Annotated in this window: 52 protein-coding genes, 2 tRNA genes and 1 pseudogene (1 of these 55 running past the window's edge); 41 read left to right on the top strand and 14 right to left on the bottom strand. The window is 75.9% G+C overall.

Features of this window, described 5'->3' with window-relative positions:
* The 4 genes from ACI79O_RS03360 to ACI79O_RS03345 all read left to right on the top strand — a co-directional run.
* Positions 1-1,077, top strand: the 3' portion of a protein-coding gene (locus ACI79O_RS03360) for an ATP-dependent helicase (protein ID WP_456913369.1). Its footprint begins 963 nt before the window's first position; 1,077 of the gene's 2,040 nt are visible here — the last part of the coding sequence; its start codon lies beyond the left edge, outside the window; it ends in the stop codon at positions 1,075-1,077.
* 193 nt (positions 1,078-1,270) lie between these two features.
* On the top strand, positions 1,271-1,603 hold the full coding sequence (locus ACI79O_RS03355) for a hypothetical protein (RefSeq protein WP_456913368.1): 333 nt from the start codon (positions 1,271-1,273) through the stop codon (positions 1,601-1,603).
* Between the two features lie 247 nt (positions 1,604-1,850).
* Positions 1,851-2,093 (top strand): WhiB family transcriptional regulator, encoded by a 243-nt coding sequence (locus ACI79O_RS03350; protein WP_456874450.1) that lies wholly within the window; start codon positions 1,851-1,853, stop codon positions 2,091-2,093.
* Positions 2,094-2,197: 104 nt separating this feature from the next.
* Entirely contained in the window at positions 2,198-2,362 is a 165-nt protein-coding gene (locus ACI79O_RS03345) for a hypothetical protein (protein ID WP_456874451.1), read from the top strand.
* A 117-nt stretch (positions 2,363-2,479) separates the two neighbouring features.
* Here ACI79O_RS03345 and ACI79O_RS03340 read toward each other — a convergent pair whose 3' ends face one another.
* From ACI79O_RS03340 to ACI79O_RS03330, 3 genes are all read right to left on the bottom strand, one after another.
* Positions 2,480-3,802 carry an ABC1 kinase family protein gene (locus ACI79O_RS03340; protein ID WP_456887917.1) on the bottom strand — a complete coding sequence of 441 codons (1,323 nt, stop codon included), beginning with the start codon at positions 3,800-3,802 and terminating at the stop codon, positions 2,480-2,482.
* 53 nt (positions 3,803-3,855) lie between these two features.
* The gene (locus tag ACI79O_RS03335) at positions 3,856-4,920 is read right to left on the bottom strand and encodes a ThiF family adenylyltransferase (RefSeq protein WP_456887918.1); all 1,065 of its coding nucleotides are present in this window, start codon (positions 4,918-4,920) and stop codon (positions 3,856-3,858) included.
* A 110-nt stretch (positions 4,921-5,030) separates the two neighbouring features.
* On the bottom strand, positions 5,031-5,183 hold the full coding sequence (locus tag ACI79O_RS03330) for a DUF5679 domain-containing protein (RefSeq protein WP_176449798.1): 153 nt from the start codon (positions 5,181-5,183) through the stop codon (positions 5,031-5,033).
* Positions 5,184-5,543: 360 nt separating this feature from the next.
* Between ACI79O_RS03330 and ACI79O_RS03325 the strand changes: the two genes are divergently transcribed.
* Positions 5,544-6,134 (top strand): M48 metallopeptidase family protein, encoded by a 591-nt coding sequence (locus tag ACI79O_RS03325; RefSeq protein WP_456887920.1) that lies wholly within the window; start codon positions 5,544-5,546, stop codon positions 6,132-6,134.
* Between the two features lie 61 nt (positions 6,135-6,195).
* Here the strand turns inward: ACI79O_RS03325 and ACI79O_RS03320 are convergent, their stop codons facing one another.
* Positions 6,196-7,569, bottom strand: coding sequence for a zinc-dependent metalloprotease (locus ACI79O_RS03320; protein WP_456887922.1), 1,374 nt, complete (start codon positions 7,567-7,569; stop codon positions 6,196-6,198).
* A 104-nt stretch (positions 7,570-7,673) separates the two neighbouring features.
* On the opposite strand from ACI79O_RS03320, the gene ACI79O_RS03315 reads away from it, so the two are divergent.
* The 3 genes from ACI79O_RS03315 to ACI79O_RS03305 all read left to right on the top strand — a co-directional run bounded on the left by ACI79O_RS03315 (position 7,674) and on the right by ACI79O_RS03305 (position 12,401).
* Positions 7,674-8,699, top strand: a complete 1,026-nt coding sequence (locus ACI79O_RS03315) for a YlbL family protein (protein WP_456913367.1) — start codon at positions 7,674-7,676, stop codon at positions 8,697-8,699.
* 241 nt (positions 8,700-8,940) lie between these two features.
* Entirely contained in the window at positions 8,941-11,925 is a 2,985-nt protein-coding gene (locus ACI79O_RS03310; RefSeq protein WP_456887981.1) for a UPF0182 family membrane protein, read from the top strand.
* A gap of 402 nt (positions 11,926-12,327) precedes the next feature.
* Positions 12,328-12,401: transfer RNA gene (locus tag ACI79O_RS03305), tRNA-Met, on the top strand.
* An 83-nt stretch (positions 12,402-12,484) separates the two neighbouring features.
* On the opposite strand, the gene ACI79O_RS03300 is transcribed toward ACI79O_RS03305, so the two are convergent.
* The 3 genes from ACI79O_RS03300 to ACI79O_RS03290 form a co-directional block, all read right to left on the bottom strand.
* Positions 12,485-13,696, bottom strand: a complete 1,212-nt coding sequence (locus ACI79O_RS03300; RefSeq protein ID WP_456913365.1) for a flavin-containing monooxygenase — start codon at positions 13,694-13,696, stop codon at positions 12,485-12,487.
* Between the two features lie 55 nt (positions 13,697-13,751).
* Positions 13,752-14,225 (bottom strand): hypothetical protein, encoded by a 474-nt coding sequence (locus ACI79O_RS03295; protein WP_456913364.1) that lies wholly within the window; start codon positions 14,223-14,225, stop codon positions 13,752-13,754.
* 128 nt (positions 14,226-14,353) lie between these two features.
* The gene (locus ACI79O_RS03290; protein WP_456913363.1) at positions 14,354-17,059 is read right to left on the bottom strand and encodes an AAA family ATPase; all 2,706 of its coding nucleotides are present in this window, start codon (positions 17,057-17,059) and stop codon (positions 14,354-14,356) included.
* Between the two features lie 128 nt (positions 17,060-17,187).
* On the opposite strand from ACI79O_RS03290, the gene ACI79O_RS03285 reads away from it, so the two are divergent.
* Both ACI79O_RS03285 and ACI79O_RS03280 read left to right on the top strand, forming a co-directional pair.
* The gene (locus tag ACI79O_RS03285) at positions 17,188-18,693 is read left to right on the top strand and encodes an MFS transporter (RefSeq protein WP_456913362.1); all 1,506 of its coding nucleotides are present in this window, start codon (positions 17,188-17,190) and stop codon (positions 18,691-18,693) included.
* A 231-nt stretch (positions 18,694-18,924) separates the two neighbouring features.
* Complete coding sequence (locus ACI79O_RS03280; protein ID WP_456887938.1) at positions 18,925-19,506, top strand: DUF4865 family protein; 582 nt, start codon at positions 18,925-18,927, stop codon at positions 19,504-19,506.
* Between the two features lie 209 nt (positions 19,507-19,715).
* On the opposite strand, the gene ACI79O_RS03275 is transcribed toward ACI79O_RS03280, so the two are convergent.
* Positions 19,716-19,874 carry an SDR family oxidoreductase gene (locus ACI79O_RS03275; protein ID WP_456913427.1) on the bottom strand — a complete coding sequence of 53 codons (159 nt, stop codon included), beginning with the start codon at positions 19,872-19,874 and terminating at the stop codon, positions 19,716-19,718.
* 47 nt (positions 19,875-19,921) lie between these two features.
* Positions 19,922-20,164, bottom strand: a pseudogene (locus ACI79O_RS03270) (SDR family NAD(P)-dependent oxidoreductase); the annotation flags it as partial.
* Between the two features lie 285 nt (positions 20,165-20,449).
* On the opposite strand from ACI79O_RS03270, the gene ACI79O_RS03265 reads away from it, so the two are divergent.
* The 6 genes from ACI79O_RS03265 (at position 20,450) to ACI79O_RS03240 (ending at position 26,150) form a co-directional block, all read left to right on the top strand.
* Positions 20,450-20,584: a hypothetical protein gene (locus ACI79O_RS03265; RefSeq protein WP_456913361.1), complete on the top strand. Its 135-nt coding sequence runs from the start codon at positions 20,450-20,452 to the stop codon at positions 20,582-20,584.
* 158 nt (positions 20,585-20,742) lie between these two features.
* Entirely contained in the window at positions 20,743-20,976 is a 234-nt protein-coding gene (locus tag ACI79O_RS03260) for a heavy-metal-associated domain-containing protein (protein ID WP_456887942.1), read from the top strand.
* A 140-nt stretch (positions 20,977-21,116) separates the two neighbouring features.
* Positions 21,117-21,464, top strand: coding sequence for a hypothetical protein (locus tag ACI79O_RS03255; RefSeq protein ID WP_456913360.1), 348 nt, complete (start codon positions 21,117-21,119; stop codon positions 21,462-21,464).
* 111 nt (positions 21,465-21,575) lie between these two features.
* Complete coding sequence (locus tag ACI79O_RS03250; protein ID WP_456887946.1) at positions 21,576-22,076, top strand: N-acetyltransferase family protein; 501 nt, start codon at positions 21,576-21,578, stop codon at positions 22,074-22,076.
* 115 nt (positions 22,077-22,191) lie between these two features.
* Positions 22,192-25,461: a heavy metal translocating P-type ATPase gene (locus ACI79O_RS03245; RefSeq protein WP_456913359.1), complete on the top strand. Its 3,270-nt coding sequence runs from the start codon at positions 22,192-22,194 to the stop codon at positions 25,459-25,461.
* A gap of 5 nt (positions 25,462-25,466) precedes the next feature.
* Positions 25,467-26,150, top strand: coding sequence for a GNAT family N-acetyltransferase (locus ACI79O_RS03240; RefSeq protein ID WP_456913426.1), 684 nt, complete (start codon positions 25,467-25,469; stop codon positions 26,148-26,150).
* 67 nt (positions 26,151-26,217) lie between these two features.
* Here ACI79O_RS03240 and ACI79O_RS03235 read toward each other — a convergent pair whose 3' ends face one another.
* Positions 26,218-28,929 (bottom strand): AAA family ATPase, encoded by a 2,712-nt coding sequence (locus tag ACI79O_RS03235; RefSeq protein ID WP_456913358.1) that lies wholly within the window; start codon positions 28,927-28,929, stop codon positions 26,218-26,220.
* Positions 28,930-29,085: 156 nt separating this feature from the next.
* On the opposite strand from ACI79O_RS03235, the gene ACI79O_RS03230 reads away from it, so the two are divergent.
* From ACI79O_RS03230 to ACI79O_RS03200, 7 genes are all read left to right on the top strand, one after another.
* The gene (locus tag ACI79O_RS03230; RefSeq protein WP_456874473.1) at positions 29,086-29,538 is read left to right on the top strand and encodes a hypothetical protein; all 453 of its coding nucleotides are present in this window, start codon (positions 29,086-29,088) and stop codon (positions 29,536-29,538) included.
* A 450-nt stretch (positions 29,539-29,988) separates the two neighbouring features.
* On the top strand, positions 29,989-30,720 hold the full coding sequence (locus ACI79O_RS03225; RefSeq protein ID WP_456913425.1) for an alpha/beta fold hydrolase: 732 nt from the start codon (positions 29,989-29,991) through the stop codon (positions 30,718-30,720).
* Positions 30,721-30,742: 22 nt separating this feature from the next.
* The gene (locus ACI79O_RS03220) at positions 30,743-31,768 is read left to right on the top strand and encodes an NAD(P)-dependent alcohol dehydrogenase (RefSeq protein ID WP_456913357.1); all 1,026 of its coding nucleotides are present in this window, start codon (positions 30,743-30,745) and stop codon (positions 31,766-31,768) included.
* A gap of 1,115 nt (positions 31,769-32,883) precedes the next feature.
* Positions 32,884-33,801, top strand: a complete 918-nt coding sequence (locus ACI79O_RS03215) for an alpha/beta fold hydrolase (RefSeq protein ID WP_456913356.1) — start codon at positions 32,884-32,886, stop codon at positions 33,799-33,801.
* 510 nt (positions 33,802-34,311) lie between these two features.
* The gene (locus ACI79O_RS03210) at positions 34,312-35,952 is read left to right on the top strand and encodes an FAD-dependent oxidoreductase (RefSeq protein WP_456913355.1); all 1,641 of its coding nucleotides are present in this window, start codon (positions 34,312-34,314) and stop codon (positions 35,950-35,952) included.
* Between the two features lie 187 nt (positions 35,953-36,139).
* Positions 36,140-37,033 carry an alpha/beta fold hydrolase gene (locus ACI79O_RS03205; RefSeq protein ID WP_456887958.1) on the top strand — a complete coding sequence of 298 codons (894 nt, stop codon included), beginning with the start codon at positions 36,140-36,142 and terminating at the stop codon, positions 37,031-37,033.
* Between the two features lie 7 nt (positions 37,034-37,040).
* Positions 37,041-37,172, top strand: a complete 132-nt coding sequence (locus ACI79O_RS03200) for a hypothetical protein (RefSeq protein WP_456887960.1) — start codon at positions 37,041-37,043, stop codon at positions 37,170-37,172.
* Between the two features lie 119 nt (positions 37,173-37,291).
* Here ACI79O_RS03200 and ACI79O_RS03195 read toward each other — a convergent pair whose 3' ends face one another.
* Complete coding sequence (locus tag ACI79O_RS03195; protein WP_456913354.1) at positions 37,292-38,125, bottom strand: hypothetical protein; 834 nt, start codon at positions 38,123-38,125, stop codon at positions 37,292-37,294.
* Positions 38,126-38,367: 242 nt separating this feature from the next.
* Between ACI79O_RS03195 and ACI79O_RS03190 the strand changes: the two genes are divergently transcribed.
* The 4 genes from ACI79O_RS03190 to ACI79O_RS03175 all read left to right on the top strand — a co-directional run bounded on the left by ACI79O_RS03190 (position 38,368) and on the right by ACI79O_RS03175 (position 40,442).
* Positions 38,368-38,444, top strand: a tRNA-Met gene (locus ACI79O_RS03190).
* A gap of 101 nt (positions 38,445-38,545) precedes the next feature.
* Positions 38,546-38,821, top strand: a complete 276-nt coding sequence (locus ACI79O_RS03185) for a GNAT family N-acetyltransferase (RefSeq protein WP_456887964.1) — start codon at positions 38,546-38,548, stop codon at positions 38,819-38,821.
* A gap of 125 nt (positions 38,822-38,946) precedes the next feature.
* A complete protein-coding gene (locus ACI79O_RS03180; RefSeq protein ID WP_456913353.1) occupies positions 38,947-40,257 on the top strand; it encodes a cytochrome P450 in 1,311 nt (436 codons plus the stop codon).
* The gene (locus tag ACI79O_RS03175) at positions 40,257-40,442 is read left to right on the top strand and encodes a ferredoxin (protein ID WP_456874485.1); all 186 of its coding nucleotides are present in this window, start codon (positions 40,257-40,259) and stop codon (positions 40,440-40,442) included. The genes ACI79O_RS03180 and ACI79O_RS03175 overlap by 1 nt, the downstream gene beginning before the upstream one ends.
* Before the next feature lie 8 nt (positions 40,443-40,450).
* On the opposite strand, the gene ACI79O_RS03170 is transcribed toward ACI79O_RS03175, so the two are convergent.
* On the bottom strand, positions 40,451-41,599 hold the full coding sequence (locus ACI79O_RS03170) for a cystathionine gamma-synthase (RefSeq protein WP_456887966.1): 1,149 nt from the start codon (positions 41,597-41,599) through the stop codon (positions 40,451-40,453).
* Positions 41,596-42,993 carry a cystathionine beta-synthase gene (locus ACI79O_RS03165; RefSeq protein WP_456913352.1) on the bottom strand — a complete coding sequence of 466 codons (1,398 nt, stop codon included), beginning with the start codon at positions 42,991-42,993 and terminating at the stop codon, positions 41,596-41,598. The genes ACI79O_RS03170 and ACI79O_RS03165 overlap by 4 nt, the downstream gene beginning before the upstream one ends.
* Before the next feature lie 145 nt (positions 42,994-43,138).
* Here ACI79O_RS03165 and ACI79O_RS03160 point away from each other — a divergent pair, with 145 nt between their 5' ends.
* A complete protein-coding gene (locus ACI79O_RS03160; protein WP_456913350.1) occupies positions 43,139-43,930 on the top strand; it encodes an aldo/keto reductase in 792 nt (263 codons plus the stop codon).
* A 5-nt stretch (positions 43,931-43,935) separates the two neighbouring features.
* Here the strand turns inward: ACI79O_RS03160 and ACI79O_RS03155 are convergent, their stop codons facing one another.
* Positions 43,936-44,427 carry a hypothetical protein gene (locus tag ACI79O_RS03155; protein ID WP_456913349.1) on the bottom strand — a complete coding sequence of 164 codons (492 nt, stop codon included), beginning with the start codon at positions 44,425-44,427 and terminating at the stop codon, positions 43,936-43,938.
* Between the two features lie 98 nt (positions 44,428-44,525).
* On the opposite strand from ACI79O_RS03155, the gene ACI79O_RS03150 reads away from it, so the two are divergent.
* The 13 genes from ACI79O_RS03150 (at position 44,526) to ACI79O_RS03090 (ending at position 56,648) form a co-directional block, all read left to right on the top strand.
* Positions 44,526-45,539, top strand: coding sequence for an aldo/keto reductase (locus ACI79O_RS03150; RefSeq protein ID WP_456913348.1), 1,014 nt, complete (start codon positions 44,526-44,528; stop codon positions 45,537-45,539).
* A complete protein-coding gene (locus ACI79O_RS03145; protein WP_456887974.1) occupies positions 45,536-46,321 on the top strand; it encodes an alpha/beta fold hydrolase in 786 nt (261 codons plus the stop codon). Before ACI79O_RS03150 ends, ACI79O_RS03145 begins: the two co-directional genes overlap by 4 nt.
* A complete protein-coding gene (locus ACI79O_RS03140) occupies positions 46,318-46,821 on the top strand; it encodes an XdhC family protein (protein WP_456887976.1) in 504 nt (167 codons plus the stop codon). The genes ACI79O_RS03145 and ACI79O_RS03140 overlap by 4 nt, the downstream gene beginning before the upstream one ends.
* Positions 46,818-48,161, top strand: coding sequence for an FGGY family carbohydrate kinase (locus tag ACI79O_RS03135; protein ID WP_456913347.1), 1,344 nt, complete (start codon positions 46,818-46,820; stop codon positions 48,159-48,161). The genes ACI79O_RS03140 and ACI79O_RS03135 overlap by 4 nt, the downstream gene beginning before the upstream one ends.
* Positions 48,162-48,252: 91 nt before the next feature.
* Positions 48,253-48,447 carry a hypothetical protein gene (locus ACI79O_RS03130; protein WP_456874494.1) on the top strand — a complete coding sequence of 65 codons (195 nt, stop codon included), beginning with the start codon at positions 48,253-48,255 and terminating at the stop codon, positions 48,445-48,447.
* A gap of 340 nt (positions 48,448-48,787) precedes the next feature.
* Positions 48,788-49,411: a YceD family protein gene (locus ACI79O_RS03125; RefSeq protein WP_456890547.1), complete on the top strand. Its 624-nt coding sequence runs from the start codon at positions 48,788-48,790 to the stop codon at positions 49,409-49,411.
* A gap of 2 nt (positions 49,412-49,413) precedes the next feature.
* Entirely contained in the window at positions 49,414-49,593 is a 180-nt protein-coding gene (gene rpmF, locus ACI79O_RS03120; RefSeq protein ID WP_089402499.1) for a 50S ribosomal protein L32, read from the top strand.
* Positions 49,594-49,637: 44 nt separating this feature from the next.
* Positions 49,638-50,384: a ribonuclease III gene (rnc, locus tag ACI79O_RS03115; RefSeq protein ID WP_456878039.1), complete on the top strand. Its 747-nt coding sequence runs from the start codon at positions 49,638-49,640 to the stop codon at positions 50,382-50,384.
* A gap of 4 nt (positions 50,385-50,388) precedes the next feature.
* Complete coding sequence (gene mutM / locus ACI79O_RS03110) at positions 50,389-51,264, top strand: bifunctional DNA-formamidopyrimidine glycosylase/DNA-(apurinic or apyrimidinic site) lyase (protein ID WP_456890548.1); 876 nt, start codon at positions 50,389-50,391, stop codon at positions 51,262-51,264.
* Positions 51,261-51,536, top strand: coding sequence for an acylphosphatase (locus ACI79O_RS03105; protein ID WP_456890549.1), 276 nt, complete (start codon positions 51,261-51,263; stop codon positions 51,534-51,536). The genes mutM and ACI79O_RS03105 overlap by 4 nt, the downstream gene beginning before the upstream one ends.
* 151 nt (positions 51,537-51,687) lie before the next feature.
* Positions 51,688-51,891 carry a hypothetical protein gene (locus ACI79O_RS03100; RefSeq protein WP_089402502.1) on the top strand — a complete coding sequence of 68 codons (204 nt, stop codon included), beginning with the start codon at positions 51,688-51,690 and terminating at the stop codon, positions 51,889-51,891.
* Positions 51,892-51,988: 97 nt separating this feature from the next.
* Entirely contained in the window at positions 51,989-55,555 is a 3,567-nt protein-coding gene (smc, locus tag ACI79O_RS03095; RefSeq protein WP_456913346.1) for a chromosome segregation protein SMC, read from the top strand.
* A 100-nt stretch (positions 55,556-55,655) separates the two neighbouring features.
* Positions 55,656-56,648 (top strand): aldo/keto reductase, encoded by a 993-nt coding sequence (locus tag ACI79O_RS03090; RefSeq protein WP_456890551.1) that lies wholly within the window; start codon positions 55,656-55,658, stop codon positions 56,646-56,648.
* Positions 56,649-56,756: the final 108 nt, after the last annotated feature.

Raw genomic sequence — 56,756 nt, 5'->3', positions numbered from 1 at the left:
CCGCGCAAGGGCCTGCCCGGGCTCCGGCTGCTCGGCCAGCGCGCGGAGGGCCCGGCCCCGCGGTTCTTCGAGCACCCCGACGAGCCCACCGAGGCCGCCGCCGTCGCCCAGGCCTGCCGGGCGCTCGTCGAGGCCGGGACGCCCGCGTCGGAGATCGCCGTGCTGTTCCGCATCAACGCGCAGTCGCAGGTGTACGAGTCGGCCCTGGCCGACGCCGGGGTGCCCTACGTGCTCAAGGGCGGGGAGCGGTTCTTCGAGCGGCCCGAGGTGCGCGAGGCGGTCGTCCTGCTGCGCGGCGCCGCCGCCGGCGGGAGCGAGCCGGGCGCCCTGGTGCCCACTGTGCGCGACGTGCTCGCCTCCACCGGCTGGGTCGAGCACCGCCCGCCGGCCGGGGGAGCGGCCCGCGACCGGTGGCAGTCGCTGGCCGCCCTCGTCGACCTCGCCGTCGACCTCGTCGCCGAGGACCCGACCACCGACCTGCCGCGCTTCGTCACCCACCTGGCCGAGCGCGCCGACGCGCAGCACGCGCCCACCGTCCAGGGCGTCACGCTGGCCTCGATGCACGCGGCCAAGGGCCTGGAGTGGGACGCGGTCTTCGTCGTCGGGCTGGTCGACGGCGTGCTGCCGATCGCGCAGTCCCTGTCGCGGCCCGACGCGGTCGAGGAGGAGCGGCGGCTGCTCTACGTCGCCGTCACGCGCGCCCGCGAGCAGCTGACGCTGTCGTGGTCGCTGGCCCGCAACCCGGGCGCCAAGCGGGCCCGCCCGCGCAGCCGCTTCCTCGACGGGCTGGTCCCGGGCTCCACGCCCACGGCCCCTCCACCGCCGCGGAGGGCCAAGAAGGCGAAGGTCGTCCTCGAGGGCGAGGCCGGCGAGGTGTTCGAGCGGCTGCGGGCCTGGCGCAGCAGCACCGCCCAGGCCGCCTCCGTGCCGGCCTACGTCGTCTTCACCGACGCGACGCTGCAGGCGATCGCCGAGGCTCGCCCCTCGTCCCTGCGCGAGCTGTCCGGGCTGCCCGGTATCGGCGCCCGCAAGCTCGACCTCTACGGCGAGGACGTGCTGGCCACCGTCAGCGGCTGACCGGTCACGGGCGGTACCGACGGCACGGTCGGTGACCGCCGGGTCCCCCTGCCCGGGGACACGCTCGTTAATTGCGTTGCGCCGCTCGCGTGACCTTCCCTACTGTCCTGTCTGCGCCCGACGGACAGCCGCGGGCGCGCCAGACCGAGCCCGGTGCGACAGCCGGGCTCCGACCCCGGGAGGAGGGGTTCCGATGACCGACACGCGATTCGCTCTCGCCCCCGCCGGGGTCTCCGCCTGGGGCGCCCTCGACGTGCGTCCGGCCGGCACCGGCATGGTGCCCACCGCCCGTCCCCGGTACGCCGTCGCCCGCACCGCGACGCCGCTCGAGCTGACCGGCACCGGCTGCGCGGCGGCCACCGCTCCGGTCCAGGGGACCGGTGTGCCCACCGCCGGTGGCGTCATCGCGCCGTTCGGCACCTCCGTCCCCGGCACCGGCGTCCTCGGCACCGATGCCCACCGCAGCACCACCAAGCAGCAGCGCACCACCCTCGGGATCCACTCCCCGGGGAGACCGCAGAGCTAGCCGCTCGACCGGTCCTCCTCGAGGCCGCGGAACCCGAACCCGGGATCCGCGGCCTCCGTCTTTCTCCGCGGCACCCGGCCCCGACCACCCGGTCGGCGGGCCCCGCCGGCCGCGCAGACGACGAGTACGAGGAGGAGCGGCAGTGCAGCAGACGATCGACCGCCCGACGTCCCACCGCCGACCCGGGCTCCCCCGGACCGGTGGCATCCCGCCGAGGACGCCGCACCCGCCCCTGGCCCCGGCCCCCGTGCGGCGACCCCTGCCGTGCCGTGGGTCCGACGACCCGGACCTCTGGTTCGCCGAGAGCCCCGCGGCGCTCGAGCAGGCCAAGGTCCTGTGCGGCGACTGCCCGGTCCGCGACGCCTGCCTGGCCGGTGCGCTCGACCGCGGCGAGCCCTGGGGCGTCTGGGGCGGCGAGATCTTCGAGCGGGGTGTGGTCATCCCGCGCAAGCGCCCGCGGGGTCGTCCCCGCAAGGTCGTCGCGGCCTGATGAAGGACCCCGTCCTCCTCACCCCTCGCAGGCTCGGGGTGAGCCTCGGGACGGGGCCGACGAGAAACCGGAAGACGTTCCACCAGAGACCGTGAGGAACCGAGATGACCAGCTACGAGTACGACCTCGCCGTCACGCGGCTGTCCGAGCTGCGTGCCGAGGCCGATACCGCCGGCCGCATGCGCCGGCTGCGGGCCGCCCGCCGGTGGGCCCGCCGCGCGGAGTACGCCAGCCGGCGTGCCGCGCGGGCCAGCGCCGCCGTCCGCTGACGCGGCGCACCTCGGGGCACCACCACGTGCCCTCCTCGGTCGAGGCCGGGTCCCCTCCGCTCCCGGTGTGGAGGGGACCCGGCCTCCTGTCCGTCCGGGGCCGGGCGGTCCCCGGGCTCAGACGGTGAAGCCGGGCAGCCACTCCTCGAGCACGCTGCGGTAGTCGGCGGCCGCGTCGAGCTGGCACAGGACACCGATCGACCCGATCGTCACCCGGTGGATGAGCAGGTAGGCCGGCGGGAGGTTGAGCTGGCGGCCCAGCCGGCTGGCATCGCTGCGCGGATCGGCCAGGCGGGCGGCCTGCTCCTGCATCCACCGGCGGGTGAACCGGAAGTTGTGGCTGACGATCGGCTCGAGCATCGGCCGCAGGTAGTCGAGGACCCCGGCGGCGTCGACCTCCACGCCCGGCCGGACGAACCCCTCGGCCCGCAGGTCGGCCAGCACGTCCTCGGCTCGGCCCTCCAGCGCCCAGCGGACCAGCCGGCCGATCGGCTCGGGCAGCCCGTCGGGCAGCCGGGCGGTCGCGCCGAAGTCGATGACGCCGAGCCGGTCGCCCTCGACGAGCCGGAAGTTGCCCGGGTGCGGGTCGGCGTGCAGCAGGCGGGCCCGCGAGGGGGCCGAGAAGTGCAGCTGCGCCATCAGGTGACCGGCCCGGTCCCGCTGCTGCGGCGTGCCGTCGGTGATCACCCGCGACAGCGGCAGGCCCTCGAGCCACTCGGACACGATCACCTTCGGCGCGCTGGCCACCACCCGCGGCACCACGATCTCCGCGTCGTCCGCGTACGCCGCGGCGAACTGCCGCTGCGCGTCGGCCTCCAGGCCGTAGTCGAGCTCCTCGATGACCCGCGCCCGCAGCTCGGCGATCAGCGGCTTGACGTCCAGGCCCGGGAAGATCGCGGCGAACAGCCGGGCGAAGCGGGCCAGCTGGTTGAGGTCGGCCATCAGGGCGGTCGCCGCGCCCGGGTACTGGATCTTGACGGCGACGTCGCGCCCGTCGCGCCAGGTCGCACGGTGCACCTGGCCGATGCTCGCGGCGGCGGCCGGCTGGTCGTCGAACTCGCGGAACCGGGTGCGCCAGGTGCCGCCGAGCTGCTGGGACAGCACCGCGTGCACGGTCCGCACCGGCATCGGCGGAGCCTCCTCCTGGAGCTTGACCAGCGCCTCGCGGTAGGGCGCGGCCACCTCCTCCGGAACGGCGGCCTCGAACACCGACAGCGTCTGGCCGAGCTTCATCGCGCCGCCCTTGAGCTGGCCGAGGACGGCGAACAGCTGCTCGGCGGTGCGCTGCTGCAGCTCGGCGTTCACGGCGTCGGCGGACTGCCCCGACAGCCGCTTGCCGATCCCGAGCGTGGCGCGACCGGCCGCCCCTAGGGGGAGCGAGGCCAACCGCGCGGTGCGCGAGATCGAGCCCCTCGGGATCCCCGGTGCGTCGTCGCTCACCTCCCCATTGTCTCCGGGGGACCCACGGACCGCTGACGGGACGGTGGTCCCGGTCACCCGGGAGAGGCGGGTGCGCCGCCCGTGCCGGCGCAGCCGCAGGCCGGGTGCGGCGGCCAGCGGCGCAGCCGCGGCGTCAGGTCCGGCGGGCGCAGCTCCACGACCGCCGACAGCGTGGCCGGGCTGCCGCTGCCGTCGAGGTAGGCCAGGACCTGCTGCGCGGCCGCCAGGGCGGTGGCCCAGCAGGTGAGCGTGGACCCGCTCGGGACCTGCGCACCGCCGGTGAGCTGGGCGGCCAGGACCGGCCACCGCGGGTCGGCGTCGCGGCGGTGCAGGTCGGCGCAGCGCAGGCAGCTGGTGACCCCGGGGACGACCAGCGGTCCCACCACTCCGGTCTCCCCGCGCACCGTCGCCACCAGGTGGGCCACCCCGGCGTCGCGCAGGCCGGCGACGAGCGGGTCGGACGCCGACCACGGGCGGGACAGCACCACCAGGTCGGGCCAGGCGCCCGGCGGCAGGGGGCGCAGGTCGGTCAGCGGGCTGGCGCGGCGGACGGCGTCGGCGGCGGCCGGTCCGCACGGGCGTCCCTCGTCGTCGGCGGTCAGCCCGCCCACGACGGCGTCGCCCGCGGTGACCACGCCGTCGTCGCCGACGGCGACCCGGCCGACGCCGCTGGCCCCGAGCAGCGCCGCCAGGGGCACGCCCACCCGCGTCGCGCCCTGCACCACGACCGCCGCCGCCCGCCGGGCCCGCCAGCGCGCGGCCCCGGTGCCGTCGCGTGCGGCCGGCAGCTCGGCAGCGGTGCGGGCCGCGGCGGCCGGGCCGGCGTCGGAGGCGAGCAGGTCGGCGGCGTCGAGGTCGAGCAGCGCGCCGGTGCCGCGCAGCCCGTCGAGGAGGGCGCCGACCGGGCCGGGGTCCAGGCCCGCCGCGGCGGCGTCGGCCAGGACGGCCCGCTGGGTGCGGCGGCCGTCGAGACCGCGCAGCACCGCGGCGACGGCGGCCGGGTCGGCCCCCGTGAGCACCGCGCCGGCGCCGTCGACCCCGCCGACCTGGAGCGTGTCGGGGCCGCGGCGCAGCAGCGGCGTGCCGGGCGGCAGGAGTGGGTGGGCGGTGTCGGGCACCGGCGCAGGGTGCCAGCGGAGGGCGCCGGTGCGCTGCCGCTGTCCACAGCCGGGGACGGCGACGGCGGCGCCCGCCGTGCGGACGCCGCCGTCGAGGAGGTGGGAGCGCCCTACGCCTTGCCGAGGATCCGGTTCATCTTGGTGCCGCAGACCGGGCAGGTGCCCTGGGCCATGCGGCGACCGGACTCGCTGACCTTGACCTCGCCGTCGAAGTCCCGCTTCTCCTTGCACTTCACGCAGTAGCCGTTGTAGCTGTCCGCCACGGTGTCTCTCCCTCCGGCTGCTCGGCCCCCGCTCCGGGCGCCGTCCCGGGGAACGCTACCCGGACCGGCCGGTCCGCCTCGCGCGTCGGCCCGACCCGCCGGACGGGTCCGCCCACAGCCTGTGGACAGACCTGTGGGCGGTGTGGGGACCCGGCGGCGTGTCCCTGTGCGCAGGCGGGGGACGGCGCCCGGGGCCGGTCGGCGTGTCGCCTCCCCGACGGAGCCGCCACCTGCGGTGATACCCGGTGGCGGCTGTGGACCCGTCCTCACGGCGGGGCTGTCCACCGTCCGTGCGACTCGTACCCGAGCGGGTGGCGCCCCCCGGGCGCATCGGCCCCGCCCGCTGGCTACGGTCCTCCCGTGCCCGGATCGACCCCCGACCCCTCGCACGGCCCCCTGACCGCAGCCGGGCCGGTCGAGGTCCGCCGCAGCGCCCGCCGCCGCCGGACGGTGACCGCCTACCGCGAGTCCGGGCGCACGATCGTGCTCATCCCCGCGGCCTTCACCCCCGCCGAGGAGCGGCGCTGGGTGGCGCAGATGGTGGCCAAGCTGCAGACCCGCGAGGAACGCCGCCGCCGGTCGATGGGCGGCGACGAGGAGCTCATGTCCCGCGCCCTGGCGCTGTCGCAGGCGCACCTCGACGGCGCCGCGCGGCCGGCCAGCGTCCGCTGGGTGGACAACCAGCAGCGCCGCTGGGGCTCGTGCACCCCGGCCGACGGCAGCATCCGGCTGTCGAGCCGGCTCCGGACGATGCCCGCCTACGTCGTCGACTACGTGCTGGTCCACGAGCTGGCCCACCTGCTCGAGGCCAGCCACGACGCCCGCTTCTGGGCGCTGGTGGCCCGCTATCCGCGGGCCGAGCGCGCCCGCGGCTTCCTGGAGGGCGTCGAGACCGCCCGCGCCGACGGCGCGGAGCCCGCGGACGCCGACGAGGGCGACCTGGTCGACTGACGAAGGACCCCCTGCCCCCCGCCACTCGCAGGCTCGCGGCGGGACCCTGCAGGGGGCCGTCCTAGCGGCCGCTGCCCTCCGCGTCGCCGGGCCGGTCCTCGTCGGACGGGGCGTCCGGCTCCCCGGCCTCGGCCGTGAGCCGCCGCAGCTCGTCGTCGACCCCCTGACGGGCGACGAAGTCCAGCGGCTCGTCGAGGTCGTCGGAGGTGGGCAGCAGGTCGGGGTGTGACCACAGGCGGTCGCGGGCCGCGGTGCCGTGCTGCTGGGCCATCGCGCCCCACACGGTCGCTGCGTCGCGCAGCCGGCGCGGCCGCAGCTGCAGGCCGACCAGCGTGGCGAAGGTCTGCTCGGCCGGCCCCCCGGAGGCGCGCCGGCGGCGCATCGTCTCGGCCAGCGCCCCGTGGCCGGGCAGCCGCTCACCGGCGGCGGCCGCGACGACGGCGTCGACCCACCCCTCGACCAGGGCCAGCAGCGTCTCCAGCCGGCGCAGCGCCATCTGCTGCTCCGGGGTCTCCTCCGGCTCGAGCAGCCCGCTGCCGAGGAGCTCCTGGATGGCCTCGGGGTTCGACGGGTCGAAGCCGCCGCCCATCGAGCCCATGGCGTCGTTGAGCCCGCGCTCGATGGCCTCGCGGTCGATGGTGATGCCGCGGGCGTAGGCGTGGACGGCGTCGTGCAGCTGCTGGCGCAGCCACGGGACGTGGGCGAACAGCCGCAGCGACGCCGCCTCGCGCAGCGCCAGGAACAGCCGCACCTCGTCGGCGGGGCGGTCGAGGCCCTCGGCGAAGGCGGCGACGTTCTGCGGCACGAGCACGCCGGAGCCCGCGGGGGCGAGCGGCAGGCCCACCTCGGTGCCGGTGAGGACCTCCCCGGCCAGCCGGCCCATCGCCTGGCCGACCTGGGCGCCGAACATCAGCCCGCCCATCCGGCCCATGATCCCGGCCAGCGGGCCGGCCATCGCCATGGCCTCCTGCGGCAGCGCGCTGGTCATCGCGGCGACGACCTTCTCGGCCAGCGGGTCGATCAGCGCCGACCAGGCGGGCAGCGTCTGCTCGACCCACTCCACCCGGGACCAGGCGAGGGCGCGGTCGACGCCCGAGGGCAGGTCGGTCGCCTGGTCCAGCCACAGGTCGGCCAGCCGCAGCGCCTCGGTGACGGCGGCGCGCTCGGCCTCCGACGTCGGCTGGGTACCGGTGGCCAGCGTGCTGATCGCGCCCTGCCGGGCGAGGTCCCAGTTCACCGGGCCGCCCGACCAGGTCATCAGCTTCTGCAGCTCGGCGAACAGCGGCATCTTGCCCAGCAGCTCCTCGGGCGTGCCGGCACCCGCGCCGCCGGCGCCGAACAGCGCACCGAGGCCGAACGGGTCGTTCGAGCCGGGCTGGTCGCGGCGCTCGGGGTCGCGGTCGGGCAGCCCGAAGCCGAACGGCAGGTCGCTCATGCACCCCACGGTAGACGCGTGATCACCCGGTCGCGGTCGGATCGGCGCCCCGGCTGTCCGCTCTCGGCGGACGCTCGCGGTCCGAGCACATAGGCTGGCCGGTCGTGACCCGTCGGATCGCCGTCCTCGCCGTCGGTGTGGTGCTGCTGCTCGTCGCCGGCGTCCTGGGCGCCGCCCTCCCGGTGCCCTACGTGGCCCAGGTGCCCGGCCCCACGTTCAACACCCTCGGCGAGATCGACGGCGACCCGGTCATCGGCGTGCGCGGGCGCGAGCGCAACGACGTCAGCGGCAGCCTGGAGCTGACCACCGTCGGCGTCGGCCGGGCCGGCCTGAGCCTGGTCGAGGCCGTCCGCGGCTGGTTCGACGACGAGATCAGCGTCGTCCCGGAGGAGTCGGTCTACCCGCCCGACCGCACCGAGGAGGAGATCGAGCAGGCCAACCGGCAGGCCTTCCTCACCTCCGAGGAGTCCGCCGAGGCCGCGGCGCTGGGCGAGCTCGGCTACCCGGTGAAGGTCGTCGTCCGCGGGGTGTCCGGCGACGACTCGCCCTCCGAGGGCCTGCTCGAGGAGGGCGACGCCATCGAGTCGGTCGACGGGCGGCCCACGCCGGACTCCGCGACGCTGGCCGACGTCCTCGCCGCGATCCCGGTCGGCGCCGACGTGGAGGTGGCCTACACCCGCCTCGGGGAACCGGGCACCGCGACCGTGACGACGACGAGCGCGCCCGAGCGCGAGGGGTCGGTGCTCGGCGTCCTGGTGCGCGAGCAGCCCTGGGCCCCCTTCGACGTCGACATCGACGTCGCCGACGTCGGCGGCCCCTCCGCCGGCCTCATGCTCACCCTCGGGATCCTCGACCTGGTGGGCGACACCGACCTCACCGAGGGCGCGGTGATCGCCGGCAGCGGCACGATCGCGGCCGACGGCACCGTGGGTCCCATCGGGGGCATCCAGCTGAAGATGGTCGCCGCCGAGGACATCGGTGCCGAGCTGTTCCTCGTGCCGGCCGACAACTGCGCCGACGCGCTCGGCTCACCGGCCACCGGGCTGACCCTGGCCCGGGTGGCCGACCTCGACGACGCCCTGACCGCCCTCGAGGACCTCCGCGAGGGCCGCACGCCCCAGGGCTGCTGACCCCGCTCGTGCCGACCGCCCGTCACGGACCCCCCGGAGTGGGGGAAGCTGTCGGGCAGCACGGAGGCCCGCGGGAACCCGGTGCCGCGCCGGTCGTTGGTCGGGGCGACACCGGCCGACGCACGGGCCGGTGCCGGCGTCGGTGACGACGTCCGTCCGACCGCACGCGGTCGCCCCATCGCGGCGTGGCACCCCTCCGGGTGTGGCGTCGCACCGCAACTGAAGGAGACCGCTCGTGGCCATGCGGCCCCCCGTGTCCGTGCCGACGTTGTCGCGGCGGGCGAAGGTCGTCATCGGGTCCGTCGCCGTGCTGCTGGTGCTGTTCACGGCCATCGGCACCCTGACCAACGTCTACGTCGACTACCTGTGGTTCGACGAGACCGGGTTCACCGAGGTGTTCTGGACCGAGCTCCAGACCCGCGCGCTGCTGTTCGCCGTGGCCGGCGTGGCCACCGGCGGGCTGACCGCGCTGGCGGTGTACCTGGCCTACCGGTTCCGCCCGGCGTTCCGGCCGATGTCGCTGGAGCAGCAGAACCTGGAGCGCTACCGGCAGTCGCTGGAGCCGCGCCGCACCCTGGTGCTCACCGCCGTCGCCGTCGTCGTGGGCCTGTTCGCCGGCTTCACCGCGCAGGGCAGCTGGGAGACCTGGCTGACCTTCCGCAACGCGGTGCCCTTCGGCCGGACCGACCCCCAGTTCGGGCTGGACCTGTCGTTCTTCGTCTTCGAGTACCCCTTCTACCGGCTGCTGCTGGGCTTCGGCTTCGCCATCGTGATCCTGGCGCTGATCGGCTCGGTGCTCACCCACTACGTGTTCGGGGGCCTCCGGCTGCAGACGCCGGGGCAGAAGCTCACCGGCGCGGCGATGGTGCAGCTGTCGGTGCTGCTGGGCCTGTTCGTGGCGCTGAAGGCGGTCGCCTACTGGTTCGACCGGTACGACCTCGTCTACTCCGACCGGGGCGAGTTGTTCAGCGGGGCGAGCTACACCGACGTCAACGCGCTGCTGCCGGCCAAGACGATCCTGGTCTTCGCCGCGGCGTTCTGCGCGATCGCGTTCTTCGCCAACGTCGTCGTCCGCAACTTCCGGCTGCCGGCCGCCGCCCTGGTGCTGCTGCTGCTGTCGAGCCTGGTCATCGGCGTGGCCTACCCGGCGATCGTGCAGCAGTTCGTCGTCCGCCCCAGCGCCAACGAGCGCGAGGCGGACTACATCGAGCGGGCCATCGCCTCGACCCGGGACGCCTACGGGCTCACCGACGAGGACGTCGACTACGTCGACTTCGCGCAGCAGAACACCGGTGACGAGGTCGACACCGACGCGGCGCTGGCCGAGCTGCGCGCCGACGACGCGACCATCCCCAACGCCCGGCTGCTCGACCCGAACGTGCTGGCCGGCACGTTCACCGCGCGCCAGCAGATCCGCAACGTCTACGGCTTCCCCGAGAAGCTCGACATCGACCGGTACACGGTCGACGGGGAGACCCGCGACTACGTCGTCGCCGTCCGCGAGCTCGACAGCAACAGCCTCTCGGAGAACCAGGACACCTGGATCAACCGGCACACCGTCTACACGCACGGCAACGGCTTCGTGGCGGCGCCCGCCAACCAGGTGGTCACCGGCCAGGAGGGTGGCGAGCCGAACTTCACCAGCCGCGACCTGCCCACCGTCGGCGACATCGACGTCGAGCAGGCGCGCATCTACTACGGCGAGCTCATCGAGGACTACTCGGTGGTCGGCGCACCGGAGGGCGCTACCCCCCGGGAGTTCGACCGGCCCGAGGACGGCTCCGAGGGCGAGGTCAACAACACCTACAGCGGCGAGGGCGGCGTCGCGATCGGCAGCTTCTTCCGGCAGCTGACCTTCGCCATCTACTACCGGGAGCGCAACTTCCTGCTCTCGGGCGCGGTCAACGACGCCTCCAAGGTGCTCTACGTCCGCGACCCGCGGCAGCGGGTGGAGAAGGCCGCGCCGTTCCTCGAGGTCGACGGCGACCCGTACCCGGCGGTGATCGACGGGCGGGTGGTGTGGATCCTCGACGGCTACACGACCTCGGACGCCTACCCCTACTCCGAGCGGATGGAGCTGGGGGAGGCCGCGACGGACGCGCTCACCGGCACCGGGACGGCCGCGCTGCCCAACGAGCAGTTCAACTACATCCGCAACTCGGTCAAGGCCACCGTCGACGCCTACGACGGCACTGTGACGCTCTACGAGTGGGACGAGCAGGACCCCGTCCTCAAGGCCTACACGGCCGCCTTCCCGGGCGTCGTTGAGCCGCGGGAGTCGATGAGCGAGGAACTCGTCAGCCACGTCCGGTACCCGGAGGACCTGTTCAAGCTGCAGCGCGACATCCTCACCCGGTACCACGTGAGCAACCCGAGCGACTTCTACAGCCAGAACGACCGGTGGGCGGTGCCGGCCGACCCCACCCAGTCGCAGGAGGCGACGGCGGCCGACGAGGCCCAGCCGCCCTACTACATCCTGGCCGCACGGCCCGGCGAGCCGGACCCGACGTTCCAGCTGACCAGCGCGCTCAACGCGTTCCGCCGGCAGAACCTCTCGGCGTTCGTCTCCGCGTCGAGCGACCCGGACACCTACGGCGAGATCCAGGTGCTCCGGCTGCCGGGCAACACCCCGTTCCGCGGGCCCCAGCAGGTGCAGCAGTCGTTCAACACCAACGACGAGGTCGCGCGTGACCTGACGCTGTTCAACAGCGAGGACTCGCAGGCGGTGTTCGGCAACCTGCTCACCCTGCCGATCGGCGCCAACGGCCTGCTCTACGTGCAGCCGCTCTACGTGGAGGGGACCGGGGAGAACTCCTTCCCGCTGCTGCGCAAGGTGCTGGTCAACTACGGCGGGCGGGTCGGGTACGCCGACACCCTCTCCGACGCCCTCGACCAGGTCTTCGGCGCCGGGGCCGGCGACACCGCCACCGACTCCGACGACGCGGGGGCCACCCCCGACGAGCAGGAGCCGGCGACCCCGACGGAGCCCGCCGACCCCTCGGCACCGGCGGACCCGACGACCCCGCCGACCGACGGCGGGACGACGACGCCGGAGCTCGACCAGGCAGTCCGGGACGTCGACGCGGCGCTGCAGCGGCTCGAGGACGCCCAGCGCAACGGCGACTTCGCGGCGCAGGGTCAGGCGCTGGCCGACCTGCAGCGGGCGGTCGAGGCCTACGAGGCGGCCCGGGCCGCCGCGGGGGCACCGGCGGAACCGACGGGCTGAGCCCGCACGGCGGGGGCGCACCGGGCCCGGCGCGCCTCCGCCTGCGGACCGCTGTCCCGATGGGGCGCGGCGGGCGGTCCGACGGTCGGCTCACGTGGACCCGGAGTGTGGACGCGCGGCGCCGTCGTGCCGTCGGCGGTCCCGCTGCTCCCAGGGGAGCCGCCCCGGCGCTGCCCGTGCCGCGCCGGCCCGGGGACACCCAGGACTCCGGCACCGCGATCGGCGCGAGAGGGACACCGGAGGCGTAGCCGTCGGGGGAGCGTCGCCGGATCCGCCCGGGCGTCGTGCGACCCGGGCTCCGGCGGTGCCCCGCGGAGACACGTGGTCCGACGGCCCCCGAGCGGTGGTCCGGCCGGGGTCCCACCGGCACCGTCGCGGGGACGTGTACAGTGGTGTCACCGACGCGGGGTGGAGCAGCTCGGTAGCTCGCTGGGCTCATAACCCAGAGGTCGCAGGTTCGAATCCTGCCCCCGCTACAAGGCACGAGGGCCCTCACAGTCACTGTGAGGGCCCTCGTCATGTGTGCATGCATCTCGGGCGGTTGTGCCAGAGATCCCGGTCACAGAGCGCTTCCGGCCTCCGGAGCTCGGCCGGCTGCGGCTGGCGCCAGGACCGTGACGGTGCTGGTCACCCTGGTGAAAGGTGAGATCGCCGGAGTTGCCCACTGGTGGATGCCCGCATCGTCCGGTTCCAAGCCTTGGAGCGTGTCGCGGGCCATCCGGACGGCGAGCGCCTCGGCGTCGGCGCCGACGAAGCCGAGCAGCGCCGAGCCGCGGCAGGTCTGCCAGGGCAGGCCGAGGAAGTACAGCCCGGGGACGTCGGTGGCTCCGGCGGTATGGCGGACCTGCCCGTCGACGATGACGCCGGGCACGTGCAGCCAGGAGTAGTCGGTGCGGTAGCCGGTGGCCCACACGACCGCGTCACCGTCGACGGTGCCGCCGTCGGCGAAGGTCGCGGTGCGACCGGCGAGGTCGGTCAGCCGCGGCCGGAAGTCGATCCCGCGGCGCCGCAACTGGCGGCTGCGGGTGCCGATGACCAGGTCGCCGCGGGCGCGCAGCCGGCGGGCGATGCGGGTGTGTGCAGGCACGGTGAAGAACCCGGACCTGGTGAGCCAGGAGAACAGGTCGCGGCCGGCGATGCGCTGCGGCAGCTCGGTCGGGCGGGTGCCGACCGCCACGGTGACCGGCTGGGTGGTGCCCAACTCGGCGGCGATCTGCAGTCCTGAGTTGGCCGCACCGACCACCAGCACCCGGCCGGTGCCGGGCAGCTGGGTCGGGTTGCGGTACTCGGCGCTGTGCAACTGCGGGACACCCGGATCCAGCAGGTCGGACAGGGCGGGGGTGTGCGGGCTCTGGAAGGGGCCGGTGGCGACGACGACCTGCCGGGCGCGGACCGTGCCGGTCGGGGTGGTGGCCGCGAAGAGCCCGTCCGGGTCGCGGTGCATCCGGACGACCGGGGTGTTCAGCCGGACCGGCAGGGCGAAGTGGGTGGCGTAGGCGGCGAGGTAGTCGGCGACCTCGTCCTTGCTGGGGTGGGTGTCGGCTGGGGCGGGGAACGGCAGGCCGGGCAGCGAGTCGTACTGGGCCGGGCTGAACAGCCGGAGCGAGTCCCAGCGGTTGCGCCAGGAGGAGCCGATCTCCGGACCGGCGTCGAGCAGCAGGAAGTCCGCGCCGCGAGTGGCGAGGCGGTGGCCGAGGGCGAGGCCGGCCTGGCCGGCACCGATGACGAGCACGTCGAGGGTCGGGTCGGCGGTGCGTGCGGGGATGGGCATGACGTCTCCTGACGGGGCGAGAGGGAGCGGCGGAGCAGGAAGGCGGCGCCGTGCGCTAGCCGAGGCCGACGGTGAGAAGCGCGGCGGCGAGGACTAGATCGGCGACCAGACAGGTTTCGGCGTACCAGCGGGCCACGACCCGGCCGAGGCGGTGGTGGACGACGTCCCAGGCCGCATGGGCGAGCCACCCGGCGGCCAGCACGTACCGGCCGGCGGCCGGGTGGACCGTGACCGCGGCGATGGCCACCGCACCGAAGGCCAGCACCGCGGTGGTCTGCGCGGTCAGCAGCCGCCGGTTCGCCAGGTCGCCGCGGGCAGTGCGCCAGGTGAGGTAGATGACCGCGGCGAGCAGCACGCACCAGGCGCTGATCCAGGCCTGTGCGGACTCGGGCAGCCGTGCGACGAGCACGAGGCTGTTGACGGCGGCGACGGCGCCGAGCGCGGTCGGCCAGCGTCGCGCCAGCGCGCCGCGCAGGCCGCCGGCGCGCCGGGTCGGGGACTCCGTGGTCGCCGCAGTGGCGCTGGTCACGGGCGGGCTCCTTCGTCCGGGCTGGGTCTGCCTCGGACGCTAGGAGCGGGCCGGATGGCCTCACGCCGGGAAAACCACCAGGTTCACCGCCGGGCACCCCACCCCCGGCGCGGCCCGGCGAGGGGCGCCTAGTCCAGCGGAAGGGCGGTGAGCTCGGCGCGGGAGGCCACCCCCAGCTTGCTGAACACGTTGCGCAGGTGGAAGTCGACGGTGCGGGGGGACACGAACAGCCGCGCGGCGACGTCCCGGTTGGACAGCCCCTGCCGCACCAGCCCGGCGACCTGCCGTTCCTGCGCGGTCAGGTCGGTGGCGGTGGTGACGTCGCGGCGGCGTGCGGTCTCGCCGGAGGCCCGCAGCTCGGTGGCGGCGCGCGTGGCCCAGCGGGCGGCGCCGAGGTCCTCGAACACCTCCAGGGCGTCGCGCAGGTGGGGGCGGGCGTCGACCCGACGGCGGGCGCGACGCAGGTGCTCGCCGAGGCCGAGGTGGATGCGGGCCTGGTCGAATCGGTGCCCGCCGGCCGCGGCGTGCTTGATGGCCTGTTCGAACTCCGCCTCGGCCTCGGCGCCCTCGGCCAGCAGCGCCCGGCCGTAGGCGGCGGCGGCGAGCGCCCACGCGGCGTCGACGGCGGTGCCGAAGGCCTCGAGCTCCGCGGCCCAGCCGCTGGCCAGCTCCGGGCGGTCGGCGCGGACGGCGGCCTCGAGGCGGTCCAGGGCGGCCAGCCGGGCGACGGTGCCGGGGCCGTTGCCCAGCTGCTGGAGGTGGTGCACCGCCGCGGCGGGAGTGTCGGCGGTCACGCCGCGCGCCCAGCGGGCCAGGTCGTCGACGATCGGCGCGGTCACCCCGGCTCCCGGTGCGGCGTCGACGGCGGCGAGGTGCTCGACGAGCTGGCCCGGCTCGTCGCGCAGGGCGGCCAGCAACGCGAGCCAGGCGTGCGGGAAGCGGGTCAGCGTTGGCTGGCCGCTGCCGGTGGCCAGGTCGAGGGCCTCGGCGGCGCCGGCGGCGGCCGCCCGCCAGTCGCCGGTGGCCACCTCCCCGAACGCCCGCCGGGTCAGCGCGTAGACGATGGTGGTCAGCGCGCCGGCCTCGCGGGCGGAGGCCAGCAGCCGGGTGTGGTGGGTGAGGATCACGTCGGCGTCGCCGAGCAGGAACGCGGCCACCCCGAGGTTGGCCCGCAGGTCGGTGTCCTCACCGGGGTCGCACTCGGTGAACGCCGGGTGGAACTGCGCGGCGGCCTGCGCCCACCGGCCGGCGCGGGCGTGCACGAACCCCGAGAGCAGCCGGGCGTAGCAGCGGCTCCGGGCGTCGTCGGCGGTGGCCGGGTCGCCGAAGGCCGCGGCTGAGGCGGTCATGTCCTCGGTGCCGTTGCCGGCGTGCGTGCCGACCGCGGCGGCGAGCATGGTCATCGCCCGGGCGCGGTCGAGGTCGGCGTCGGCGACCTCGGCGGCGGCGTGCAGCAGGATCCGGTGCCCGACCAGCGGCGATCCGACGTTCCACTCCACCCGGGCGCGCAGCCGGTCCAGGTCGGCGCGCAGCAGGGGATCGGTGGCAAGTGGTCGGGCCGCCTCGGCCAGCGAGGAGGCTCGCTCCGGCCGGGCCGCGAACCACGCTGCGTGCGCGGCGGCGGCCAGCCGACGGGACCGGGCGGCCGGGTCCGCGGTGAGCTCCGCGGCGCGCGCCCACGCCGCGGCCGCTGCCTCGTGCCCGCCCCGCGCCGACGCCCGCTCGGCCACGCCGTCCAGCGCTGCGACCACCAACCCGTCGGGACGGTCGGCGGCGGCTGCGAGGTGCCAGGCGCGGCGGTCGGGGTCGGCGGCGAGCACGTCGGCCAGCGCCCGGTGCGCGGTGCGGCGCTGGGCGCTGGTCGCCGCCCGGTACACCGCGGAGCGGACCAGGGGGTGGTAGAGGGAGATCGTGTCGCCGTCGACGCTCAGCAGTCCGGACCGTTCGGCCGCGTCCAGGGCGTCGTCGCCGGCGTCGAGCCTCTCGGCGGCGTCGCGGACGACGGTGAGGCGGCCGGTGTCGTCGGCCGTGGCGACGAGCAGGAACCGCTGCGCGGTGTCCGGGAGGCGCCGGTACCGGTCGAGGAACCCGCGCTCGACGCCGCCGGTCAGCGGCAGCGCTGCGGGCAGCGGCGCCCGGCCGGTGAGCTGGTCGCCGGTCAGCGCGCCGGCGAGCTCGCCCAGCGCGAGCGGGTTGCCGCCGGTGGCGGCCACCAGTCGGTCGCGCACGCCCGGGTCCACCGGGCCGCCGGCCCGGGCGGTCAGCAGGGCGTCGGCGTCCTCGCCGGTGACGCCACCGAGGACCACGGTCGGCAGGTCGGGGACGTCGAAACCGTAGGCGTCGCCGTCCCGGGCGGCGAACAGCAGCGCCACGCGCTCGGCGTTCAGCCGGCGCGCGGCGAACAACAGCGCCGCCGCCGAGGCCTCATCGAGCCAGTGCGCGTCGTCGACGACGGCGAGCACGGGGGTCTCCTCGGCGGCGTCGGCGAGCAGGCTCAGCGTGCCCAGGAACGCGAGGAACCGGTCGCCCTCGCCCTCGGCCTCGCCCAGCGCGGCTCCCAACGCGAGCCGCTGCGGTCCGGGCAGGGTCTCGATCCGGCCGCGGAGCGGCCACAGCAGCCGCTGCAGCGCGGCGAACGCGAGCGGGGACTCCGACTCCACCCCCGACGTGCGCAGCACCCGCATGTCCGCGGCGGCGGCCAGGGCGTCGGTCAGCAGCGTCGACTTCCCCGAGCCGGCCACGCCGCGGACCACCAGCGCGCCGCCGGTCCCGGTCCGCGCGGCGTCGAGCAGGGCGGCGATCGCCGCGCGCTCGGCATCCCGTCCGGCCAGCACGAGCGGAACCGTACCGACCGCAGCGGACGGCGCCGGTGATCGTGAACCTGGTGGTTTTCCCGGCGTGAGCGATCCCGGCGGTGGCGAGCGTGGGAGCCGGTCCCGCAGTCCCGTCTCGAGGAGGAGCCATGTCGGCCCACCCCGCCGCCGAACCGGCGGCCCCCACCCACGAGTACCAGCACGCCACTGTCGACCGCCGTCACGGCCACCCGGCCCCGCCCGCGGACGAGCCGCGCCGGCCCTGGACGGTGTTCGCGCTGATGATCGCCGCCCAGTTCATGGTCATCCTGGACGTGTCGGTGGTGAACGTCGCCCTGCCGTCGATCAGCGACGCGCTGCACCTGTCCGCCGCCGACTACCAGTGGGCGATCAGCGCCTACGTGCTGCTGTCCGGCGGGCTGCTGCTGCTCGGCGGCCGGATCGCCGACCTGCTCAACCGCCGCGGCGCCTTCCTCGCCGGGATCGGCCTGTTCACCGCAGCCTCGTTGGTCAGCGGCCTGGCGCACACCCCGCTGACGCTCATCCTGGCCCGGGCGGCGCAGGGCGCCGGCGCTGCGCTGCTCACCCCGGCCGCGCTGTCGATCATCATGACCGCCTACGCCGGCAGGCAGCGGCAGACCGCACTCGCCGTCTGGGGCACCGTCGGCAGCCTCGGCATCGCCGCCGGTGTGCTCTTCGGCGGGGCGCTGACCAGCGCGCTCGGCTGGCGGGCGGTGTTCTTCATCAACGTGCCGATCGGCGTCGCCGTCGTCGCCGGCACCCTGCGCGCGGTGGCCCGCGGCACCACGCAGCCCGCCGCGCTGCGCCGGCTGGACATGCCCGGCGCGCTGACGCTGGTGACGGGCCTGCTGGCCCTGGTGTTCGGCATCGAGGCCATCCGCTCGGCCGGACCGACCGCGCCGCGCACGTGGATCGCGCTGGCCGCCGCGGCGGTGTTGCTCTCCGCCTTCGCCCGCCTGGAGCGCCGCGCCGCCGACCCGCTGGTGCCGCCGTCCACCTGGCGGATCCGGTCGCTGGTCTCGGCCTCGGCGGTGATGGCTGGCGTGACCGGCGTGGTGGTCGGCGCGATCTTCCTGACGTCGCTGTACCTACAGGCCATCGTGGGTTCCTCGCCGGTCGTGGCCGGGCTGCAGTTCCTGCCGCTGGCCGGCGCCATCACCGCCGGGGCCGCGGTCGCGTCGAAGGTCATCGGCCACCTCGGGGCCCGCACCCTGATCCTGGGTGGGCTGGTGGTCATGGCCGCCGGCGTGCTGCTGCTGGCCACCGGCGCCGGGGGCACCTCCTACGCCGCCGACGTGCTGCCCGGGTTCCTGCTCGTCGGTGCCGGCGTCGGCCCGATGTTCGTGGCCATCGCCGTCGCCGCCATGAGCGACGTGTCCGCTGAGCGCTCCGGGCTGGCCTCGGGGCTGATGATGACCGGTCACGAGATCGGCGCTGCCCTCGGCGTCGCCGCGCTCACCGCGATCGCCGGGAACCTGGCCACCTCCGCCGGCTTGATCGACGGCTACGGCCGAGCCTTCACCGCCACCGCCGTCGTCCTGGCCGCCCTGTTCGTCCTCACCGCCCTGGCCGTGCCCGTCGGCAAGCCCGCAGCCGATGCGCACGGCCACGGCCACGGGATGCACGGCCACTGAGCTCCGGGCAGCCGGGCGGTGCGGGGGTTTCCGCCGCACCGCCCGGCGCAGCGTCGGCCACAACGGCGGCCGCCCCGCCACTGCCACCGTGGACCGGCCGGGGCACCGTGCCGGCATCGCCGCCGCCCGGCCCGCGCTCACCGGGCCGGCGCACCAGTTCAGCCGAGCCACCGACGATCCGCTCCGGACGCGCGACGATGACCCGCGTCCACCAGGGACCCGAGGAGCCCGATGCACGCGATGCAGTACGAGATCACCCTGCCCGCCGACTACGACATGACGATCATCCGCCGCCGCGTCGCGACGCGCGCCTCGGGCACCGATGCCTTCCCCGGCCTGGGCGTGAAGGCATACGCCGTCCGGGAGCGGGGTGTGCTCGGCTCCCCGGTGAACCAGTACGCGCCGTTCTACCTGTGGGCTGATGCGGCCGGCATGAACCAGTTCCTCTTCGGCCCGCCATTCGCCGGGCTCAGCGCCGACTTCGGCCGGCCGGTCGTGCGGCACTGGACCGGCGTGGCCTTCCAGCCGGGCCCGGCCCGGGCGGCCACCCCGACGGCGGCGACGCGCACCACCAGCAGTCTGCCGGCGGACGTGCCGGTGGCCGACGCCGTCGATGCGGCCCTCGCCGACCTGGCCGCGGAGCAGGCCACCAGCGGATTGCACAGCTGCGCGCTGGTGGTGGACCCGGCCACCTGGGAGATGGTGCGCTTCCGCCTCTGGGCCGAGCAGCCAGCGGAGGGTTGGGGGCAGCGGTACCAGGTCCTGCACGTCTCGGCCCCGCACGTGCAAGCCCTGCCCGCCGTCGGGCGGTGACCCGTAGGTCGACTACGCGCCGGCGGCCCGCCGCAGCAGGCAACCCCATGCCGGTGACCGCACGATGGGTTGCCGCTGCGACCGGACGGAGCCCCGCGTGAGAGCCAGGGCGGGGGGAGCGGCGTCACGTGGGCAGCAAGCGTCTGCCGCGACGTCCATCGAGGCCAGGCGGGCGCACGTCCCGTAGCAAACTGCCGCCTCGCCGCGGATCAGCGCGCCGACCAGCCGCCGTCGGAGGCGATCACCTGTCCGGTGATCCACTCGGCCTCGTCGCTGACCAGCCAGGCGACCAGGCGGGCGGTGTCGGTGGGGGTGCTCCACCGCCGGCCGGGGTTGGCCGCGGCCACGGCTGCTCGGGCATCGCGGATTGGTACTGCCCCGAGGTGAACGTCAGCAGCCGCCCGCCGGAGCGGCCGTGGTGCTGCGCCGCGAGATGCCGGGCCGGCAGCAGAGTGGCGCGGGTGTTGACCGCAGAGCTGCGGTCGAGCTCGGCGGCGGTCAGCTGGTCCAGATCCTGCGCGCTGCTGCGGGCGTGGTCGGCGACGAGGGCGTCGACGTGCCCGAACGCTGACCGGGCCGCCTGGATGAGCTGCGCGGGCGCCTGGGGGTCGGCCAGGTCGGCGGCGACGTGGTGCGCCCGGCCCCCGGCGGCGCGCAGCTCGGCGACCAGCGCCTCGGCGCCGCCGAGCGACCCCGGGAACTGGCCGCGGCCATCACCCGGACCCGCCTGCCCGCCGCCGGCTGATCGACCACCGGGCGGATGGCCCGCCGCAACGTCGCTGACGGCACGTCCGGCAATCCCGGCGATCTTCCCGGTGCCGGCGCCCTCACCCACGCACAGGGTCAGCACCGGCGTCTGGCCCGCCGACCACCGCAGCACCGGCGGCGGCTCCGCGCCCGCCCGGCGACCCACCGCCTGCCCCGTCCCCATCCAGGAGAACCCATGACCTTCACCCACGAGTACCTGGCCCGATCCCGAGCGCAGGAGCTCATCCGCGACGCGCAACGGGACCGGCTGGTCCGGTGCCTGCAGCCCTCCCGGCCCTGGCGGCGACGTCCCCGCTGCTGCGGCAGCTGACCGCACGCCCCCGACGCCACCGGCAGCCACACCGCAGGCCCCGGTCGCTGCCCGACCCTCCCGGCTCGGATCCCGGCGATTTCCCCGGTGAGACGCCCTCACCCCCGCGCCGACGCTTCCTCCCGACCGCACCACCACCCGCACCCCGAGGAGTTCCCATGCTGTCCAGCACGCCGCGCACCTTCATCGGCTCGACCACCTTCACCGTCACCGGCATGACCTGCGGGCACTGCCAGCGCGCCGTCACCGAGGAGATCGCCGCCGTCGACGGCGTCGAGTCGGTCACCGTCGACCTGGCCAGCGGCACCGTCACCGTCACCGCCGAGCGCCCGGTGGACCGCGCCGACATCGCCGCCGCCGTCGACGAGGCCGGCTACGCCCTCGTCCCGTGACCCCCGCCCACCCCGACCCTCACCGGAGACCCACAGTGCCCACCCCGACCCGCACACCCAGCGTCGCTACCGCACACGCTGAGACGGCGCACGCCACGCACCACCTGAGCGCCAGGAAGTTCACCCTCCACTTCCTCGAGATGGTCGTCGCTATGGCCGTGGGCATGGTGGCCCTGCACCCGGTGTGGAACCTCGTCCTCGACGCCGTCGGCGCCCCCGGCCTGATGTCCAACCCCTACACGGGAGCGCTCATCATGGCGACGAACATGACCGCCGCCATGTCCGCGTGGATGAAGGTCCGCGGCCACCGCTGGCGGCCCATCGCCGAGATGGGCACGGCCATGTACCTGCCCTTCCTGGTGCTGTTCGTCCCGCTCGCCCTCGGGCTCATCGGCACCGGCGCCCTGATGATCTGGGGCCACGTGCTCATGCTCCCGGCGATGGCCGCGGCGATGCTGCTGCGCCCGCACGAGTACGCGCACTGCTGACACCCGGACGGCCGGCACACCGCCCCGTCCCCGCCGGCGCGGCGGGAGCAGCCCGCCGGCTCCCGCCGCGCCACCGCCTTCGGCCACTCCTGTCCGAGAGGACTGCCCGCCATGAGCGCCGTCACCACGCACCTCACTGACGCCGGCGTCCGGATCCGCCGGGCCACCCCGGCCGACGCCGCTGACGTCGCCGCGATGGTCGGCGAGATCGCCGCTCACGAGGACCAGACCGCGCACGTGCACGTCGACCTCGAGCAGTGGCGCATCCTGCTGGCCCGGCCCGAGGTGACCGTCCTGCTGGCCGAGCGCGACGGCGCCGCGGTCGGCTACGTCTCCGCCGTCCGCCAGCTGCACCTGTGGACCGGCGGCGACCTGCTCGCCCTCGACGACCTCTACGTCCGCCCCGGGCACCGCGACGCCGGCGTCGGCCGGCGGCTGATGACCGCTCTCGCTCGCCTCGCCGCACCCGAGCAGCTGCTCATCCGCTGGGGCATGGAGGTCGACAACGTCGACGCTCAGCGCTTCTACCGCCGCCTCGGCGCCACCCTGCGGCCCAAGATCCTCGCCGCTTGGCCGCCCGCCGCCTACGCCGACCTGGCCGCCGACGGCTGACCGGAGACCGGGCATGCGCCAGCCGGTGAACCTGGCGATCTCCCCGGTCCGACCGCGCCTCCCACCGCGAACGATCCAGCCGTAGACCGAACCGCCCGTCCACCAGGAGACCGCGATGACGACCACCGCACAGGCCAGCGCCCCCGCCGCCGCGGCAATCGAGCCGTACTGCTGCACCCTCGACATCGGTGGCATGACCTGCGCCTCCTGCGTGGGCCGGGTGGAGAAGGCCCTCAACCGGCTCGACGGTGTGACTGGCGCCGAGGTCAACCTGGCCACCGAGGTCGCCACCGTCCGCTTCGACGCAGCCCAGGTGAGCCTGGAGGAGCTGACCTCCGCGGTGGCCCGGGCCGGCTACACCGCGACCCCGCGCCGCGAGGCCCAGCCCACCGGCGAGCCCCCCGGCAGCGGCGCCGACGCGCCCGGCACGGACCGGGACGGCGAGGCGCACCTGACCGCACTCAAGCTGAAGTGGCAGATCACCCTGGCCACCGGCTTCGGGCTGATGGGCCTGATGTACGTGCCGCTGTACCTGGACGCGATGGACTGGCTGATGCCGGCGATCCTGGTGGTCGCCACCGTGGTGCAGTTCTGGGCCGGGCGCGACGTCTACCGCGCCGCCTGGGCCGCCGCGAGGCACCGTTCGACGAACATGAACACCCTGGTGGCGCTGGGCACCGGCGTCGCCTATGCGTACAGCGCGTTCGTCACCCTGTGGCCGGCGGCCGCCGAGCGCTGGGGGCTGCCGCTGCACGTCTACTTCGAGACCTCCCTGGTCATCCTCGCCCTCGTCCTCGCCGGGCGGTGGATGGAGGCCAAGGCGAAGAAGCAGACCGCTGCGGCGATCACCGCCTTGGTCGGGCTCGCCCCGAAGACCGCCCGGGTGCTGCGCGACGGCGCCGAGATCGACGTGCCGGTCGATCGGGTCGTCGTCGGCGACCTGGTCCGGGTACGGCCCGGGGAGAAGCTGCCGGTCGACGGTGTCGTCACCGACGGCGCCACCGCGGTCGACGAGAGCATGCTCACCGGGGAGAGCCTGCCGGTGGACAAGACCGTCGGGGACACCGTCATCGGCGCCACGATCAACCGCACCGGCACCGTCGTGCTGCGGGCCACCGCGGTCGGTGCGGACACCGCACTCGCGCAGATCGTGCGCCTGGTCGAGGACGCGCAGGGCGCCAAGGTGCCGCTGCAGCGCCTCGCCGACCGGGTCTCGGCCTGGTTCGTGCCGCTCGTCCTCGGTCTGGCCGCGGCCACCTTCCTCGCGTGGGCGCTGCTCGGCCCGGACACCGGCCGGCTCACGATGGCGATCACCACCACCATCGCCGTGCTGATCATCGCCTGCCCGTGCGCCCTCGGACTGGCCACCCCGACGGCGGTCATGGTCGGCACCGGCCGCGCCGCCGAGCTCGGCATCCTCATCGGCAACGGCGACGCGCTGGAGACCGCCCGCCGGGTCACCGCCGTCGTCCTGGACAAGACCGGCACCCTCACCCGCGGCAAGCCCGCCCTCACGGGCGTCACCACCACCGGCGGCTGGGCCGAGGACGACGTCCTCGCGCTGGTGGCGGCCGCGGAGACCGGCAGCGAGCACCCCGTCGCCGAGGCGCTCGTCGCCGCCGCCACCGCCCGCTTCCTCGACCTGCCGCCGCTGCGCTCCTTCGACGCCGTGCCCGGCCACGGCATCGACGCCGTCGTCGACCAGCGGCACCTGCTGGTCGGCAACGCCGCCCTGATGACCGCCCACGGCATCGAGATCACTGCGCTGGAGGCCACCGCCGCCACCGACGCCGCGGCCGGCCGTACCCCGATGTTCGTCGCTATCGACGGGAACGCGGCCGCGGTGCTGTCCGTCGCCGACACGGTCAAGCCCGAGTCCGCCGAGGCCGTCGCCCAGCTGCGGGCGCTCGGGCTGCAGGTGTGGATGCTCACCGGCGACAACGCCGCCACCGCCACCGCGATCGCCGAGCAGGTCGGCATCGAGCACGTGCTCGCCGAGGTTCTGCCCGCCGACAAGGCGGCGCAGGTCCGCCGCCTGCAGGAACAGGGACACGTCGTCGCGATGGCCGGGGACGGCATCAACGACGCCGCCGCCCTCAGCGCGGCCGATGTGGGCATCGCCATCGGCACCGGCGCCGACGTCGCCATCGCCGCCTCCGACATCACCCTGGTCGGCGGCGACCTGCGCGGCATCGTCTCCGCGATCGCGCTGTCCCGGCGCACCGTGACCACCATGAAGCAGGGCCTGGGCTGGGCGTTCGGCTACAACGTGCTGCTCATCCCGGTCGCCGCCGGCGCCCTGTACTGGTGGGACGGGCTGCTGCTGGACCCGGTGCTGGCGTCGGCGGCGATGGCGATGAGCTCGGTCAGCGTCGTCACCAACGCGCTGCGGCTGCGCCGCTTCCGCCGCCCCGCCACGGCCGCCGAGATCCTGCACCCGCCGCTGCGCGCACGGATCGGCCAGTACGCCTACCTCACCGGGGTGGCGGTGGTCGCGCTGAGCCTCGGGGCCGGCCTGACCGCGGTCAGCCGGATGGAGTTCGCCGAGCGCGGGATGAACGGCCAACTAGCCTGGGTGCAGGGCACGGGCATGCCGATGCGGCCGGCGATGAGCGAGATGATGACGGCCGAGGTACCGGCCACCGACGCCACCGACGCCGGCGTCGACGTCCGCCTCGACCTGCCCGCCGACCCGCGACCCGGGCAGCCGACCCGGTTGGTCGCCACCGTCATGGACAGCGAGACCGGGGAGCCGGTCGAGGACCTCACCCGCAGCCACGAGGCGTGGATGCACCTGATCGCCACGCGGGAGGATCTCGGTACGTTCGCGCACATCCACCCCCAGCCGACCGGCGCACCCGGGCAGCTGGCCGTGGAGGTCACCTTCCCCACTGCCGGCCGCTACATCGTCAACACCGAGTTCCGCCGGCAAGGCGAGATGGGCGACGTCCACCAGCGGCAGATGATCACGGTGGCCGGCACCGCGCCGGAACCGGTGGTCCGGGCGGCCGGGCCGCGCAGGGCGGTGGTCGACGGGATCCGCGTCGAGCTCGAGGGCGACGCGACGGCCGGCGGCCGCAGCGACCTGCACTTCACCTTCACCGACGACGCCACCGGCCGGCCGATCGACGACCTGCAGCCCTATCTGGCCGCCGCCGGCCACGTCGTGGTCATGCGGGCCGACGGGCAGACCTTCGCCCACGAGCACGCCGAGGTCGCGGACGCGTCCGGTCGCCCGGTCTTTGCCCTGCCGGGCCAGACCTTCGGCCCGGAGCTCGACGTGCACGCCGAGTTCGCCACGGCCGGCACCTACCAGCTGTGGGGTCAGTTCCGGCTCGCCGACGGACGGGTGCTCACCGTTCCCTTCACCGTGGAGGCGCAGTGACCACGATGGCGACCCGCGTCCGGCCGGCGACACGCGCCGACGCCGCGGAGGTGGGGGAGGTGCTCGCCGAGGCCTTCGAGAACTACCCGTGGATCCGCTGGGCCTTCGGGAAGCGCCCGAGCCGAGACCGGCTGGCCGCTCTCTACCGGCTGAACGCGGGAGTCGCCGGTGCGGAGCGAGGGGCCACCTGGGTCGCGGAGCAGGACGGTGCCGTGGTCGCCGCGGCCTGCTGGACCCGGCCGGACGCTCCCGAGCTGTCGGCCGCGACCGAGGAACTCCTGTCCACGGAGATCCCCCGGTGGATCGGTGACCGGGCCGAGCGCCTGGCGGAGGCCGACGACTGCGTCGCGCGACTGCTGCCGGCCGAGCGGCACTGGTTCCTCGGGTGCGTGGGTACCCAGCCCCGGTGGCGGGGACGCGGCCTCGCCACCTCGTTGGTCGCGGCCGGGCTGGCCGAGGTGGACGCCCAGGGCGCCATCGCCGTCCTGGAGACCTCCTCCGAGGCCAACGCCCGCCTCTACGAGCGCCTCGGCTTCGCCGTCCGGGCCGAGCTCGACCCACCCGGTGGTGCACCGCACGTGTGGCTCATGGAGCGGCCTGCCGCCGGAGGACGGTGGGAGCCGGCTCACGCCCGGGTCGAACGTCGCGCCGTCGATGGTGCCGCCGGCCAGGTGCGTGCGCCGGAGTAGCGGAGCAGCTTCGGGGACGGGAAACGAGTCCGCCGTAGCCCGCATGCGCAAACCGCCGGTGGCCCGGCTAGACCTCGAGCGGCAGGGCGGTGAGCTCGGCGCGGGAGGCGACACCGAGCTTGGCGAAGATGTTGCGCAGGTGGAACTCGACGGTGCGGGGGCTGAGGAACATCTGCGCGGCGACGTCCCGGGTCGTCAGCCCCTGCCGGACGAGGGCGGTGACCGCGCGTTCCTGCGGGCTCAGATCTGTGGCGGTGGACACGTCGCGGCGGCGGGCGGTCTCGCCGGACGCGCGCAGTTCGGCCGCGGCGCGGTCGGCGTGGGGCGCAGCACCCAACTCGTCGAAGAGTGCCAGGGCGGCGCGCAGGTGCTCGCGGGCGTCGATCCGACGCCGCACGCGGCGCAGGTGCTCGCCGAGGGCCAGTTCCGTGCGGGCCCGATCGGGCAATCGCAGAGAGTCGGCGTGCGCGGCCAGGGCGCGCCGGAAGTGCTCCTCGGCGGCGGGACCCTCGGCAAGCAGCGCACGACCGTGCTCGACGACGGCGACCGCGGCCGGCGCGCCGGTGCCGGCGGCGAAGGTCGCCAGCTCCTCCAGCCACGCGTGGGCGAGGTCGTCCCGACCGGCCCGGACGGCGATCTCCAGCCGGTCGATCGCCGCGAGCCGACGCACTCCGGGCTCGCTGATCTGCTCCAGGTGGTGCAGGGCGGCCGCCGGCTGTCGGACGGCCTGGACGCCTCGCGCCCAGTGCAGCAGGTCGACGACGACGATGTCGGTGACCCCGCTCGGACGCGCCAGCCGGATGCTCGCCGCGTCGGCGAGGTGACGCTCGGCCGCCTGCTGGTCGCCACGCTGCACCGCCAGCAGGGCGAGTTGCGCGGTCGGCAGCGCCGTCATTCCCGGACGTCCGGTGCTGGCCGCGAGCGACCGCGCCTCGGTCGCGGCACTGAGCGCAGGTGCCCAGGCGCCCACGGCGATCTGGAACTGAACACCGCGGGTCAGCGCGTGCTCGACCTCGTCCAGCGCTCCGGCGCGGCGGGCGGCTGTCAGCAGATGCTCGTGCAACAGCAGCCCGCGCTCGTCGTCGCCGATGACCAGCGCTGCGATGCCCAGGTTGCGCTGCACGTGATCGCGGACGAACTCGGCCTCGGTCAGCGCGAACGCCTCGTGGATCGCGCCGGCGGCTGTGCTCCAGTCCCGGCGTGCCGCGGCGAGGAATCCGCGGAGCAGGGCCTCGGCGGCTCGCGTTCGGGGCGGGGCGTCCGGCGCCGGTGCGGGCACCAGTGCCCCCGGGTCGACCCCGCGCGGCGAGCGGGCGCCGAACACGGCCAGCGCCGCGGCGACCACGGCCAGCTGTCCCGCCAGCGCGGGATCGACGTCGGCGGCGACCTGCGCGGCCTGCAGGGCGAGGTCGAAGCCGTCGTCGAGTGATCCGGAGTTCCACTCGATCTGGCCCTGCAGGGCCAGCAGCTGCGCCCGTAGCAGCGGATCGGTCACCTCGGCCGCCGCGGATGTCGCCAGTGCCGCCGCCCGGGAGGGGTGCGCACCAGCCCACGCCGCGGAGGCGGCCCGGTACAGCCGTCGTCCCCGGTCTTCGGCGCCGGTCGTGAGTTCAGCGGCGCGGGCCCACGCCGCGGAGGCCGCCTCGTGTCCGCCGCGGCCGGCGGCGCGCTCGGCGACGGCGTCGAGCGCCGTGACGACCGCCTCGTCGGGGCGGTCGGCGGCGGCCGCCAGGTGCCACGCGCGCCGGTCCTGGTCGGCGGCGAGGACGTCGGCCAGCGCGCGGTGCGCCGCGCGTCGCTGCGCGCTGGTCGCCGCGCGGTAGACCGCGGAGCGCACCAGCGGGTGGTGGAGCGAGAGCGTGGTCCCCTCGACGCGGAGCAGCCCGGCCCGCTCGACCTCGTCGAGGGCATCGCCGGCATCGAGACGGTTCGCGGCCTCGCCGACGACGGGCAACCGGGCGGTGTCGTCGGCCGCAGCCACCAGCAGGAACCGCTGAGCCGCGTCGGTGAGCCGGCGGTAGCGGTCCAGGAACGCCCGCTCGACACCGCCGGTCAGCGGTAGCTGCGCCGGCAGCGGCGCCTGCCCGGCCAGCTCGTCGTCGGTCAGGACGGCGGCCAACTCCACCAGCGCCAGCGGGTTGCCGCCGGTACCGGTGACCAGCTGGTCGCGCACCGCCGGGTCGATCCCCCTCCCGGCGCGGGCGGCCAGCAGCACGTCCGCGGTCTCGCCGGTGACGCCGCCGAGGACGATGGTGGGCAGGTCCCCGGCGTCGAAGTCGTGGACATCGCCGTCGCGGGCGGCGAACAGCAGGGCCACGCGTTCGGCCTGCAGCCGGCGGGCGGCGAACAGCAGCGCCGCGGCTGATGCGTCGTCCAGCCAGTGCGCGTCGTCGACGACCGCGAGCACCGGTGACTCCTCGGCGGCGTCGGCGAGCAGGCTCAGCGTGCCGAGGTAGGCCCGGAACCGGTCGCCTTCCCCCTCGGCCTCGCCCAGCGCGGCCCGCAAGGCGGTCCGCTGCGGCGCCGGCAGTGCCGGCAGGCGGGCGTGCAGCGGCCAGAGCAACCGCTGGAGGGCGGCGAACGCCAGGGGGGACTCCGACTCCACGCCCTGCGTGCGCAACACGGTCATGTGCGCCGCCGAGCTCACGGCGCCGGCCAGCAGCGTCGACTTGCCGGATCCGGCCACGCCGCGGATCACCAGCGCCCCGCCTCGCGAGGAGCCGGCGGCGTCGAGCAGGGCCGTGATCGACGCGCGTTCGGCCTCGCGACCGGCCAGCACGGAGCCGACCGTACCGGCTGCCGGCTGCCGGCTGCCCTCGACGTTCCCGACTGGGAACCCGGTGAAAACGCCGTCCCGAAGCCCGATCCGATGCGGCGAGGCTGTTCCTCGACCGGCTTCCACCCCGCTGGCCGGCGCCACCCCCCGGGAGCAGCCATGACGACCAGCACCTCGGCCGAGCCCACGCCCGCCGGGCGCGCCCAGGGCCTGCGTACGCCGGTGGTCTGGGGCGTCACGGTCGGCGGGATCCAGGCCGCCACGCCGCTGGCCTTCTCCTGGCTGAGCGCCGCCACCGTCTATGCCCTCGGGCTCGCCGTGATCGCCGCGGTGTACGTCGGCTTCGCCGTCGCCGACGGGCGCCGACACGTGCTCGTCGTCGAGACGGCCGTCGCGTCGGTGTTCGTGGTCGTCGCCGCCGCCGCGGTGCCCGGATCGGCCTGGCTGATCGTGGCCGGCCTGGCCGGCCACGGCCTCAAGGACCTGTGGCAGCACCGCACCCGGTTCGTGGCCAACACCCGCTGGTGGCCACCGTTCTGCGCCACCGTCGACTTCGTCGCCGCCGCGCTGGTCGCCGCCGCGATCACGGCCGGCCTGCTCATCGCAGGGTGAGCACGCCGCACCGGTGAGCCGCCGCGGCCCCGACCAACCCTCGGCCCCAGCCGCTGATCCCGTCCGAACAGGGGGGCGCACGATGACCACCACCGCTCCGACCACCGCCGCGGGCCGGTCCACCGCCCGCGCCTCCGGGACTGTTCGCGCTGGCCCTCTGGATCGGCATCCGCATCCGCCGCTCCCCGGCCGCCGGCTCCGGCCGCTGGCTGCTCTACCCGGTCGTGGTCGTCATGGCTGCCGCGGCCGTCGGCGGTGCGGTGGAGACCGTGGGTCTGGCCGATGTGGGGACCTACCCCATGCCCGGGCAGTCCTACGACGTCGGCGGCCATCGGCTGCACCTGAACTGCACCGGCTCCGGCGGACCCACCGTCGTGCTGCACAACGGCCTCGGCGAGATGTCGGCGCACTGGACCCACATCGCCCACCCGCCGGCGGCGCCACCCGGGTCTGCGCCTACGACCGTGCCGGGCAGGGCTGGAGCGACGACGCACCCGTCGATGGCAGGACGGCCTGCAGGCCGCCGCCGACCTGCACACCCTGCTCGGCCACGCCGGCGAACACGGCCCGTACGTGCTCGTCGGTCACTCGATCGGCGGCGACTACGCGATGACCTACGCCGCCCGCTACCCCGAGCAGGTCGCCGGGATGGTACTGCTCGACGCCACCAGCCCGTACACGGTCGGCGACGACGCAGCCCACGCCGGCCCGCCCAGCGCGGTCGCGCTGCTGCCCAGCCTGGCTCGCCTCGGCATCGGGCGGCTGCTGCCGACGTCCTTCTGGTCCGCCCTGCCCGACCCGGCCGCCGCCCAGGTGCAGGCGTTCGCCGCCAGCCCCCGCGGCGGGCGCAACATGGTCAACGAGGTCGCGACCCTGCCCGCGCTGCTCACCCAGGCTCGCGCGCTGACGACCCCGGGCAGCACGCCCCTGGTGGTGCTCACTGCGGCCGGACACGATGAGGATCCGGCCTGGGCGGCCGCTCACGACCGGATGGCCGGGCTGTCGACGAACAGCAGCCACCGTTTCGCGGGCGCCACGCACGCCGGCCTGATGGAGGAGGAAAGCGGAGCCGCCCTCTCCGTGCGCGCCATCGCCGACGTCGTCCAGGCCACGCGTACCGGTTCGCCGCTTCCGCCGAACCGACCAGGAGCACTGACCAGCTGCACCAACCTCGAGCCGTGAGTCGGGAGAGATGAGGTCGACGATGGAGACCACACGAGGGACCCGAGCCGGGCAGAGCAGCGGCCCCGACACGATGAACGCGGTGCACCAGAAGCGGTACGGCACAGCTCCGGAGCACCTCCTCGAGGTGGGCCGGACCGACCGGCCGGCCCCACGGGACGGCGAGGTTCTCGTCCGCGTCCGGGCGGCGAGCGTGGACCGCGGCACCTGGCACCTGATGGCCGGCCGCCCCTATCCCGCGCGGCTGGTCTTCGGCCTGCGCCGGCCGAGCTTCCGCAACCCCGGCCGCAACCTCGCGGGAGTGGTCGAGGCCGTCGGTGCGGGAGTGACCGAGTTCCGGCCGGGCGACGAGGTGTACGGCATCGCGTCGGCCAACGGCACCTTCGCCGAGTACGCGGTGGCGAAGCAGGACAAGCTCGACCGGAAGCCGGTGAACCTCTCCTTCGAGCAGGCGGCGGCCGTGCCCGTGTCAGCCGGCACCGCGCTGGAGGCAGTTCGCGACCACGCCAAGGTGCAGCCGGGGGACAGGGTGCTGGTCATCGGGGCCTCGGGTGGCGTGGGCACCTTCGCCGTCCAGATCGCCAAGGCCCTGGGGGCGGAGGTGACCGGCCTGGCGGGCGGCGCCAAGCTCGACGCCGTCCGCCGGCTGGGCGCCGACGCCGTCCTCGACTACCGCCGGGACGAGATCCCGCAGGGCTGCTTTGACGCGATCATCGACATCGCCGGGCGCCGCCCACTCGCGCAGCTCCGGCGGGCGCTGACCCCGCACGGGCGACTGGTCATCGTGGGAGGCGAGACCGGCGGCCGGCTCTTCGACGGGCTCGGCCGGCAGTTGCGGGCCGTGCTGCTCTCGCCGTTCGTCGGCCAGACTCTGGGCTTCTTCGTGAACAAGGAGAGCGGCGCGGACCTGCGGGCGCTCACCGGTCTGATCGAGGTCGGCTCGGTGACGCCGCTGGTCGACCGCGTCTTCCCGCTCGCCGAGACGGCGGCCGCGATCAGACGCGTGATCGACGGCAAGGCGACCGGCAAGGTCGTCGTCACCGTATGACCCCTGGCGCGGAGTGCCAGAGGCCAGGAACCTGCGCCGCGCCGGGCGGGCCACCAGCTCGGCGAACTTCTTCTCCTGCATCCCCCTGCGGCGGGGAACCGAGGCCACAGGAACCTCCAGATCGTTCCGAGGACGGCCTGTCCGGGACACCTGTCAAGGTCGACACGAATCCCGATCCGTCAGGGCGACCGGTCGGGAAGCGAACCGGATGGGGGGGTGCAGATGCCTATGCACGGGGCTCTGACCTGCATGGACGCGCGACCACCAACAGCCGGAGCGGTGGTTCGGCCGGTCCCCCCGCTACCACGGTCCGAAGACCCGGCCCACCCGCAGGGGGCCGGGTCTTCGGCGTTGGAGACGACCGTCCCGGTCCTCGCGGGAGGTGAGGTCGTGGGATGTGTCGGCTGTCGCGTCTGCGCGTCCCAGCCGGTGATGCGGTCAGGCTCGCTTGCGACCGACGGGGATGGCCGGGCTGCCGAGGGGGTGGGCGCGGTGGTGATCGGGTCGGGTCCCGCGTCGACCAGCGGCTGCTGCGCCTGAGCGTCGCCGAGGAGCGTGATCCGTGGGCGACGGTCGTGAACCGGTTCGGCGCGTCGTCGACCGCGTCACCGACGTACTCGCCGTGGCCGAGCACCTGCCGGCTGCCCGGCCGGAGAGCTCGGGTGACCGGCCTGAGGCCCAGTCGCAGCGCAGGTCCGGGGACGAACGGCGCCGGCACCCAGCCCAGGTCGTACGTGTCCTGCTCGTCGAGCGTCGGCGACGTCCTGCCGGTGGAGCACCATCCGGGCGGCCGCGGGGCCGGCCGGGCGGACCTGGTCGGCCAGGGCGAGCACGCGAGGCGAGGCGTCGATGCCGACCACGGTCACCTGCGTCAGCGTCTCGGCGACGGCCACCGCCGAGCTGCCGACACCGGGGCAGGGACGCCCCGGACCCGGACGAGCCCGGTGCGGATGATGTGGCACGACCCGACCGGCTCGGTCCGTGCCGCGCGGGCGGGGGCGGTCCCGCTCCCTGCGGTGTGTCCGGTGTGCGACGTCACCTCTCGGCCGTGGCCGTTGCACAGGAGGTCGACCGGCGAGGAGGGTCGTGCTGCACAGGGGATCGAGGAGCGTGGCATGGCGCTTGTCGAGGCGGCGGGCGGCGGTGGGTTCGGCGCGCTGCAGCAGGTGATGGTCAACGGGGTGTCGCTGGCCTACCGGCAGGTGGGTACCGGGGAGCCGGTGGTCCTCGTGCACGGCGGCCTCGGTGACCTGCGCACCTGGGCCGCCCAGCTCGATCCCCTCGGTGCGCGGTGCCGGGTGATCGCCTACAGCCGCCGCTACGCCCGGCCGAACGAGGCCATCGTCCCTGGCGCAACAGACCCGATGCCGGTGCACGTCGAGGACCTCGTCGCGCTGCTGCGCACCCTGGAAGCGGCTCCGGCGCACCTGGTCGGCAACTCGTGGGGTGCGTTCATCTGTCTGCTCACCGCGATCGAGCACCCCGAGGTCGTCCGCAGCCTGGTGCTCGAGGAGCCGCCGCTGTTGCCACTGGTGCTCGGCTCCGGGCCCCGCCCGCACCCGGCCGTCCTGGCGCGCAGCCTGCGTCGCCGGCCGCGCGCGACGCTGGCGGTGCTGGCATTCGGCCTGCGCACGTCCGCCCCGATGGCCTGGGCCTACCGGCGCGGTGATGCCGATCGGGCGCTGCAGCTGTTCGCCCGCGGAGTGCTGGGCCGGCAGGCGCTGGCCCGGCTGACCCCGCAGCGCCGGCAGCAGATGCGGGAGAGCGTGACCGAGCTGCAGGCCGAGTTCCGTGCCGGGTTCCCACCGCTGGCCGAGCCGGACCTCTCCGCCGTGCGGGTACCGGCTCTGCTGCTGACCGGCGAGGACAGCCCGACGATCGAGGGCGCGCTCAGCGAGTGGCTCGCCGAGCTCATGCCCGAGGCCGAGCAGCTGGTGGTACCGAGGGCGTCGCACCTGATGCACGAGGACAACCCTGCGTTCGTGAACGACGCCATCGCCGGCTTCGTCGCACGCCGGTCATCCCGGCAGTGACCCGGACCGGCCGTGGGCAGCGCAGTGGCGGGTCCCCTCAGCGCTGACCGAGGGTCGGCTGCACCCGCAGAGGACGGGTGTCGTGGCCGGGCCCGCGTCGCACGAGCGGAGAGTGGTTCTCCGGTCCGCCCCGCTCCGCCGGCCCCTCGCGCCGGGGCCGGTCGGCCGCGGGTTGCGGTGCCGCGATCGCTGTCCGGTCGCCGGCATGATCACCTCCGTCTCCCCCGGGTTCGCGGCCAGCCGACCCGGAAACGGACCACGACGGGGTGCGCAGGTGCCCGTGCAGCGGCTCGTGACCTGCGCGATGAGCGAAGGCCAACAGCGGGAGCGGTGGTTCGGCCGGGCCTCCCGCCACTCACGACCGGACCCCGGTCCTCCAGGTGGAGGCCGGGGTCCGGTGCGTCGTAGGCCGTGCGGGCCCCCGGTTGCTCTCGCGGCCTCCGACCTCCACGGCTCTCCGGACGGTGACCGGCTGCGGCACACTGCGCGGTCACCGGCGGAGGTGGAGCGATGGACAGGCCCGTGCTGATGGCGGTGGACGACGAACCGGCCGCGCTCGCTGTCGTGCGGGAGGAGTTGGACAAGCGCTACGCCGCCGACTACGACGTCCGCTGTCTCACCTCGGCGGAGGAGGCACTCGGCGACCTGGCGCGGGTGCGGGCCGCGGGCGGGCAGGTGGCGCTGGTCCTCGCCGACCAGTGGATGCCCGGCATGACCGGCACCGAGTTCCTCGACCGGGTGCGCACGCTGCACCCGGAGGCGGAGCGGGCGGTGCTGATCACCTGGGGCGACCGGTCCACGGCGCCGGTGCTGTCGGCGTCGGTGCTGCGGCAGATCGACTGGATCCCCAAGCCGTGGCGACCCGGTGACGAGCACTTCCACCAGGCCATCGGTCAGTGGCTGTACGAGTGGGCGCTGCCGCACCGCCCGCACTTCGTCACCGCGCGGATCGTGGGGGAGCGGTGGTCGGCCCGCTCCCACGAGCTGCGGGACCTGCTCAGCCGCAACAGCGTCCCCTTCGACTTCCTCGACGTGGGCTCGGAGGAGGGCCGGGCCCTGCTCGGTGAGGTCGGCGCGGTGGCGGCGGCGCTGCCGGTGGTGGTGCTCTTCGACGGCCGGGTCCTGGAGAGCCCGTCCGGTGTGGAGATCGCCGGTGCGCTCGGGATGCGGACGCAGCCGGACCCGCGGCCGTACGACGTGACGATCGTGGGTGCCGGTCCCGCCGGTCTGGCCGCGGCGGTCTACGGCGCCTCGGAGGGGCTGCGCACGGCGGTGCTCGAGGCGGAGGCGATCGGCGGGCAGGCCGGCACCAGCTCGATGATCCGCAACTACCCGGGGTTCCCCCGTGGCATCACCGGCGCCGATCTGGCGCAACGGGCGTACGAGCAGGCCTGGTTGCTCGGCGCGGAGTTCGTCTACGGGCCGCGGGCGGTCGGTCTGCGGGCGGACGGTGCGATGCGGGTCGTCTCCCTCGCCGACGGGTCCGCCTTCGTCAGCCGTGCCGTCGTCCTGGCCACCGGGGTGACCTACCGCCGCCTCGGTGTCCCGTCGCTGGACGCTCTGATCGGCGCCGGGGTGTTCTACGGGGCGGCGGCTCCGGAGGCGCAGGCGATGGCGGGAGAGGAGGTGTACGTCGTCGGTGGGGCCAACTCGGCGGGTCAGGCGGCGTTGCACCTGGCTCGTTACGCACAGCAGGTGACGCTCCTCGTGCGCGGGTCCTCACTGGCCGCGACGATGTCCGACTACCTGGTCCGCGAGATCGACACCACGGCCAACGTCGCCGTCCGGTACGGCACCGAGGTGGTGGGCGGCGGCGGCGAGGGGCGGTTGACCCACCTCGTGCTCCGCCACCGCGGCGGCGGGGACACCGGGACGGTGCCGGCTGCGGGTCTGTTCGTGATGATCGGCGCCGAGCCCCACACCGGGTGGCTGCCCGATGCCGTCGACCGGGACGACGCCGGCTACGTCCTGACCGGCCCGGACCGGCGCGGCGTGTCCGCCGGTCGCGGGACCCACGAGTTCCAGACCAGCCTGCCCGGCGTGTTCGCCGTCGGCGACGTCCGGCACGGGGCGGTGAAGCGGGTGGCCTCCGCGGTCGGTGAGGGCGCGGTGGTCATCCGCATGGTCCACGACCACCTCGGCCGGGGCTGAGGCGTCCACACCCGGGACGGGGCTCAGGGACCCCCACGGGCACCGCCACGCTGGAGCCGTCGCCACCCACGCGCCAGGATGACGGCATGGCCGACCCCGTCGAGCCCGCGGTCCTCCCGCGGGAGTTCGAGCCGTGGCTGCCCCGCCCGGCCGGTCCGGCGCGGTGGGCAGAGAGCGGCGTGGGGTCGTGAGCGGCGCCGGCACGCCAGGGGTCGAGCACGGCACCGCCGTGGTGGCACCGGGTGTGCGGATCCACCACGTGGTGGCCGGGGCGGCTGCGGCGGGCGGGCGGACCGTGGTGCTGGTGCACGGCTATCCGCAGTCGTGGTGGTCCTGGCGGCACGTCATCGGGCCGCTCGCCGAGGCCGGGCACCGGGTGGTGGCCGTGGACCTCCGCGGTGCCGGGGGGTCGTCCCGTCCTGCGATGGGCTACGACACCTGGACGCTGGCCGGTGACGTGCACACGGTCGTGCGCGACCACCTGGCCGTCGACGGCCGGGTGGCGGTGGTCGGCCACGACATCGGGTCGATGGTGGCGCTGGCGCACGGACTGCGGTTCCGCGGGGACGCCGACCGGCTGGTGCTGATGGAGGCCACGCTGCCCGGCACGCAGGTGCACGAGCAGCTGGCGAGCGATCCCCGGCACTGGCACTACGCCTTCCACGCCACCCCCGACCTGCCGGAGTTCCTCACGGCGGGGCGGGAGCGGGAGTACCTGCGGTTCTTCTTCGACGGCGCCGCCCACGACCCGTGCGCGATCACCGCGGACGACCTGGACCGCTACGCGGCGGACTTCCGGCAGCCCGGTGCGATGCGTGCCGGCTTCGAGCTGTACCGGGCGTTCGTGCAGGACGACCGGGACAACCGGGCCGCGCTGGCCGCCGCGGGGAGGCTCACGGTTCCGGTGCTCGCCGTGGCCGGTGAGGCCAACCTGTTCGCGGAGGTCGACGAGGCGATGGCCCGGGAGGTGGCCGACGACGTCCGCGCGGTCACCGTGCCGCGTGCCGGGCACTGGGTGCCGGAGGAGAACCCGTCCGGGCTGCTGGAGGTGCTGCTGCCGTTCCTCGAGGTGTCGGGCTGAGGGGCGGTTGCGGATCGGCGACCGGGTCCTCGACCGGGCTCCGGAGGTGACCTGCGCGTTCGTCGTCCGGCACGCGGCCCTGTCCCGGGTCGCCCGCCGGTTGCCCCGGCCCGGCAAGGTCGTGCTCGTCGACGACTGACGTCACCTGCCGGGTCCTCAGCGGTCCGATCGGGGATCGGCCCGGCCCGCGCTGCACGACGGTGGACGGTGCGCGGCAGGGGCGCCGTACCTGGTGGTGCGGGCCCGGTGGGACGGGGATCAGACCAGTCCGGCGACGGCGGCGATCACCGTGGCCGTGCGCGGGTCGGACCCTGCGGAGCGGTCGGTCAGCGCCGCGTGCGCGCAGACGTACTCGTACGTGGTGGGCACGGCCAGGGTGATCGTGTGGGAGGTGGCGCCGGTGGTCGTGGGGCCGCTCTCCCCCGAGTAGAGGACCGGCTGTGCCACCGGCCTCCCGGCGTCGTCGGTGGTCTGGACGGTCAGGTCCTTGGTGTCGGCGCAGGCCGCCCGCGCGTCGTCCATGGCGGTCCCGGCGCGGAAGGCGACCACGCGCACGAGCACGTGCTCCTCGATCGCCAGCGACGAGCCCCGGGCGGCGACCTCGATCCGCACGGTGGCGCCGGTGGGATCGACCGCCCGGGAGGTGAGCGTGAGGCCGGGCTCCTCCCGCTCCGCGATCGCCGATGCCCCGCCCATGACGGCCACCACGGCGCCGGTGACCAGGACGACCCCGCCCAGCAGGACGGCGGTGCGCTGGAACTGCTGGCCGACGGCCGCGAGGACCGGGATCGTGACCCCGAGGACGGCCAGGACGACGGCGGTGGCGGTGGCCCGGGGCGAGTTGCGGACGAGCCGGGACAGGGCGTCCCCGGAGAGGCCCAGCGCGACGAGGACGCCGGTGAGGCCGCCCAGCGCGACCGGGAGGCCGGTCCGCGCCAGGTGCCGCCACGGGCCCGATCCCGGTTGCCCGGTCGGTGGCGGAGGACCGGTCTGCGGCGGGACGCCGGTCCCGAGGACGGTGCCCATCGGGGCCGCGGCGCCGGCCCGTGACCAGACGCTGGAGTCGTAGGTGCTGCCGGTCGAGGTGCTCATGGCGGTACCCCCGGTCAGGTCAGCGGAGGTCCCGCCGCCGGGCGTCCTCGCGCTGTCACCCGGGCAGGGTCGCGCCGCCCGCCGTCCGGGGACCAGCAGTCGTCGCGCACCCCCGCGCCTCGACGAGCGCGTCGTCACCGCCGGCAGCGGCTCCTGCCCGCAGTGCCTCCCGGGGAGGCGGACCCCGGCCGGCGGGGCCCCGCCGGCACCCGGCGCGGGCGCGTGTACAGTGGTGCTGCCGACGCGGGGTGGAGCAGCTCGGTAGCTCGCTGGGCTCATAACCCAGAGGTCACAGGTTCGAATCCTGTCCCCGCTACCACCGCACGAGGGCCCCGGAGCAGCCGCTCCGGGGCCCTCGTCGTGTCCGGGGCCGGAACAGTGCGCCGCCCGGAGCGGTTGGCCCCGCACATGGAGCCCACCGTGCACGACGCCCCCGACGCCGAGCGCTACGAGATCCGCGACGGCGACCGCCTGCTCGGTCTGGCCGCCTACCGGCGCCGCGGCGACGAGGTGGTGTTCACCCACACCGAGGTCGACCCGCAGGCCGAGGGCTCCGGCCTGGGCGGCACGCTGGTCCGCGGCGCCCTGGACGACGTCCGGACGCGGGGCCTGCGCGCGGTGCCGCACTGCTCGTTCGTGCGCGGCTGGATCGAGCGTCACCCCGAGTACCAGGACCTGGTCGCCCACGACTCCTGAGGCACGGGAGCCGCGGCGATACGGCCGGTCCTGATCCGTACGACGCGCCGGGAGTGTGTTGCCCCTCACGTGATCGGCTCTCTAGCGTGCGGTCAACGGTGACCGTTCCGACGAGGGAGTCGTCCGTGACCATCGCTGCCGTCCCCCCAACCGACGCCGGCGGGATCGACCCGGCCGACGTCGACCTGGCGACCGTCGACCTGTCCGACCGGGACTGGTGGACGACGCCGCCGGCGTACCGGCACGCCGCCTTCGACCGGCTGCGGCGCGAGCGTCCGTTCGCCTTCTTCGCCGAGCCCGACCTCCCCGGGATCCCGGCCGGGCCCGGCTACCACGCGGTCACCCGCTACGCCGACCTGGAGGCGATCAGCTCCCAGCCGGCGGTCTTCTGCTCGGGCCGCGGCGCGGTGTCGATGCAGGACGTCCCGGCCGAGCTGCACGAGTTCTACGGCTCGCTGATCAGCATGGACGACCCGCGGCACGCCAAGATCCGCCGGATCGTCTCGAAGACGTTCACGCCGCGGATGCTCGAGCGGACCCTGGACTCCGTGCGCGCCGTCGTCGACGACGTGCTGGCCCGCGCCCGGGCGACGGCCGAGGCGAACGACGGCGTCATCGACGTCGTCGCCGACATCGCCGCGCCGATCCCGCTGCGGGTCATCTGCGACATGATGGGCGTCCCCGAGGACGACCGGCCGGCCGTGCTGGCCAACTCCAACGTCATCCTGTCCGGCGGCGATCCCGAGCTCATCGAGAACGACGACCCGCTGACCGCGTTCCTCACCGCCGGCATGGAGATGGCCGCGCTGATGGAGCGGCTGGCGGCCGAGCGGCTGGCCGAGCCGCGCGACGACCTCACCACCGCGCTGGTCACCACCGAGGTCGACGGGGAGCAGCTCTCGCACCAGGAGATCGCGTCGTTCTTCATCCTGCTGCTGGTCGCCGGCAACGAGACCACCCGCAACGCCATCTCGCAGGGCCTGCTGGCGCTGTCGGAGCACCCCGACCAGTGGGCGCGGTGGGCCGCCGACCCCGGGCTGGACCGCACCGGCGTCGAGGAGGTGGTCCGCTGGGTCAGCCCGGTGACCTGGATGCGGCGCACCGCCACGCAGGACGGCGAGATCGGCGGCCACCGCTTCACCGCCGGCGAGAAGTTCCTGCTGTTCTACGCCGCGGCCAACCGCGACCCCGAGGTGTTCGCCGATCCCCAGCGCTTCGACGTCGGGCGCGACCCCAACCCGCACGTCGGCTTCGGCTCCAAGGGCCCGCACTTCTGCCTGGGCGCGCACCTGGCCCGCCGCGAGCTGCAGGTGACCTTCCGCGCCGTCTTCGAGCAGCTGCCCGACCTCGAGGTCACCGGCCCGCCGCACCGGCTGGCGTCCTCGTTCGTCAACGGCCTCAAGCGGCTCCCGGCACGGCTGGGCGGCGAGCGCTGATGCGCGTCTCCGCCGACCGGGAGGTGTGCGTGGGCTCGGGCCAGTGCGAGCTGCTCGCCCCCGACGTCTTCGAGGTCGACGACGACGGCGCCGTCCGGGTGCTGCAGGAGCACCCGGACGACGTCGACGCCGCGCGGGACGCGGTGTCCCAGTGCCCGACCGGGGCGCTCGCGCTCGCTGACTGACCGGCGGGTCAGGCCAGCGCCTGCTCCAGGTCGGCGAGCAGGTCGTCGGCGTCCTCGATGCCCACCGACAGCCGCACCAGGTCGGCCGGCACCTCCAGCGGGGAGCCGGCGGCGCTGGCGTGGGTCATGCGGTGCGGGTGCTCGATGAGCGACTCGACGCCGCCGAGGGACTCGGCCAGCGTGAACAGCCGCGCCCGCTCGCACACCCGCAGTGCGGCCTCCTCGCCGGCGGCCAGCCGGAACGACAGCATCCCGCCGAAGCCCGACATCTGCTTCGCGGCGATGTCGTGGCCGGGGTGGTCGGGCAGGCCGGGGTAGAGGACGGCCGACACCGCGTCGTGCCCGAGCAGGAACTCGGCGATGCGGCCGGCGTTGGCCTGGTGCCGGTCCATGCGGACGCCGAGGGTCTTGATGCCGCGCACCACCAGCCAGTCCGACAGCGGCCCGGACACCGCGCCCATCGCGTTCTGGTTGAAGACCAGCTGCCCGGCGAGGTCGTCGTCGCGGACGACCAGCGCCCCGCCGACGACGTCGGAGTGCCCGCCGAGGTACTTGGTGGTCGAGTGCACGACGACGTCGGCGCCCAGGGTCAGCGGCCGCTGCAGGTAGGGCGAGGCGAAGGTGTTGTCCACGACCAGGATCGCGCCGGCCTCGTGCGCGATCTCGGCGGTCAGGGCGATGTCGGCGACGTTGAGCAGCGGGTTGGTCGGCGTCTCGCACCAGACCACCCGGGTGCTGCCCGGCCGGATCGCGGCGCGCAGGGCGTCGGGGTCGTTGAGGTCGGCCGGGGTGTGCTCGACACCCCAGCGCGAGACCACCTTCGAGATGAGCCGGAACGTGCCGCCGTAGGCGTCGCCGCCGAGGACGACGTGGCTGCCCGGCTCGCACACGGTGCGCAGCAGGGTGTCCTCGGCGGCCAGGCCGGAGGCGAACGCCAGGCCCGCGGTGCCCTCCTCGAGCGAGGCCAGCAGCTCCTGCAGGGCGTCGCGGGTGGGGTTGGCGCTGCGGGCGTACTCGTAGCCGTTGCGCAGCCCGCCGACGCCGTCCTGCTTGAAGGTGGTGGCCAGGTGCAGCGGGACGACGACCGCGCCGGTGGCGGGGTCGGGGTCCTGCCCGGCGTGGATGGCGCGGGTGTCGAAGCCGGAGAACTCGGTCACCGGGTCACCCCGGCGAGGTGGCCGAGCACGTCCTGCCGGGTGACGACGCCGGCGGGCTTGCCGTCGACGTGCACGATGAGCGCGTCGGCCTCGCCGAACTCGGCCACCGCGGCGCTGACCGGCTCGCCGGACCCGATGATCGGCAGCGGCGCGGACATGTGCTTCTCCACCCGGTCCGACAGCGACGCCCGCCCGGCGAACAGCGCGTCGAGCAGCACCTTCTCGTCGACCGAGCCGACCACCTCGCCGGCGGTCACCGGCGGCTCCGCCTTGACCACGGGCATCTGGCTGACGCCGTACTCGCGCAGGATGTCGATCGCGTCGCGCACCGTCTCGTTGGGGTGGGTGTGCACGAGCACGGGGGTGGCGCCGGCCCCGTTGCGTGACTTGGCCTCGAGCAGCTCGCCGACGGTCTCCCCGCCGGTGGTCACGTCGAGGAAGCCGTAGTCGGCCATCCACTGGTCGTTGAAGATCTTGTTCAGGTAGCCGCGGCCGCCGTCGGGCAGCAGCACGACGACGACGTCGTCCTTGGTCAGCTCCTCCGCCGCGCGCAGCGCGCCGGCGACGGCCATCCCGCAGGAGCCGCCCACGAGCAGGCCCTCCTCGCGCGCCAGCCGGCGGGTCATGTGGAACGAGTCGGCGTCGGACACCGGGACGATCTCGTCGGCGATGCCGCGGTCGTAGGCGTCGGGCCAGAAGTCCTCACCGACGCCCTCGACCAGGTAGGGCCGGCCGGTGCCGCCGGAGTACACCGACCCCTCCGGGTCGACGCCGACCACGCGCACGCGGCCGTCGGAGGCCTCCTTGAGGTAGCGGCCGATGCCGCTGATCGTGCCGCCGGTGCCCACGCCGGTGACGAAGCAGGTCACCTTCCCCTCGGTCTGCTCCCAGATCTCCGGGCCGGTGGTCTCGTAGTGCGAGCGCGGGTTGGCCGGGTTGGCGTACTGGTCGGGCTTCCACCCGCCGGGGGTCTCGCGGGCCAGCCGGTCGGAGACCGAGTAGTAGGAGCGCGGGTCGGCCGGGTCGACGGCGGTCGGGCAGACGTGCACCTCGGCGCCGTAGGCCCGCAGCACGTTGATCTTGTCCTGGCTGACCTTGTCGGGGCAGACGAACACGCACCGGTAGCCGCGCTGCTGGGCGACCAGCGCCAGCCCGATGCCGGTGTTGCCGCTGGTGGGCTCGACGATCGTCCCGCCGGGCTTCAGCTCCCCGCTGGCCTCGGCGTCGTCGACCATGCGCACGGCGATCCGGTCCTTCACCGAGCCGCCGGGGTTGAGGTACTCGACCTTGGCCAGCACCAGGGGGGCGTCCGGCCCGAGGTCGCGGGTGACCCGCGACAGCCGGACCAGCGGCGTGCCGCCGATCAGGTCGACGACGGACTCGGCGTACTGCACTCGGACCTCCTCGGCGGCGCCCCGGGCGGGTGCTCGCCGCTCCATCCCACCACCCGGGACGGGCCGGGGCGCGCGGGCCGGTCCCGGGCGGTGCGACGGCGGGCCCGCGGGTGTCGGCGGCGGCCGGCGCGGGCAGGGCAGCGGCATGACCGACGCCGCCCCTGACGCCGTCCCCGCCGTCCCGCTCGACGGCGGCGGCGCGATGCCGCTGCTCGGGTTCGGCACCTGGCAGCTGACCGGTGCGGCCTGCTACGACGCCGTCCGGACCGCCCTGGACGCCGGGTACCGGCACCTGGACACCGCGACGATGTACCGCAACGAGACCGAGGTCGGGCGGGCGCTGCGTGACGCCGGCGTCGACCGCGACGAGGTGTTCGTGACCACCAAGCTGCCGCCCCGGGAGGCCGGCCGGGCCGAGCAGACCCTGACCGCGTCGCTGGCCGCGCTCGGCCTGGACGCGGTCGACCTGTGGCTGGTGCACTGGCCGCCCGGCGGCGCGGGGGAACAGCTGTGGGAGCGGTTCGTCGCCGCCCGGGAGGCCGGCCGCGCCCGCGCCGTCGGCGTCAGCAACTACTCGCTGCAGCAGCTCGACCGGCTGACGCAGGCCACCGGGGTGACGCCGCAGGTCAACCAGGTCAGCTGGGCGCCGGCGCTCTACGACGCCGCCGTCGAGGCCGGGCACCGGGAGCGCGGCGTCGTCCTCGAGGGCTACAGCCCGTTCAAGAACACCGACCTGCGCGACCAGGTGCTGCGCGAGGTCGCCGACGCGCACGGCGTCACCCCGGCGCAGGTGGTGCTGCGCTGGCACCTCGAGCACGGGGTCGTCGTCATCCCCAAGTCGGCCACCCCGGAGCGGATCCGGGCCAACCTCGCGATCGGGGGCTTCTCCCTGGCGAGGGAGGAGGTGGCCCGCGTCGACGGCCTGGCGCGGCGCTGAGCGCGTCAGGCGCGCCCGGTCACCGGCGGCCGGGGCCGGCCGGCCAGGGCGGGCCGGACGTCGACCATCGGCGCGACCAGTCCCGTGGTCGGCCGCCGGATGGGAGCGGGGCTGGGCCTGGCGGTGCGGCGCCGGCGTCGCGACCGCAGCGCGGTGAGCAGGTCCAGCAGGGTCAGGGCCGATGCCCCGACGACCACGTTGCCGAGCCGACGCTCGCGCTCGCCGCTGCGGTTGGCCAGCGCGACGCCCATGGCGGCCAGGTCGACGGCGTCGCCCAGGACGCGGGTCCACGCCCAGCCGGGACGGCCGGCGAGCAGGCCGGCGGCGTGGGCGAGCTCCCGGGCGCCGACGGCGGTGATGACGGGCAGCGCGACGGGGGAGTCGTCGACCCCGGCGAGGCGGGCGACGCCCTGCGGCGAGACGAGCATCGAGGTGCCCAGGCCCAGGCTGGCCAGGCCGAGCAACCGGGCCGTGCGTCGGCCGGAACGCGCGCTCATCGGTCCTCCCGGGGGTCGCTGTCCCGGGCGGCTACCCGGGTGCCGGGCGGGGAAACGGCCGGTGGCGTGCGGTCGCCGGCCGGGACGAGGATGCGGGCATGACCTCTCCCGCCGGTCCGCGCACGCTCGGCCGCGATGGCCTGACCGTCTCCGCGCTGGGGCTGGGCTGCATGGGCATGAGCCAGATGTACGGCGCGGCCGACCGCGCCGAGTCGCTCGCGACGATCCACCGGGCCCTCGACCTGGGGGTGACGTTCCTCGACACCGCCGACGTCTACGGCGACGGGCACAACGAGGAGCTGGTCGGCGAGGCGATCCGCGGCCGCCGCGACGAGGTGCAGCTGGCGACCAAGTTCTCGCTGCGGCGCAACGACCGCGGGGGCATGGACATCGACGGCCGGCCGGAGAACGTGCGCGCCTGCGCCGAGGCGAGCCTGCGCCGGTTGGGCGTCGACGTGATCGACCTCTACTACCAGCACCGGGTCGACCCGCGGGTGCCGATCGAGGACACCGTCGGGGCGATGGCCGGGCTGGTGGAGCAGGGCACGGTGCGGTTCCTCGGGCTGTCGGAGGCCTCCGCGGCGTCGGTCCGCCGGGCGGCCGCGGTCGCCCCGATCGCGGCGCTGCAGAGCGAGTGGTCGCTGTGGACCCGGGACGTGGAGGCCGAGGTCCTCGGCGTCGCCCGCGAGCACGGCATCGGCGTCGTCCCGTTCAGCCCGCTGGGCCGCGGCTTCCTCACCGGGGCGATCCGCAGCCCCGCGGACTTCGCCGACGACGACTGGCGGCGCGGCCACCCGCGCTTCACCGGGGAGGCGTTCGCGGCCAACCTGCGGCTGGTCGACGCCGTCCGGGCGCTGGCGGAGAAGAAGGGGTGCACGCCCGGGCAGCTCGCGCTGGCCTGGGTGCTGGCGCAGGGCGGGGACGTCGTGCCGATCCCCGGCACCAAGCGGCGCCCGTACCTGGAGGAGAACGCCGGGGCGCTCGCGGTGTCGCTGTCGGAGGACGACCTGCGGCGGCTCGGCGAGATCGCACCGCCCGGGGTCGCGCAGGGCGGCCGGTACGCCGACGCCTCCTACGCCTACGGCGACAGCCCGGAGCGGGGCGCCGCGTGACCGCGACGAGGGTCCCGCTGCGGGTGCCCGGCGCCGACGGCGTCGCGGTCGCGGTGCACCGGTGGGGGGAGCCGGGCGGGCTCCCGCCGGTCTACCTGCAGCACGGCTTCGTCGCCGACACCCGGCTCAACTGGGTGGGCACGGGGACGGTCGCGGTCCTGCTGGCGGCCGGGCGGGAGGTCGTGGGGGTCGACGCCCGCGGGCACGGGCGGTCGGACAAGCCGCACGACCCCACCGCCTACGGCGAGCCCCGGATGGCCGACGACCTGCGGCGGGTGGCCGACGCGCTCGGCCACGACGCGTTCGACCTGGTCGGCTACTCGATGGGGGCGACGGTGGCGATGCTGGTCGCCGTCGCCGACCGGCGGGTGCGCCGGCTGGTGGTCGGCGGCGCCGGTGCGGCGTTCGTCGAGCGCGGCGGTGCCGAGCGCCGCGCCGGGCTGATGGCCGCGCTGGCCGCCGCGCTCGAGGCGGCCGACGTCGCCGACGTCCGCGATCCCCGGACCGTCCTGTTCCGCCGGATGGCCGACGCCATGGACGCCGACCGGCGCGCGCTGGCCGCGCACGCCCGCGCGGTGCACGCCACCGGTGCCGACCTGGCCGCCATCACCGCGGCCACGCTCGTCCTCGCCGGCGACGCCGATCCGCTGGCGGCCCGCCCGGAGACGCTCGCCGCGGCCATCCCCGGCGCCCGGCTGCGGATCGTCCCGGGCGACCACACGACCGTGCTCCGGACGCCGGCCTTCGCGGCGGCGATCGCCGGGTTCCTGGGGGAGCCGTGACCGATCCGACCTGCGGCGTCGCCCACGGCGCTCCGGCCCCGGAGGCGACCGGGCGGGTGCTCGTGGCGGTGTTCGACTCGCCGGTGGCCGCGGTGCTGCTGCGGTGGGCGCCGGAGCTGGGCTTCCGCACCGTGCTGCTCGACCCGGACCCCGGCCGCGGCGCCGGCGTCGTGTCCCTCGACGACGTCCCGGGCGACCTGTCCTCCGCCGACGTCGTGGTCACCGACCACCACCGGCCCGAGCTCGGTGAGGTGCTGCGCGACGCGCTGGCCCGGCGGGTGCGCTGGGTCGGCGTCATGGGCAACCCCCGCCACGAGGGACCGCACGTCGCGGCGCTGGCCGCGCTCGGTGTCCCGCCGGAGGAGGTGGCCCGCGTGCACCGGCCGATCGGCCTGGACATCGGCTCGCGCACGCCGGCGGAGATCGCGCTGAGCACGCTGGCGGGGCTGCTCGCCGACCGCAACGGCCGCTCCGGCGGGTCCGCCCACCGCCCGCGGTGAGCGCCGTCCTGCTCGGCGCCGACCTGGGCACCAGCGGTCTGAAGCTGGTGGCGCTGGGCGAGGACGGCCGGCTCGTCGCCGAGACGGAGGCCGGCTACCCGGTCGAGAGCCCGCACGAGGGGTGGGCCGAGTGCGCCGTCGGCACCTGGCGGGCGGCGCTGGACGACGCGCTGACCCGGCTGCTGCCGGAGCTCGACGGGCGGCCGGTGGCCGGGCTCGGCCTGTCCGGTCAGATGCACGGCACGGTCCTGGTCGACGACGCCGGCGCCGCGCTCGGCCCGGCGGTGCTGTGGCCCGACCGGCGAGCCGCCGCCGAGGTCGCCCGCTGGCGCGCGCTGCCGGCCGCCGACCGCGCGGCGCTGGCCAACCCGCTGGTCCCCGGGATGACCGGTCCGGTGCTCGCCTGGCTGGCCGCGCACCGGCCGGACCGGGTCGCCCGCGCGGCCGCCGTCCTGCTGCCCAAGGACGCGCTGCGGGCGGCCCTGCTGCCCGGCTCCGACCCGCGGGTCACCGACCGCAGCGACGCCTCGGCGACGCTGCTGTGGGACGTCGTCGCCGACGGCTGGTCCGACGCCGCCCGGGCCGCGGCGGGGGTGCCCGCGGACCTGCTGCCCGCGGTGCGGCCCTCGGCGGAGGTGGCGGGCGGCGCCGTGCTCGGCGGTGTGCAGGTGCCGGTCGTCGTCGGCGGTGCGGACACCCCGCTGGCGATGCTGGCCGCCGGTGCCGGTGCGGCGCTGCAGGTCAACCTCGGCACCGGCGCGCAGGTGCTGCGCCCGGGCTGGACGCCCGTCCCGGCCGACGACCCGCCCGTGCACGGCTACGCCGACACCGGCGAGGGCTGGTACGCGATGGCCGCGCTGCAGAACGGCGCCTCGGCCTGGGCGTGGGCGGCCGGCGTGCTCGGCGTCCCGCCCGCGGAGCTGTTCGACCTGGCGGGGACGGCGCGGCCCGGTGCCGGGGGAGCGGTGTTCCGGCCGTTCCTCACCGGTGAGCGCGGCGGCGTCGCCGGGCCCGACGACCGCGCCGCCTGGACCGGGCTGTCGGCCGGGACCACCCGCGCCGACCTGGCCCGGGCCGCGGTCGAGGGGGTGCTGTCGGCCGTGGCGGCCGCCGCCGCGCTGCTCGGCGGAGCGCCGGACGACCCGGCCGTCCTCACCGGCGGCGGGGGGCGTTCCCCGCTGGTCCGGCAGGTGTTGGCCGACCTGCTGGAGCGGCCGGTGACGTACCTGCCGCTGCGCAGCGCGTCGGCGGTCGGCGCGGCCGTGCTGGCCGGGCGCGGGGTGGGCCGGCCGGTGGAACCCGAGCGGTCGCCGTCGCCGCCGGTCCTCCCGCGCACCTGACCGGCCCGGCGCCGCGGAACGGTGCCCCGGCGCCGGCCGTTGACCGGGACGAGGGGCCCGCCACGGGGCCCGGCGAGAGGAGACGCACGACATGGCGTCGGTGTTCGACAAGGTGGCCCAGTTCGCCCGCAGCCCGAAGGGCCAGCAGGCCCTGCGGCAGGTGTCGGAGAAGGCCCAGCAGATGGCCAAGGACCCCAAGACCAAGGCCCGGATCGACGACGCCCGCCGCCGGTTCTCCGGCGGGCGCGGCACCGGCACCGGCGGCGGGACCACCCCCACCGCCTGAGACGGACTCCGCCGGGGGGGGGGGGGGGGGGGGGGGGGGGGGGGGGGGGGGGGAGGGGGGGGGGGGGGGGGGGGGGGGGGGGGGGCGGGGGGGGGGGGGGGGGGGGGGGGGGGGGGGGGGGGGGGGGGGGGGCGGCAACATACTTGGACCCGAACCCCCGGGGCCCCACCCCCCCCGCCCCGGGGGTGGGCGCCCCCCCCCACGATCAGGGACCCTGATCGTGGCCCACCATCGGCCGGACGGTGTCGCCGTGGGATCGGGTAGTCTCGGATGCTGGTCCGACTGCCGGTGCCCGTCCCCGGCCGGGCTCCCTCCACCCCCCACGACCGCGAGTACCGACATGCCTGCCGCACCATCCGATCGACGAGGCGCCGCGTCCACCGACGCCCGGCGCCCCGCCGCCAACCCCTGGGCCGTCGAGCTGCGCGAGCTCGGGCGCCGGGCGGGCTCCATGCAGGAGCTCGACCGCACCGTCCCGGCGCCCGCGGGCTGGCGGCTCGAGCTGGTGGGCGTGCCCGAGGGCGCCCCGGTGCACCTGCGGCTGCGGCTGGAGTCGGTGATGGAGGGCGTGCTGGTCTCCGGCGACGTCGAGGTCCCGGTCGAGGGCCAGTGCGCCCGCTGCCTGGACCCGGTCGAGGACACCCTCGAGCTCGACGTCCAGGAGCTCTACGCCTACCCCGGCAGCACCACCGAGGCCACGAGCGAGGAGGACGAGGTCCGCCTCGTCGAGGGCGAGCGCATCGACCTCGAGCCGATGGTCCGCGACACCGTCGTCCTCGCCCTGCCGCTCTCGCCCACCTGCTCCGAGGACTGCTCCGGGCTGTGCTCCGGCTGCGGGCAGCGCCTCGACGACCTCCCGGCCGACCACTCCCACGAGCTGGTCGACCCCCGCTGGGCCGGCCTCGCCGGCCGTTTCACCACCGGAGCGGTCGACGACCGTCCGGGCGACCCTGAGGAGAACTGACCGTGGCCGTCCCGAAGCGGAAGATGTCCCGCGCCAACACCCGCGCCCGCCGGTCGCAGTGGAAGGCGAGCGCCCCCACGCTCGCCCCCTGCCCGAACCGCGCCTGCGGCCAGCTCAAGCCGCCGCACCAGGCCTGCCCGAACTGCGGCCAGCACGCCGGCCGCCAGGTCCTCTCCGTCTGACCCGGCCGGACGTGGGCAGCGCCGCCCGTACCCCGGTCATCCCCGTGGGCGACTCCCCGGCGGGGCAGGCGCACGCCGACCGCGCGGCCGCCTGGCTGCTCGACGCCCTCGGCGTCGAGCTGCCCGGCGGCCTGCTGGCGCTGGCGCTGACCCACCGCTCCTACGCGTACGAGCACGGCGGCCTGCCCACCAACGAGCGCCTGGAGTTCCTCGGCGACGCGGTGCTCGGCCTGGTCGTCACCGACGAGCTCTACCGCAGCCAGCCCGACCTGCCCGAGGGCCGGCTGGCCAAGCTGCGCGCCTCGGTGGTCAACATGAACTCCCTCGCCGGCGTGGCCCGGCGGCTGGGCGCCGGTGGACTGGGCCCGCACCTGCTGCTCGGCCGCGGCGAGGAGACCACCGGCGGGCGGGAGAAGGACTCGATCCTCGCCGACGCGCTGGAGGCGCTGATCGGGGCGGTGCACCTGGGCATCGGGCTCGACGTCGCCAGCGCGATCGTGCACCGGCTGTTCGACCCGCTGCTGGTCGTGGCCGCCACGCGCGGCGCGGGGCTGGACTGGAAGACCAGCCTGCAGGAGCTCGGCGCCGCCCGCGGCCTGGGCGCCCCCGTCTACGACGTCACCGACGAGGGCCCGCCGCACGCCAAGAAGTTCACCGCGGCGGTGTCGCTGGCCGGCGTCGTCCGCGGGACCGGCACCGGCCGCACCAAGAAGGCCGCCGAGCAGGAGGCCGCGGAGGCCGCTTGGCAGGCGATCTCGGCCGAGGAGCCGGGCGCCCCCGCCGGGGAGTAGCGACGTGCCCGAGCTGCCCGAGGTCGAGGTGGTGCGGCGCGGCCTGGAGCGCTGGGTCGCCGGCCGCACCGTGGCCGGCGTCGAGGTGCGCCACCCGCGCGCCGTCCGCCGGCACCTCGAGGGCGCCGAGCACTTCGTCGAGGCGCTCACCGGCCGCACCTTCGCCGCCGCCCACCGCCGCGGCAAGTACCTGTGGCTGCCGCTCACCGAGCCCGACGGCGCCCCGTCCGGGCGGGCCATGGTCGCCCACCTGGGCATGAGCGGGCAGCTGCTGGTCGAGAAGCGCTCCCAGCCCGACGAGACCCACCTGCGCGCCCGGTTCACCTTCACCGACGGCGGCCGCGAGCTGCGCTTCGTCGACCAGCGGACATTCGGCGGGCTCGCCGTGGAGGACGCCGACGGGCACGCGATCCCCGACCGCCTGGCGCACATCGCCATCGACCCGCTCGACGGCTCCTTCGACGCCGACGCGTTCAGCGCGGCCCTGCGCCGCCGCCGCACCGAGGTCAAGCGCGCGCTGCTCGACCAGACCCTGATCGGCGGGGTCGGCAACATCTACGCCGACGAGGCGCTGTGGCGGGCGCGGCTGCACGGCAACCGCCCCACCGACCGGCTCACCCGGGCCCAGGTGTCCGACCTGCTGGAGGGGGTCCGGGACGTGCTGACCGAGAGCCTGGCGCAGGGCGGCACCTCCTTCGACTCGCTCTACGTCGACGTCAACGGGCAGAGCGGCTACTTCTCCCGGCACCTGGCCGTCTACGGCCAGGCCGACCGGCCCTGCCCGCGGTGCGGGACGCCGATCGTGCGCGAGTCCTTCATGAACCGGTCGAGCTACAGCTGCCCGACCTGCCAGCCGCGCCCGCGGGCGAGGCGGTCGTGAACGACGTCGTCCGGGTGCACGCGCTGGTCTCCGGGCACGTGCAGGGCGTCGGCTACCGCTGGTTCGTCCGCGGCCTGGCCGACGCCGCCGGGCTGTCGGGCTGGGCGCGGAACCTGCCCGACGGGCGCGTCGAGGTCGAGCTCGAGGGGCCGGCCGACACGGTGCGCACCGTCGTCGCCGCCCTCGACGGGCCCCGCGCGCCCGGAGCGGTCACCGCGGTGGTGCACGAGCAGCGCGCGGTGCAGGGGAGTGCCGGGTTCACGACGGCGTGACGAAGGCGACATCCCCCCGACACGGCGGCCCTCCGGTGGTGCCGTTGACCTGCGTGTCCGGGGGTGTCACCCTGGGGGTACCGAGCCCGCGCCGACCGACTTCTCGGGGCGGCGGGCACTCCCTCTCGCTGTCGGAAAGGCCGTTTCCGCCATGGCCAAGGCCCTCTTCGGTTCTGTCGTATCCCCCGCGGAGCTCCGCGTCCTCGACGAGAACGCGGTCCTGCGCGCCAAGGTGCGCCGCCTGGAGCAGGAGCTGACCGAACTGCGCGCCCAGCGGGACGCCGCGCGCGACGCCGTGATCGCCTCCGAGCTGCTCAGCCTGGCCGGCGACAACGCCCAGCCGGCTCTCGCCTAGCTGAAGGACCCCCTGCCCCCCGCCGCTCGCACGCTCGCGGCGGGACCCTGCAGGGGGCCGACCGCGGGCTGCGTCCCGTGGCCAGGTCCCTGATCCCGTGCACCTCTCCGCCCTGACGCTCAAGGGCTTCAAGTCCTTCGCGTCGGCCACGACGCTGCGCCTGGAACCGGGCATCACCGCCGTCGTCGGCCCCAACGGCTCGGGCAAGTCCAACGTCGTCGACGCCATCGCCTGGGTCCTCGGCGAGCAGGGCGCGAAGACCCTGCGCGGCGGCAAGATGGAGGACGTCATCTTCGCCGGCACCGCCGGCCGCCCCGCGCTGGGCCGCGCCGAGGTGACGCTGACGATCGACAACGCCGACGGCGCGCTGCCGATCGACTACACCGAGGTCTCGGTCACCCGCCGCATGTACCGCTCCGGCGAGAGCGAGTACGAGATCAACGGCGACAAGGTGCGCCTGCTCGACGTCCAGGAGCTGCTCAGCGACGCCGGCATCGGCCGGGAGATGCACGTCATCGTCGGGCAGGGGCAGCTCGACGCCGTCCTGTCCGGGCGCCCCGAGGACCGCCGCGCCTTCATCGAGGAGGCCGCCGGCGTCCTCAAGCACCGCAAGCGCAAGGAGAAGGCCCTCCGCAAGCTCGACGCGATGCAGGCCAACCTCGACCGGCTGGCCGACCTCACCGCGGAGCTGCGCCGCCAGCTCAAGCCGCTGGGGCGGCAAGCGGAGGTCGCCCGCCGGGCCGCCGGCGTGCAGGCCGAGCTGCGCGACGCGCGACTGCGGCTGCTCGCCGACGACCTGGTCGGCCTGCGCGACGCGCTGGAGAAGGACGTCGCCGACGAGGCCGCCGCCCGCGCGCGCCGCGCCGTCGTGGAGGCCGAGCTGGGCGGCGTCTCCCGCCGGGAGAGCGAGCTGGAGGCGGCGCTGGCCGCCGACGCCCCGCGGCTGGGCGCCGCGCAGGACACCTGGTACCGGCTCTCCGCGCTGACCGAGCGCTTCCGCGGCGTCGCGCAGCTGGCCGCCGAGCGGCACCGTCACCTGTCCGCGCCGGGCCCGGCGGGCGGCGGCGGCCGCGACCCCGAGCAGCTCGACGCCGAGGCCGACCGGGTCGCCGCCACCGAGGCCGAGCTCGCGGCCGGGCTGGAGGCCGAGCGCGGCCGGCTGGCCGCTGCCGTCGCCGCCCGCGTGCAGCTGGAGGAGGCGCTGGCCGCCGAGGAGCGCGCCTGGGTGGCCGCCACCCGTGCGCTCGCCGACCGCCGGGAGGGCCTGGCCCGGCTCTCGGGCAAGGTCGCTGCCGGCCGCTCCCGGGCGGCCGCGGGGCAGGCCGAGGCGCAGCGGCTCGCGCAGGCGGCCGCGGAGGCGGCCGGCCGGGCCGAGGCCGCGCAGGCCCGCCTCGACGAGCGCCGGGCCGGGGTCTCCGACGCCGACGACGAGGACGTCGCGCTGGTCGCCGCGCACACCGACGCCGTGAGCGCGCACACCGCCGCCGCCCGCGCGGTGACCGAGCTCGCCGACGCCGAGCGCGCCGCCGAGCGCGACCGCGCCTCCTGGGCGGCCCGCCGCGACGCCCTCGCACTCGGCCTGGCCCCGGCCGACGGCGCCGCGGCCGTCCTCGCCTCCGGCCTGCCCGGCGTGCTCGGTCCGGTCACCGAGCGGGTCACCGTCGCCCCTGGCGCGGAGGTGCCGCTGGCGGCGGCGCTGGGCGGGCTGGCCGAGGCGGTCGTCGTCGCCGGGGTCGACGACGCCGCCGCCGCGCTGGCGCACCTGCGCGGCACCGGCGGGGGCCGGGCCGGGCTGCTGGTCACCGGCGGTCCGCCGCCGCTGCCGCGAGAGGGCTGGCCGGTGCTGCCCGAGGGCCTGCGGTGGGCGCTGGACCTCGTCGAGGCCCCGGAGGAGCTGCGGCCGGCGCTCGCGCGGGCGCTGGACCGGGTCGCCGTCGTCCCGAGCCTGGACGTCGCCGCCGCGCTGGTCGCCGCCCACCCCCGCGTCCGCGCGGTGACCGTCGACGGCGACGTCGTGGGCGCCGACCGGGCGTCGGGCGGGTCGGCCGACGCGCCGTCGGGCCTGGAGGTGCGGGCCCGGGTCGACGAGGCCGAGCGCGAGCTCGCCGCCGCCGCCGCGCGGGCCGCCGACCTCGCCGACCGGCTGGCCGCCGCCCGGGAGACCGCCCGCGCCCGGTCGGCCGACGTCGACACGGCCCTGGCCGCCCGGCAGGCCGCCGACCGCAGCCGCTCGAAGCTGGCCGCGGAGCTCGCCGAGCTCGGAGCCGCCGCCCGCTCGGCCGCCGCCGAGGCCGAGCGCACCGCGGCCGCACAGCGGCGGGCCGAGCGGGCGCTGGAGGAGTCCGCGGCCGGGCTGGCCGAGCTGGAGGCGCGGCTGGCCGAGGCCGAGGCCGCCCCGGCCGCGGCGGAGCCCTCCTCCGAGCAGCGCGACCGGCTGCGGCTGGAGACCGCCGCCGCCCGGCAGGCCGAGACCGAGGCCCGGCTCGCCGTGCGGACCGCCGAGGAGCGCGCCCGGGCGCTGTCCGGCCGCGCCGAGGCGCTGCGCCGCCAGGCGCGCCAGGAGCGGGCCGCCCGCGAGCGCGCCGCCGCCGCCGCGCTCGCCCGCCGCCGCGGTGCGGAGGTGGCCGCCCGCGTGCGCGCGGGCGCGGAGGAGGCGCTCACCGCGCTGGCCACCTCGCTGGCCCGGGCCGCCACCGAGCGCGACCGGCTGGCCGGCGAGCGCAGTACCCGCGAGGCCGAGCTGCTCGAGGTGCGCACCCGCGTCCGCGCCGCGACCGCCGAGCTCGAGCGGCTGACCGACGAGGTGCACCGCGACGAGGTCGCCCGCGCCGAGCAGCGGCTGCGCATCGAGGCGCTGGAGGAGCGCGCCGCCGAGGAGTTCGGCGTCGACCTGCCCACGCTGGTGGCCGAGTACGGCCCGGCCGCGCCCGTGCCGCCGGCCCCCGCGCAGCTGGCCGCCGCCGAGGCCGCGGGCGAGCCCGAGCCCGCGCCGGTGCCCTACGACCGGCCCGCCCAGGAGCGCCGCGCCGCCCGCGCCGAGCGCGACCTGGCCACCCTGGGCCGGGTCAACCCGCTGGCGCTGGAGGAGTTCGCGGCCCTGGAGGAGCGGCACACCTTCCTCGCCACGCAGCTGGAGGACCTGCGGGCCACCCGCCGTGACCTGCTCACCGTCGTCCGCGAGGTCGACGGGCGCATCCACGACGTCTTCGCCTCGGCGTTCGCCGACGTCGCCCGCGAGTTCGAGGGCGTCTTCGCCACGCTGTTCCCCGGCGGGCAGGGGCGGCTGGTGCTCACCGACCCCGAGGACATGCTCACCACGGGCGTGGAGATCGAGGCGCGCCCGCCGGGCAAGAAGGTCAAGCGGCTCTCGCTGCTGTCCGGCGGCGAGCGCTCGCTCACCGCCGTCGCGCTGCTGGTGGCGATCTTCCGCGCCCGGCCCTCGCCGTTCTACGTGCTCGACGAGGTCGAGGCCGCCCTCGACGACGTCAACCTGGGCCGGCTGCTCACCCTCGTCGAGCAGCTGCGGGCGACCTCGCAGCTCATCGTCATCACGCACCAGAAGCGCACGATGGAGATCGCCGACGCGCTCTACGGCGTGAGCATGCGCGGCGACGGCATCACCGGCGTCATCAGCCAGCGGTTGCGCGAGCCCGACCCCGTCTGACGCCGGGGCATGCCCGCCAGGCATGACGGCAGGCATTGGTCCCGCCGTGCGCGGCTCCCCGAGGCTGGGCACCGATGCACCCGGGAACCCAGGAGGACCCGTGACCGACCCGCTGCCCACCCGGACCCTCGGCGACCTGGCGGTGCCGGCCGTCGGCTTCGGCGCCATGGTGCTCAGCCCCGGCATGTACGGCGAGGTCGACGAGGAGCGGGCACAGCAGGCGCTGACGGCGGCGCTGGACGCGGGGGCCACGTTCGTCGACACCAGCGACGGCTACGGACCCGACGGGCACAACGAGCGGCTGGTCGGCCGCGCCGTGCGGGAGCGGCGTGACGAGGTGGTCCTCGCGACGAAGTTCGGGTTCCGCATCCCCGAAGGGGCGCCGGCGCACCGCTTCCCGGTCGGCTACGCGTACGGCGAGCTGGCCGTCAACGCCGATCCCCGGCACGTGCGCGCCTACGCCGAGCAGAGCCTGCGCGAGCTGGCCACCGACCGGATCGACCTGTACTACCCGCACTTCCCCGACCCGCAGGTGCCGCTGGCCGACACCGTGGGCGCGGTCGCCGAGCTGGTCGACGCCGGGCTGGTGCGTCACCTGGGCCTGTCGAACGTCACCGCGGCGCAGGTGCGCGAGGCGCACGCGGTGCACCCGGTGGCGGCCGTGCAGACCGAGTGGTCGATGTGGCGCCCGGTCGACCCGGACCTGCTCGCCACCACCCGCGAGCTCGGCATCGGGATCGTGGCCTGGTCACCGCTGGGCGGCGGCTTCCTGACCGGCACCGTCACCGCGCTCGCCGACGGCGACTTCCGGCACAACGCGCCGCGCTTCTCCGGCGCGGCGCTGGCCCGCAACAACGACCGGTACGCGCCGGTCCGCGCCCTGGCCGCGGAGCTGGGGCTGGCGCCGGGCCAGCTCGCGCTGGCGTGGCTGCTGGCGCAGGACCCGCACGTGGTGCCCATCCCGGGGAGCCGGACGCCGGCGCACGTGGTCGAGAACGTCGAGGCCGCCCGCGTCGCCCTCGACGCGGGGACGCTGCGCCGCGTCGACGCCGCGCTGGCCGCCTTCGAGCCCGAGGGCGGCACCCTCCTCTGAACGGGCGTGGGGGGGGGGGGGGGGGGGGGGGGGGGGCGGCGGGGGGGGGGGCGGGGGGGGGGGGGGGGGGGGGGGGGGGGGGGGGGGGGGGGGGGGGGGGGGGGGGGG

This window comes from Geodermatophilus sp. SYSU D00696 (assembly GCF_054050235.1).
The sequence above is the reverse complement of the archived record's forward strand: the minus strand, read 5'-3'. Positions and strand labels throughout refer to the sequence as shown.

What these genes read in the sequence shown, in the direction of transcription:
- ACI79O_RS03320 (WP_456887922.1), bottom strand. Translation starts at nt 7,569, where the DNA reads ATGAGCGACCTGCCGTTCGGCTTCGGGCTGCCCGACCGCGACCCCGAG.
- ACI79O_RS03265 (WP_456913361.1), top strand. Translation starts at nt 20,450, where the DNA reads ATGACCTTCACCCACGAGTACCTGGCCCGATCCCGAGCGCAGGAGCTC.
- ACI79O_RS03100 (WP_089402502.1), top strand. Translation starts at nt 51,688, where the DNA reads ATGGCCAAGGCCCTCTTCGGTTCTGTCGTATCCCCCGCGGAGCTCCGC.
- ACI79O_RS03240 (WP_456913426.1), top strand. Translation starts at nt 25,467, where the DNA reads ATGGCGACCCGCGTCCGGCCGGCGACACGCGCCGACGCCGCGGAGGTG.
- ACI79O_RS03280 (WP_456887938.1), top strand. Translation starts at nt 18,925, where the DNA reads ATGCACGCGATGCAGTACGAGATCACCCTGCCCGCCGACTACGACATG.
- ACI79O_RS03160 (WP_456913350.1), top strand. Translation starts at nt 43,139, where the DNA reads ATGACCGACGCCGCCCCTGACGCCGTCCCCGCCGTCCCGCTCGACGGC.
- ACI79O_RS03310 (WP_456887981.1), top strand. Translation starts at nt 8,941, where the DNA reads ATGCGGCCCCCCGTGTCCGTGCCGACGTTGTCGCGGCGGGCGAAGGTC.
- ACI79O_RS03215 (WP_456913356.1), top strand. Translation starts at nt 32,884, where the DNA reads ATGGCGCTTGTCGAGGCGGCGGGCGGCGGTGGGTTCGGCGCGCTGCAG.
- ACI79O_RS03175 (WP_456874485.1), top strand. Translation starts at nt 40,257, where the DNA reads ATGCGCGTCTCCGCCGACCGGGAGGTGTGCGTGGGCTCGGGCCAGTGC.
- ACI79O_RS03255 (WP_456913360.1), top strand. Translation starts at nt 21,117, where the DNA reads ATGGTCGTCGCTATGGCCGTGGGCATGGTGGCCCTGCACCCGGTGTGG.
- ACI79O_RS03260 (WP_456887942.1), top strand. Translation starts at nt 20,743, where the DNA reads ATGCTGTCCAGCACGCCGCGCACCTTCATCGGCTCGACCACCTTCACC.
- ACI79O_RS03210 (WP_456913355.1), top strand. Translation starts at nt 34,312, where the DNA reads ATGGACAGGCCCGTGCTGATGGCGGTGGACGACGAACCGGCCGCGCTC.
- ACI79O_RS03130 (WP_456874494.1), top strand. Translation starts at nt 48,253, where the DNA reads ATGGCGTCGGTGTTCGACAAGGTGGCCCAGTTCGCCCGCAGCCCGAAG.
- ACI79O_RS03245 (WP_456913359.1), top strand. Translation starts at nt 22,192, where the DNA reads ATGACGACCACCGCACAGGCCAGCGCCCCCGCCGCCGCGGCAATCGAG.
- ACI79O_RS03345 (WP_456874451.1), top strand. Translation starts at nt 2,198, where the DNA reads ATGACCAGCTACGAGTACGACCTCGCCGTCACGCGGCTGTCCGAGCTG.
- ACI79O_RS03230 (WP_456874473.1), top strand. Translation starts at nt 29,086, where the DNA reads ATGACGACCAGCACCTCGGCCGAGCCCACGCCCGCCGGGCGCGCCCAG.
- ACI79O_RS03195 (WP_456913354.1), bottom strand. Translation starts at nt 38,125, where the DNA reads ATGAGCACCTCGACCGGCAGCACCTACGACTCCAGCGTCTGGTCACGG.
- ACI79O_RS03300 (WP_456913365.1), bottom strand. Translation starts at nt 13,696, where the DNA reads ATGCCCATCCCCGCACGCACCGCCGACCCGACCCTCGACGTGCTCGTC.
- ACI79O_RS03285 (WP_456913362.1), top strand. Translation starts at nt 17,188, where the DNA reads ATGTCGGCCCACCCCGCCGCCGAACCGGCGGCCCCCACCCACGAGTAC.
- ACI79O_RS03250 (WP_456887946.1), top strand. Translation starts at nt 21,576, where the DNA reads ATGAGCGCCGTCACCACGCACCTCACTGACGCCGGCGTCCGGATCCGC.
- ACI79O_RS03355 (WP_456913368.1), top strand. Translation starts at nt 1,271, where the DNA reads ATGACCGACACGCGATTCGCTCTCGCCCCCGCCGGGGTCTCCGCCTGG.
- ACI79O_RS03150 (WP_456913348.1), top strand. Translation starts at nt 44,526, where the DNA reads ATGACCTCTCCCGCCGGTCCGCGCACGCTCGGCCGCGATGGCCTGACC.
- ACI79O_RS03125 (WP_456890547.1), top strand. Translation starts at nt 48,788, where the DNA reads ATGCCTGCCGCACCATCCGATCGACGAGGCGCCGCGTCCACCGACGCC.
- ACI79O_RS03220 (WP_456913357.1), top strand. Translation starts at nt 30,743, where the DNA reads ATGGAGACCACACGAGGGACCCGAGCCGGGCAGAGCAGCGGCCCCGAC.
- ACI79O_RS03155 (WP_456913349.1), bottom strand. Translation starts at nt 44,427, where the DNA reads ATGAGCGCGCGTTCCGGCCGACGCACGGCCCGGTTGCTCGGCCTGGCC.